55 protein-coding genes and 1 pseudogene (2 of these 56 running past the window's edge) are annotated in these 55,295 nt (G+C 66.6%); 18 read left to right on the top strand and 38 right to left on the bottom strand.

The window, feature by feature from the left end; all coding sequences use genetic code 11:
- Positions 1–1,747: the 3' portion of an ABC-F family ATP-binding cassette domain-containing protein gene (locus tag ACFJGT_RS09360; RefSeq protein WP_377848189.1), read on the top strand. 125 nt of this gene lie to the left of the window's left edge; 1,747 of the gene's 1,872 nt are visible here — the last part of the coding sequence; its start codon lies beyond the left edge, outside the window; its stop codon occupies positions 1,745–1,747.
- A gap of 36 nt (positions 1,748–1,783) precedes the next feature.
- On the opposite strand, the gene ACFJGT_RS09355 is transcribed toward ACFJGT_RS09360, so the two are convergent.
- Together ACFJGT_RS09355 and ACFJGT_RS09350 are read right to left on the bottom strand one after the other, a co-directional pair.
- A complete protein-coding gene (locus tag ACFJGT_RS09355; protein ID WP_377848187.1) occupies positions 1,784–2,038 on the bottom strand; it encodes a hypothetical protein in 255 nt (84 codons plus the stop codon).
- Between the two features lie 53 nt (positions 2,039–2,091).
- Positions 2,092–2,550, bottom strand: a complete 459-nt coding sequence (locus tag ACFJGT_RS09350; protein ID WP_377848185.1) for a YciI family protein — start codon at positions 2,548–2,550, stop codon at positions 2,092–2,094.
- Positions 2,551–2,590: 40 nt separating this feature from the next.
- On the opposite strand from ACFJGT_RS09350, the gene ACFJGT_RS09345 reads away from it, so the two are divergent.
- Positions 2,591–3,232 (top strand): class I SAM-dependent methyltransferase family protein, encoded by a 642-nt coding sequence (locus tag ACFJGT_RS09345; protein ID WP_377848184.1) that lies wholly within the window; start codon positions 2,591–2,593, stop codon positions 3,230–3,232.
- A 91-nt stretch (positions 3,233–3,323) separates the two neighbouring features.
- Here the strand turns inward: ACFJGT_RS09345 and ACFJGT_RS09340 are convergent, their stop codons facing one another.
- The 4 genes from ACFJGT_RS09340 to ACFJGT_RS09325 all read right to left on the bottom strand — a co-directional run bounded on the left by ACFJGT_RS09340 (position 3,324) and on the right by ACFJGT_RS09325 (position 6,383).
- On the bottom strand, positions 3,324–3,884 hold the full coding sequence (locus tag ACFJGT_RS09340) for a hypothetical protein (protein ID WP_377848182.1): 561 nt from the start codon (positions 3,882–3,884) through the stop codon (positions 3,324–3,326).
- A gap of 97 nt (positions 3,885–3,981) precedes the next feature.
- Positions 3,982–4,392, bottom strand: a complete 411-nt coding sequence (locus tag ACFJGT_RS09335) for a hypothetical protein (RefSeq protein WP_156134418.1) — start codon at positions 4,390–4,392, stop codon at positions 3,982–3,984.
- Positions 4,389–4,841, bottom strand: coding sequence for a DNA polymerase III subunit chi (locus ACFJGT_RS09330; RefSeq protein WP_377848180.1), 453 nt, complete (start codon positions 4,839–4,841; stop codon positions 4,389–4,391). Before ACFJGT_RS09330 ends, ACFJGT_RS09335 begins: the two co-directional genes overlap by 4 nt.
- Before the next feature lie 48 nt (positions 4,842–4,889).
- On the bottom strand, positions 4,890–6,383 hold the full coding sequence (locus ACFJGT_RS09325; protein ID WP_377848178.1) for a leucyl aminopeptidase: 1,494 nt from the start codon (positions 6,381–6,383) through the stop codon (positions 4,890–4,892).
- A gap of 154 nt (positions 6,384–6,537) precedes the next feature.
- On the opposite strand from ACFJGT_RS09325, the gene lptF reads away from it, so the two are divergent.
- The 5 genes from lptF to rsmA are packed head-to-tail and all read left to right on the top strand — an operon-like array spanning position 6,538 to position 13,349.
- Positions 6,538–7,731: an LPS export ABC transporter permease LptF gene (gene lptF, locus ACFJGT_RS09320; protein WP_377848176.1), complete on the top strand. Its 1,194-nt coding sequence runs from the start codon at positions 6,538–6,540 to the stop codon at positions 7,729–7,731.
- On the top strand, positions 7,731–8,822 hold the full coding sequence (gene lptG, locus ACFJGT_RS09315) for an LPS export ABC transporter permease LptG (RefSeq protein ID WP_377848174.1): 1,092 nt from the start codon (positions 7,731–7,733) through the stop codon (positions 8,820–8,822). Before lptF ends, lptG begins: the two co-directional genes overlap by 1 nt.
- Positions 8,823–8,859: 37 nt before the next feature.
- The gene (locus ACFJGT_RS09310; RefSeq protein WP_377848172.1) at positions 8,860–11,427 is read left to right on the top strand and encodes an LPS-assembly protein LptD; all 2,568 of its coding nucleotides are present in this window, start codon (positions 8,860–8,862) and stop codon (positions 11,425–11,427) included.
- A 57-nt stretch (positions 11,428–11,484) separates the two neighbouring features.
- Complete coding sequence (gene pdxA, locus ACFJGT_RS09305; protein ID WP_377848170.1) at positions 11,485–12,504, top strand: 4-hydroxythreonine-4-phosphate dehydrogenase PdxA; 1,020 nt, start codon at positions 11,485–11,487, stop codon at positions 12,502–12,504.
- The gene (rsmA, locus tag ACFJGT_RS09300; RefSeq protein ID WP_377848168.1) at positions 12,501–13,349 is read left to right on the top strand and encodes a 16S rRNA (adenine(1518)-N(6)/adenine(1519)-N(6))-dimethyltransferase RsmA; all 849 of its coding nucleotides are present in this window, start codon (positions 12,501–12,503) and stop codon (positions 13,347–13,349) included. The genes pdxA and rsmA overlap by 4 nt, the downstream gene beginning before the upstream one ends.
- On the opposite strand, the gene gmk is transcribed toward rsmA, so the two are convergent.
- The 7 genes from gmk to fabD all read right to left on the bottom strand — a co-directional run bounded on the left by gmk (position 13,350) and on the right by fabD (position 20,117).
- Complete coding sequence (gene gmk, locus ACFJGT_RS09295; protein ID WP_377848166.1) at positions 13,350–13,994, bottom strand: guanylate kinase; 645 nt, start codon at positions 13,992–13,994, stop codon at positions 13,350–13,352.
- Positions 13,995–13,999: 5 nt separating this feature from the next.
- Positions 14,000–14,881, bottom strand: a complete 882-nt coding sequence (locus tag ACFJGT_RS09290; RefSeq protein ID WP_377848164.1) for a YicC/YloC family endoribonuclease — start codon at positions 14,879–14,881, stop codon at positions 14,000–14,002.
- Positions 14,882–14,991: 110 nt separating this feature from the next.
- Positions 14,992–16,344, bottom strand: coding sequence for an endolytic transglycosylase MltG (gene mltG, locus ACFJGT_RS09285; protein WP_377848161.1), 1,353 nt, complete (start codon positions 16,342–16,344; stop codon positions 14,992–14,994).
- 208 nt (positions 16,345–16,552) lie between these two features.
- Entirely contained in the window at positions 16,553–17,824 is a 1,272-nt protein-coding gene (gene fabF / locus ACFJGT_RS09280) for a beta-ketoacyl-ACP synthase II (RefSeq protein ID WP_377848957.1), read from the bottom strand.
- 54 nt (positions 17,825–17,878) lie between these two features.
- Positions 17,879–18,115 (bottom strand): acyl carrier protein, encoded by a 237-nt coding sequence (locus tag ACFJGT_RS09275; RefSeq protein ID WP_061968116.1) that lies wholly within the window; start codon positions 18,113–18,115, stop codon positions 17,879–17,881.
- 264 nt (positions 18,116–18,379) lie between these two features.
- A complete protein-coding gene (gene fabG / locus ACFJGT_RS09270; protein WP_377848158.1) occupies positions 18,380–19,117 on the bottom strand; it encodes a 3-oxoacyl-[acyl-carrier-protein] reductase in 738 nt (245 codons plus the stop codon).
- 55 nt (positions 19,118–19,172) lie between these two features.
- Positions 19,173–20,117 (bottom strand): ACP S-malonyltransferase, encoded by a 945-nt coding sequence (gene fabD / locus ACFJGT_RS09265; RefSeq protein ID WP_377848155.1) that lies wholly within the window; start codon positions 20,115–20,117, stop codon positions 19,173–19,175.
- Positions 20,118–20,459: 342 nt separating this feature from the next.
- Here fabD and rpsF point away from each other — a divergent pair, with 342 nt between their 5' ends.
- The 10 genes and pseudogenes from rpsF to ACFJGT_RS09215 all read left to right on the top strand — a co-directional run bounded on the left by rpsF (position 20,460) and on the right by ACFJGT_RS09215 (position 30,430).
- Positions 20,460–20,891, top strand: coding sequence for a 30S ribosomal protein S6 (gene rpsF, locus ACFJGT_RS09260; protein ID WP_377848152.1), 432 nt, complete (start codon positions 20,460–20,462; stop codon positions 20,889–20,891).
- 2 nt (positions 20,892–20,893) lie between these two features.
- Positions 20,894–21,139, top strand: a complete 246-nt coding sequence (gene rpsR, locus ACFJGT_RS09255; RefSeq protein ID WP_038367644.1) for a 30S ribosomal protein S18 — start codon at positions 20,894–20,896, stop codon at positions 21,137–21,139.
- A 178-nt stretch (positions 21,140–21,317) separates the two neighbouring features.
- A complete protein-coding gene (locus ACFJGT_RS09250) occupies positions 21,318–22,265 on the top strand; it encodes a DUF2232 domain-containing protein (protein WP_377848149.1) in 948 nt (315 codons plus the stop codon).
- 37 nt (positions 22,266–22,302) lie between these two features.
- Positions 22,303–22,870: pseudogene (gene rplI, locus ACFJGT_RS09245) on the top strand (50S ribosomal protein L9).
- 218 nt (positions 22,871–23,088) lie between these two features.
- On the top strand, positions 23,089–24,576 hold the full coding sequence (locus ACFJGT_RS09240) for a replicative DNA helicase (protein WP_377848146.1): 1,488 nt from the start codon (positions 23,089–23,091) through the stop codon (positions 24,574–24,576).
- A complete protein-coding gene (gene alr, locus ACFJGT_RS09235) occupies positions 24,573–25,703 on the top strand; it encodes an alanine racemase (protein WP_377848143.1) in 1,131 nt (376 codons plus the stop codon). Before ACFJGT_RS09240 ends, alr begins: the two co-directional genes overlap by 4 nt.
- A gap of 178 nt (positions 25,704–25,881) precedes the next feature.
- The gene (radA, locus tag ACFJGT_RS09230; RefSeq protein WP_199091607.1) at positions 25,882–27,282 is read left to right on the top strand and encodes a DNA repair protein RadA; all 1,401 of its coding nucleotides are present in this window, start codon (positions 25,882–25,884) and stop codon (positions 27,280–27,282) included.
- A gap of 107 nt (positions 27,283–27,389) precedes the next feature.
- Positions 27,390–28,007 carry a CvpA family protein gene (locus ACFJGT_RS09225; protein ID WP_377848139.1) on the top strand — a complete coding sequence of 206 codons (618 nt, stop codon included), beginning with the start codon at positions 27,390–27,392 and terminating at the stop codon, positions 28,005–28,007.
- 46 nt (positions 28,008–28,053) lie between these two features.
- The gene (purF, locus tag ACFJGT_RS09220) at positions 28,054–29,526 is read left to right on the top strand and encodes an amidophosphoribosyltransferase (protein ID WP_199091604.1); all 1,473 of its coding nucleotides are present in this window, start codon (positions 28,054–28,056) and stop codon (positions 29,524–29,526) included.
- Between the two features lie 163 nt (positions 29,527–29,689).
- Positions 29,690–30,430, top strand: coding sequence for an SDR family NAD(P)-dependent oxidoreductase (locus ACFJGT_RS09215; RefSeq protein ID WP_377848135.1), 741 nt, complete (start codon positions 29,690–29,692; stop codon positions 30,428–30,430).
- A 6-nt stretch (positions 30,431–30,436) separates the two neighbouring features.
- On the opposite strand, the gene ACFJGT_RS09210 is transcribed toward ACFJGT_RS09215, so the two are convergent.
- The 4 genes from ACFJGT_RS09210 to ACFJGT_RS09195 form a co-directional block, all read right to left on the bottom strand.
- A complete protein-coding gene (locus ACFJGT_RS09210; RefSeq protein WP_377848132.1) occupies positions 30,437–30,847 on the bottom strand; it encodes an NUDIX hydrolase in 411 nt (136 codons plus the stop codon).
- Between the two features lie 16 nt (positions 30,848–30,863).
- Positions 30,864–31,961, bottom strand: coding sequence for an NAD(P)/FAD-dependent oxidoreductase (locus tag ACFJGT_RS09205; protein WP_377848129.1), 1,098 nt, complete (start codon positions 31,959–31,961; stop codon positions 30,864–30,866).
- Complete coding sequence (der, locus tag ACFJGT_RS09200) at positions 31,961–33,358, bottom strand: ribosome biogenesis GTPase Der (protein WP_377848126.1); 1,398 nt, start codon at positions 33,356–33,358, stop codon at positions 31,961–31,963. The genes ACFJGT_RS09205 and der overlap by 1 nt, the downstream gene beginning before the upstream one ends.
- A gap of 82 nt (positions 33,359–33,440) precedes the next feature.
- Positions 33,441–34,103, bottom strand: coding sequence for a tetratricopeptide repeat protein (locus tag ACFJGT_RS09195; RefSeq protein ID WP_377848123.1), 663 nt, complete (start codon positions 34,101–34,103; stop codon positions 33,441–33,443).
- A 181-nt stretch (positions 34,104–34,284) separates the two neighbouring features.
- On the opposite strand from ACFJGT_RS09195, the gene ACFJGT_RS09190 reads away from it, so the two are divergent.
- The gene (locus ACFJGT_RS09190) at positions 34,285–35,319 is read left to right on the top strand and encodes a purine-nucleoside phosphorylase (RefSeq protein ID WP_377848120.1); all 1,035 of its coding nucleotides are present in this window, start codon (positions 34,285–34,287) and stop codon (positions 35,317–35,319) included.
- A 178-nt stretch (positions 35,320–35,497) separates the two neighbouring features.
- Here ACFJGT_RS09190 and queA read toward each other — a convergent pair whose 3' ends face one another.
- From queA to nuoE, 21 genes are all read right to left on the bottom strand, one after another.
- On the bottom strand, positions 35,498–36,583 hold the full coding sequence (gene queA, locus ACFJGT_RS09185; RefSeq protein WP_377848117.1) for a tRNA preQ1(34) S-adenosylmethionine ribosyltransferase-isomerase QueA: 1,086 nt from the start codon (positions 36,581–36,583) through the stop codon (positions 35,498–35,500).
- A 101-nt stretch (positions 36,584–36,684) separates the two neighbouring features.
- Positions 36,685–37,155 (bottom strand): peptidylprolyl isomerase, encoded by a 471-nt coding sequence (locus tag ACFJGT_RS09180; RefSeq protein ID WP_291658294.1) that lies wholly within the window; start codon positions 37,153–37,155, stop codon positions 36,685–36,687.
- Complete coding sequence (locus tag ACFJGT_RS09175; protein ID WP_377848113.1) at positions 37,155–37,799, bottom strand: hypothetical protein; 645 nt, start codon at positions 37,797–37,799, stop codon at positions 37,155–37,157. Before ACFJGT_RS09175 ends, ACFJGT_RS09180 begins: the two co-directional genes overlap by 1 nt.
- 42 nt (positions 37,800–37,841) lie before the next feature.
- On the bottom strand, positions 37,842–38,393 hold the full coding sequence (locus ACFJGT_RS09170; protein ID WP_377848111.1) for a peptidylprolyl isomerase: 552 nt from the start codon (positions 38,391–38,393) through the stop codon (positions 37,842–37,844).
- Positions 38,394–38,957: 564 nt separating this feature from the next.
- On the bottom strand, positions 38,958–39,590 hold the full coding sequence (locus ACFJGT_RS09165) for a DUF1062 domain-containing protein (RefSeq protein ID WP_377848109.1): 633 nt from the start codon (positions 39,588–39,590) through the stop codon (positions 38,958–38,960).
- Between the two features lie 395 nt (positions 39,591–39,985).
- The gene (locus ACFJGT_RS09160; RefSeq protein ID WP_377848106.1) at positions 39,986–40,216 is read right to left on the bottom strand and encodes a DUF1467 family protein; all 231 of its coding nucleotides are present in this window, start codon (positions 40,214–40,216) and stop codon (positions 39,986–39,988) included.
- Entirely contained in the window at positions 40,213–40,626 is a 414-nt protein-coding gene (locus tag ACFJGT_RS09155) for a RidA family protein (RefSeq protein WP_377848103.1), read from the bottom strand. The genes ACFJGT_RS09160 and ACFJGT_RS09155 overlap by 4 nt, the downstream gene beginning before the upstream one ends.
- Positions 40,626–41,030, bottom strand: coding sequence for a methylmalonyl-CoA epimerase (gene mce / locus ACFJGT_RS09150; protein WP_377848100.1), 405 nt, complete (start codon positions 41,028–41,030; stop codon positions 40,626–40,628). The genes ACFJGT_RS09155 and mce overlap by 1 nt, the downstream gene beginning before the upstream one ends.
- A gap of 170 nt (positions 41,031–41,200) precedes the next feature.
- A complete protein-coding gene (locus ACFJGT_RS09145) occupies positions 41,201–42,871 on the bottom strand; it encodes a ribonuclease J (protein ID WP_377848097.1) in 1,671 nt (556 codons plus the stop codon).
- Positions 42,872–43,130: 259 nt separating this feature from the next.
- Entirely contained in the window at positions 43,131–43,886 is a 756-nt protein-coding gene (locus ACFJGT_RS09140) for a biotin--[acetyl-CoA-carboxylase] ligase (protein ID WP_377848095.1), read from the bottom strand.
- Positions 43,887–43,897: 11 nt separating this feature from the next.
- Positions 43,898–45,325, bottom strand: coding sequence for an NADH-quinone oxidoreductase subunit NuoN (gene nuoN / locus ACFJGT_RS09135; protein WP_377848093.1), 1,428 nt, complete (start codon positions 45,323–45,325; stop codon positions 43,898–43,900).
- Positions 45,326–45,334: 9 nt separating this feature from the next.
- Complete coding sequence (locus tag ACFJGT_RS09130; protein WP_377848090.1) at positions 45,335–46,855, bottom strand: NADH-quinone oxidoreductase subunit M; 1,521 nt, start codon at positions 46,853–46,855, stop codon at positions 45,335–45,337.
- A 1-nt stretch (position 46,856) separates the two neighbouring features.
- On the bottom strand, positions 46,857–48,899 hold the full coding sequence (gene nuoL / locus ACFJGT_RS09125; RefSeq protein WP_377848088.1) for an NADH-quinone oxidoreductase subunit L: 2,043 nt from the start codon (positions 48,897–48,899) through the stop codon (positions 46,857–46,859).
- Positions 48,900–48,928: 29 nt separating this feature from the next.
- Positions 48,929–49,237 carry an NADH-quinone oxidoreductase subunit NuoK gene (gene nuoK / locus ACFJGT_RS09120; RefSeq protein ID WP_377848086.1) on the bottom strand — a complete coding sequence of 103 codons (309 nt, stop codon included), beginning with the start codon at positions 49,235–49,237 and terminating at the stop codon, positions 48,929–48,931.
- Entirely contained in the window at positions 49,237–49,860 is a 624-nt protein-coding gene (locus tag ACFJGT_RS09115; protein ID WP_047575213.1) for an NADH-quinone oxidoreductase subunit J, read from the bottom strand. Before ACFJGT_RS09115 ends, nuoK begins: the two co-directional genes overlap by 1 nt.
- Before the next feature lie 222 nt (positions 49,861–50,082).
- Positions 50,083–50,571 carry an NADH-quinone oxidoreductase subunit NuoI gene (nuoI, locus tag ACFJGT_RS09110; protein WP_038367698.1) on the bottom strand — a complete coding sequence of 163 codons (489 nt, stop codon included), beginning with the start codon at positions 50,569–50,571 and terminating at the stop codon, positions 50,083–50,085.
- A gap of 20 nt (positions 50,572–50,591) precedes the next feature.
- A complete protein-coding gene (locus ACFJGT_RS09105) occupies positions 50,592–50,828 on the bottom strand; it encodes a hypothetical protein (protein ID WP_377848084.1) in 237 nt (78 codons plus the stop codon).
- Entirely contained in the window at positions 50,825–51,877 is a 1,053-nt protein-coding gene (gene nuoH, locus ACFJGT_RS09100) for an NADH-quinone oxidoreductase subunit NuoH (protein ID WP_047575231.1), read from the bottom strand. The genes ACFJGT_RS09105 and nuoH overlap by 4 nt, the downstream gene beginning before the upstream one ends.
- A gap of 6 nt (positions 51,878–51,883) precedes the next feature.
- Positions 51,884–53,947, bottom strand: a complete 2,064-nt coding sequence (nuoG, locus tag ACFJGT_RS09095; RefSeq protein WP_377848081.1) for an NADH-quinone oxidoreductase subunit NuoG — start codon at positions 53,945–53,947, stop codon at positions 51,884–51,886.
- A 4-nt stretch (positions 53,948–53,951) separates the two neighbouring features.
- The gene (gene nuoF / locus ACFJGT_RS09090; RefSeq protein ID WP_377848078.1) at positions 53,952–55,256 is read right to left on the bottom strand and encodes an NADH-quinone oxidoreductase subunit NuoF; all 1,305 of its coding nucleotides are present in this window, start codon (positions 55,254–55,256) and stop codon (positions 53,952–53,954) included.
- An 11-nt stretch (positions 55,257–55,267) separates the two neighbouring features.
- A protein-coding gene (gene nuoE, locus ACFJGT_RS09085) for an NADH-quinone oxidoreductase subunit NuoE (RefSeq protein ID WP_377848076.1) crosses the window boundary here: on the bottom strand, positions 55,268–55,295 show its end. The gene runs 1,220 nt beyond the window's last position; the window shows 28 of its 1,248 coding nt (coding positions 1,221–1,248); its start codon lies beyond the right edge, outside the window; its stop codon occupies positions 55,268–55,270.

The raw sequence follows: 55,295 nt of genomic DNA, 5'->3' as shown, positions 1-55,295 counted from the left end.
GCTGTTCAAGATCATCACCGGCGATCTCGGCACCGAGAGCGGTAATATCAGCCTGCCGAAGGGCCGGCGCATCGGCGGCGTGGCGCAGGAAGCGCCCGGCGGCCCGGAGACGCTGATCGAGGTCGTGCTCGCGGCCGATACCGAGCGCACGGCGCTGATGAAAGAAGCCGAGACCGCGACCGACCCTCACCGCATCGCCGAGATCGGCACGCGGCTCGCCGATATCGGCGCGCATTCGGCCCCGGCGCGCGCGGCGATGGTGCTGCACGGGCTCGGCTTCAACGAGGAGGCGCAGCAGCGCCCCTGCTCCGATTTCTCGGGCGGCTGGCGCATGCGCGTCGCGCTCGCGGCCGTGCTGTTCTCCGAGCCCGACCTGCTGCTGCTCGACGAGCCCACCAACTATCTCGACCTCGAAGGCACGCTCTGGCTCTACGATTACCTGGAGCGCTATCCGCATACCGTGATCGTCATCAGCCACGATCGCGAATTGCTGGACACCTCGGTCGACCACATCATGCATCTCGACCAGGGCAAGCTCACGCTCTATCGCGGCGGCTATTCCTCCTTCGAGAAGCAGCGCGCCGAGAAGCAGATGCAGCTCGCCCGCGCCAAGGAGAAGCAGGACGCGGAGCGCAAGCATCTCCAGTCCTTCGTCGACCGCTTCAAGGCCAAGGCGACCAAGGCCCGGCAGGCGCAGTCGCGCGTCAAGCGACTGGAGAAGATGCAGACCATCGCCGCGATCGTCGACCGCGACGTGCAGCCCTTCTCCTTCCCCGGCCCGGAGAAGCCGCTCTCGCCGCCGATGATCGTGCTGGAGGATGCCGCCGCTGGCTATGGCGAGCGCAAGGTGCTGTCGCGGCTGAACCTCTCGCTGGCACCGGACGACCGCATCGCCCTCCTTGGCTCGAACGGCAACGGCAAGTCGACCTTCTGCAAGCTGATCGGCGGGCGGCTCGACGCCATGTCCGGCGAGATGAAGAAGTCGAGCAAGCTGGAGACGGCCTATTTCGCCCAGCACCAGCTCGACGAATTGCGGATCGAGGACACGCCGGTCGGCCATCTGCGCGACCTGATGCCGGATGCGCCGGAGGCCAAGGTCCGCTCCAAGGCGGCGCAGATCGGCTTCCCCGCCAACAAGGCCGATACGCCGGTGAAACTCCTGTCAGGCGGCGAGAAGGCGCGCCTGATGCTGGGGCTCGCGACTTTCCACGGGCCGCATCTGCTGATCCTCGACGAACCGACCAACCATCTCGACATCGACAGCCGCACCGCGCTGGTCAACGCGATCAACGACTATCCGGGCGCCGTCATCCTCGTCAGCCACGACCGCTTCCTGATCGAGGCCTGCGCCGACCGGCTCTGGCTCGTCGGCGGCGGCACTGTGAAGAATTTCGACGGCGACATGGACGATTACCGCACCTATGTGCTGGGCGCCGCCAAGGCCGAGAAGCGCGGCAAGCCGGCACCGGACGCCGCCGCCAAGCCCAAGGCCGACGAGCGCAAGGAAGCGGCGACGAAGCGGGCCGCGCAGGGGCCACTCCGGCAGAAGCTCAACCTCGCCGAAGCGCGCATCGCCAAGCTCACGGGCCTGATCGAGAAGGTCGACGCGGCGCTCGCCAATGGCGCCTTCGCGCGCGACCCCGACAAGGCGATTCAGATCTCGCGCCAGCGCGCGGAGCTGTCCGAGGCACTGGCGGCGGCGGAAGAGGAATGGCTGCTGCTGGGCGAGGAGCTGGAGAACGCCTGAGGCTTCAGGGTTGCCAATCTCCCGAGAGGGGCAGGCTTACTGGCGCGGGACGCAGGCGCCGAGCCTCAGCATGGTGCCGGCCGGGCAGGCATGCGCGCCGGTGGGCTGCGAGATCGGCCTGACGGATTCGCAGCAGGCGCCGCGGACGACATAGCCGCTCGGGCAGCCGCCGGACATCTCCATCCGGTCCTTGCCGTCTCGCGTCGGGCGGCACGAGCCTGCCGCCAGCGCGTCATTGGCGGCGCCAAAGGCAAGGACAGCCAGCGCCGCAGCCACAACGAATCTGATCATGGACGACGATCTCCGATGGCTGGCGTCTTCGACGGGAGCACGCCACGTTCATCCTAGCTGGCGGGATCGTACATGAATTCGCGAAGCTCCTGCGAACAGCGGCAGGCGCGCGCGAGTTTTGCCGCCCATTTCACCGCCTCTTCACGCGACGGCAGCTCCAGCACCGCGAATCCGCCATTGAGGCGGCTGCCGGGATAGATCTGCCCGGACACCGTTCCATCGGCAGAGACGAGCACGGGGGCTATCGGCTCATTGATCCCTCCGCCGAAGACATAGACGCCGGCGGCCTTCGCCTCCTCGATCACGGCATGCGAATCGACGGAGGCAGCGGCCAGTTGCTCGTCCGTGAGCGCCATCGCCTCGCTTGGAAAGGAGATGAGATATTTCGTCATGCCTGGATGATGCGTGACCGGCTCCGCGGAAACAAGCCGGCAGGCGGCCGGCGACTTACCTTTGAGGGGATGCCAAGGACCAGCCGGAAAAACGCGCACTATCTCGACGTTCGGGGACATCATAAGCTCGTCCGCACGAGCGAGCACGGAGCTTCCGGTCATGGATTGGCGGGTTTGGCACGACAAATACGATAGCCCGGATTCGCGGATGGCGCGGCGGCTGCGAACCGTTCAGGATCAGATCCGGATGGTCCTGGACAGCAGCCGATCCGGGCCCTTGCGGGTCATCAGCCTGTGCGCAGGGCAAGGGCGCGATCTGCTCGAGGTCCTCTGCGATCATCCGCAGCGCAGCGACATCCGGGCACGGCTCGTGGAACTGGATGAAAACAACACGGCTCTCGCGGCGGCATTCGCGCGCGCCAACCAGCTCGATCAGATCGAGATCGTGACGGGCGATGCCGCGCTGACCGACCAGTATTCGGGCATGGCGCCGGCAGATCTCGTGTTGATCTGCGGCCTGTTCGGCAACATCGCCGATGCGGACATCACACGCACGATCGACGCCTGCCCGCAGCTATGCGCGACCGGTGGACATGTGATCTGGACCCGCCATCGCCGCACGCCCGACCGCGTGCCGGTGATCTGCAAGCAGTTGGAAGCGCTGGGTTTCGACCGGCGCTGGCTGTCCGGAGACGACACCGAGCTGGGTGTCGGCGTGCATCGCTTCGTGGGGGAGCCTCAACCGCTCGAAAGCGGGCGGAGCCTGTTCCAGTTCGTCGGATACGACCGGCTCGTGGGCTGAGCGATGGAATGTGTACCGCACGGACGACCATTGCGAGAAACGTCTGGAATGAGTCGGGAGCGGACGCGATTAGGCTAGGATCGGTTTTCAATTAGCGGCGCTCGGTCCGGACAATCCCGCACTTCGCGATCCACCGGTGAGGCAACACATTGACTGCAACATCCGGTGGCAAATGGTAGAATGATTGAGTCCGATAGCTCCATGCGTAAGCCGCGCAGTTCTTAAGGGCTGCCGTGTGCAGGAAGAACTGAAATTCTTGCGGAGCCTCGCGAATGGACGTGAAGAACGAGTTCTCTTCGACTTCGTCTGCTTCGAACGCGCGAACACCGCGACGCCGTTCGATATCCGCATAAAGCCCCACAATCGTTGTCGGTAGGATAATAGCGAGAACCACGAACATCGGTAGCCGGAACACGCTGGCTGCAGGACTTTGAAGGGGGACTGCAAAGATAAACGCGGAGGCCACTACACACAGAACAGCGATCCAGCTCCACAGGAGAAGGCCAAGTCTATCAGGCCAGAGAATTGCCAAAGCTAGCGGCTGACTTACGCTGCCGAAAAGCAGTACCGTTACGGCCGTGTAGGCGAGCACGGCGAGGAATATTTTTAGGGCAAACATTTCGAGCCGAAGTCGCAGTGCCGGAAACGCCATGTGTAACAGAAGCTCGAATGGAGCTCACCGCCCAGCGTCGGCAACGGGTCGTCAGCGGACATTCCCCTTCAAAAAAGGCGCCCTCCGCCTCTCCCCCTCACCCCTGCCCGGGCTTGACGATCCGGCTCAGGCGGTTGTCGGTGAACATGTAGATCTCGCGGCCGCCGGGCTCGGAATAGAGCACCTGGACCTCACGCTGGCCCTTGCCACTCTCGCCGACCAGCACGTCGGTCGGGCGCGTGCCCTTCAGCTTCACCAGCTCGCATTCGGTGATGCCGGGCGCGATCTCCTTCGGCAGCGGCCGGGTCGAGGGATCGAGCGAGGCGCCGACGCTGCACTCGCCCTCCGGCGTCAGCACCGGCTCCTGGGTCGAGATGCCGGCGCTGGCCGAGGCGGTCCGCGTCGTGGTGACGCCGCCCTTCGTCTCGGACTGGAAGGCGAAGCCGCCCATATCGACCGAGCAGCCGGCAAGGGCTGCGGTGCAGAGCAACAGAACAGGCAGTCTCACGCTTTCTTCTCCCAACGGCCGGCATCGTCCTGCTGCCAGTAGCTGGCGGCATGGCCCGAGGCCCTGGCCTTCTTCCAATCCTCGCGGGCGGCAGCAAGCGCCTCGGGATCGTCGCCATCGAATATCAGGACGACGCGCTCGTAATCCTGCATTGCGTCGGGAATGCGAACCCCGTCGGCGCAGATCCGGACCTGCGCGGCATTCGGATTATGCGCCTGCGTCGTCAGCACGATCGGATTGTCCGGGGCATCCGCCTCCAGCGCCGTGACATGCGGCAGGAAGCTTTCATCCGAATAGGTCCAGAGGTGATCGTCGAGCACGCTCATCCGCTCCTGGCCGCCGACCTGGACGACGACCTTCTGGCCGCGCGTCAGGGCGCGGTCGAGGATCGTCGGCAGGACCTGCTCCAACGGGCGGGACTGCAGATGGAAGAACAGGATCTCGGCCATCGAAGCCTTATATCCTAACGGGTTGCCAGCATTTCCGCAGAAAGCGAATCAGCCTTCGTAGTGATCCGCGACCAGCCGGTCGAGCAGGCGCACGCCCCAGCCCGGGCCCCAGGAGCGGTTGATCTCGGAATTCGCGGCAGCCATTCCGGTTCCCGCGATGTCGAGATGCGCCCAGGGCGTGTCGTTGACATGGCGCTGCAGGAACTGCGCCGCGGTGATCGAGCCGCCATAGCGACCGGCCGAGTTCTTCATGTCGGCGAATTTCGAGTCGATCATCTTGTCGTAGGCCTTGCCGAGCGGCATGCGCCAGACCGTCTCGCCGGTGGCGATGCCGGCAGCCGTCAGGCGCTCCGAGAGCTCGTCATTGTTGCTGAACAGGCCGGCATTCTCCTGCGCCAACGCGACGAGGATCGCGCCGGTCAGCGTCGCCAGGTTGATCATGAAGCGCGGCTCGAAGCGCTCCTGCGTGTACCAGAGCACATCCGCCAGAACGAGGCGCCCCTCGGCATCGGTGTTGATGATCTCGATGGTCTGGCCGGAGAGCGAGGTGACGATGTCGCCGGGGCGCTGGGCATTGCCGTCAGGCATGTTCTCGACGAGGCCGATCACGCCGATGGCGTTGACCTTGGCCTTGCGGCCGGCGAGCGCCTGCATCAGGCCGACGACGCAGGCAGCGCCCGCCATGTCGCCCTTCATGTCCTCCATGCCGGCGCCGGGCTTCAGCGAGATGCCGCCGGTGTCGAAGGTCACGCCCTTGCCGACGAAGGCGACGGGCTTCTCGTCCTTCTTGGCGCCGTTCCAGCGCATGACGACGACCTGGCTTTCGCGGCGCGAGCCCTGGCCGACGCCGAGCAGGGCGCGCATGCCGATCTTCTTCAGCGCCTTCTCGTCGAGGATCTCGATCTCGACGCCGAGCTTCTCGAGCTTGGCGGCACGGTCGGCGAATTCGGCGGGGTAGAGGACGTTCGGCGGCTCGTTGACGAGGTCGCGCGCCTGGATCACGCCGGCGGCGATGGCGTCAGCTGTCTTTACGGCCTTCTTGAGCGAGGACGGGTCGGCCGTGCGCAGCGTGACCGTCAGCGGCTCGGCCTCATCCTTGTCCCTGCTCTTGGTCTTGTAGCGATCGAAGGCATAGGCGCGCAGCCTGAGACCCAGCGCGATATCGGCGGCCTGCTTCGGCTCGATCCGGCCGTCGGGCGACGCGAGAATGAGCTCGGCGCTGCGGCCGGCGCCGAGCCGACCGGCGATGGCCCCGCCCAGCTTGACGAAATCGAGCTTGGCGCGCTCGTCTTCGGGCCCGACGCCGACGACGATCAGGCGGTCGTAGGAGGCGCCCTCCGGCGACGGCAGCGTCAGCCCCGCCAGCGCCTTGCCCTTGAAGCGCTCGGCGGCGGCGGCACGGGTCAGGAGCGATTGCGCGCCCTCGCCCGCCCACTCCCCGACGGCTTCGGGCAGGGCAAGCTTGTCCGAAACCAGGATCACGAGGTCCTGCCCCTCGACGGCATCCAGGGCTTTGATCTCGAGCTTCAGGCGCTGCGACATGATCCGCTCACAATCTTGCGAAAATGACAGGGGAAGGACAATTCACGGCAGGCGGCAAACGATTCCCGTTTGCGCCATGGTCGCGCCTATACCATAGGGTGTGTCCGACGAACCACCTCGGAGGGCACACGCTCTCCAGCTCCGGAACCGACGCGTGCTTCTCAACCGCCTCGATCGCTACATCCTGAAGATCGCGGCGGTGGCGGCGATCGTGCTGCTGCTCGGCCTGACAGGCGTGATCTGGGTCACGCAGGCGCTGCGCGAGGTCGATCTCATCACCGGCAAGGGCCAGACGGTCCTGATCTTCCTGACCGTGACGCTGCTCTCGCTGCCGGCGCTGATCGCCGGCATCGCGCCGGTCGCGCTGTTCATGTCGACGCTCTACACGCTGAACCGGCTCAACGGCGATTCCGAGCTGATCGTGATGAATGCCGCCGGCGTGGCGCCGCAGCGCATCACCCGGCCCTTCATCGTGCTGACGCTCGCCACCTCGCTGGTCGTCGCCTGGATGACGATTTCGGTGATGCCGGCGAGCTTCCGGATGCTGCGCGACCTGATCACGCTGATCCGGGCCGATTTCGTCGCCAACGTCGTCAAGGAAGGCCAGTTCGTCTCGCTCAATTCCGGCGTGACCTTCCACTACCGCGAAAAGGCCGGCGACTCGCTGGTCGGCATCTTCATGCAGGACCGCCGCGACCCGTCGCAGCCCTCGATCTATCTCGCCGAGCGCGGCCGGACGGTCGAGGCCGAGGGCCAGAGCTTCCTGCTGCTGGAGAAGGGCACGATCCAGCGGGAGGCCAAGAACACCAGCACCACCTCGATCATCTCCTTCGAGCGCTACGCCCTGAACCTGTCGGCGCTCACAGGCGATTCCAGCGGTGGCCCCGGCGAGGGCGACGGCGACAAGGTGATCTACAAGCCGCGCGAGCGCTCGACCTGGGAGCTCCTGCGGCAGAACCCGGACGAGGCCTATTACAAGATCCAGGAAGGCCGCTTCCGGGCCGAGCTGCACAACCGGCTCTCATCCCCGCTCTATCCCCTCGCCTTCATGCTGATCGCGTTCGCCGCCATCGGCGAGGCGCGCACCACCCGCCAGGGACGTGCGCTGGCGATCCAGTCGGCGATCATGATCGTCGGCGCGACCCGCATCGCCGCCTACGCCGCCTGGACCGCGAGCGTGCGCTCGCCCTTTGCCGCCGCGCTGCTCTATATCCTGCCGATCGGGGCCATCGTCCTGTCCACGGCCTTCATTTTCCACGGCGCCCGGATCCAATCGGCTCTCGCCCGTCTCCTTGCCCCCCTCACAACGCCGCTGGTCAATCTCGCGGCCCGTTTCCGGCGCGCCTGATGCTGCTGTTCACGACCTTCGGCCGCTATCTGACGAAGCGCTTCGCCCGCGCCATCGTCGGCGTCTTCGGCACGTTCTTCTTCCTGATCGGGACGCTCGACTTCGTCGAACTGATGCGCCGCGCCGGCGATTCCCCGATCGCGACGACGCCGCGCATCGTCCAGCTCGCCCTGTTCCGGGCACCGGCCGTGGCCGAGCAGATCTTCCCGTTCGCCGCGCTGTTCGGCGGCATGTTCGCGCTGCTGACGCTGAGCCGGAAGCTCGAACTGGTCGTCGCCCGCTCCGTCGGCGTCTCGGCCTGGCAGTTCCTGCAGCCCGCCGCAACCGTCGCAGGCGTGATCGGGCTCGTTTCGATCATGATCTACAATCCGGTCGCCGCCGAGCTGAAACGGAAGGCCACGGCTCTTGAGACGCGCCTGTTCGTTCGATCGGGCGGCAAATCCGGCCTTCCCAAGGAAATCTGGCTGAGGCAGCGCAGCGTCGACGGCCAGGCGATCATCCGCGCCGCCGGCGCCCTGCCCGACGAGGACGGCCTGTCGCAGGTCGCCTTCTTCATCTTCAACCCGAACGGCAGCTTCAAGGAGCGTATCGACGCCCGGCAGGCCATGCTGCGTCCGGGCCACTGGGAATTGAGCGACGCGCGCTCCACCTCCGCCACGGAAGAGCCACAGAGCTATAAGAGCTACGTGCTTGCAACGACGCTGGAGCCGGAACAGATGCGCCAGAGCTTCACCCCACCCGATGCGGTGGGCTTCTGGTCCATGCCGGCCGTGATCGACCGGACGCAGCGCGCCGGGCTCGACACGACCCCTTACGAGCTGCGCTATCAATCGCTTATGGCACGCCCGCTGCTGCTGATCGCGATGGTGCTGGTGGCAGCATCCGTTTCTTTAAGATTTTTCAGATTTGGTGGTGTGACCAAACTGGTGATAGGTGGCGTCGCTGCGGGGTTCGTGCTCTATGTGGCGACACAACTGTCGGAGGAACTCGGATCGTCGGGAATCGTCAATCCGATCGTCGCGGCGTGGTTGCCTGCAGCATTGGGGGCAATGCTGGGAGCACTCGCCCTCCTCCATCAGGAAGATGGGTGAAACGTACTGTGCCTATGGTTAATTTCGAGTTTACGCGATGGGTCCAGGAGTGAACCGGCTAGCGCATTTTGCCGCGGCGACGGCTCTCGCCTCCAGCCTGGCCTATCTGCTGGCCGGGCCGGCCCATGCCCAGAATCGGGCAGCCGGCGCGCAGCCCAAGCCTGCGGCTGCGGCCCCTGCGAAGCCGCAGGACCGCATGGTCGTCGACGCGCGCGAACTCGTCTATGACAACGACAAGAAGACGGTCGCGGCTGTCGGCGATGTTCAGATTCTGTATCAGGGCCGGACGATCGAAGCCGATCGCGTCGTCTACGACCAGGGCAACAAGCGCGTCACCGCCGTCGGCAAGGCCCGGATCACCGAAGCCAACGGCACGGTCATCACCGGCGACAAGTTCAACCTGACCGACGATTTCCGCGACGGCTTCATCGACTCGCTGCGCGTGGTGAACCCGGACAAGACCCGCTTCTCGGCGCCGCGCGCGGAGCGCACGGACGGCGAGACCTTCGTCTTCGAGAAGGGCATCTACACCGCCTGCGAATCCTGCAAGGACAATCCGGAGCGGCCGCCGCTCTGGCAGGTCCGCGCCGCGCGGATCATCCACAAGAAGTCCGAGCAGACGATCTATTACGAGGATGCGCGGGTCGAGTTCGCCGGCATTCCGATGGCCTATATCCCCTATATGTCCGGGCCGGATTCGACGGTGAAGCGCAAGTCCGGCTTCCTGTCGCCGAAATTCGTCAACACCTCGGCGCTCGGCTACGGCGTCGGCCTGCCGTATTTCCTCAACCTGGCGCCGAATTACGACCTGACGCTCACGCCAAGCTATTTCAGCCGCCAGGGCTTCCTCGGCCAGGCGGAATGGCGGCATCGCCTGATGAACGGCTCCTACACGATCCGGGCCGCGGGCATCTTCCAGCAGGACAAGGACGCCTTCCTGCCGAGCCCGCTCGGCCCGCGCGACAAGGAGTTCCGCGGCTCGGTGGAAACGAGCGGCAAGTTCTTCATCAACCCGCGCTGGACGGTGGGCTGGAACGCCTCGATGTCGACGGATCGCTGGTTCTACAAGAACTACCGCATCCGCAACGAGAGCCTGAGCAACACCACCTATCTGCAGGAAGCGATCTCGACCGCCTATCTGAACGGCCAGAGCGAGAGCGCGTGGTTCGACCTGCGCGGCTATTATTTCCAGCCCCTGAACTACCAGGACTGGCAGAAGCAGCAGCCCGTCGTGCTGCCGGTGCTGGACTACGACAAGCGCGTCCACAAGCCGTCCTTCCTCGGCGGCGAGCTCTCGTTCACCGCCAACATCACAAGCCTGACGCGCGACACCGCCGCCTTCGTGGAACTGCCGCAGCAGAAGAGCTACCTGATCACGACGCCGAGCTATTCGCTCTATGACGGCTGTGCCGTCTACGACAAGAATCGCTGCCTCGTGCGTGGCCTTGCGGGCAATGTCTCGCGTGCCACGGCCCAGGTTTCCTGGCGGCGCAACATCATCGACCCGCTCGGGCAGATGTGGACGCCCTACGCCTCGGTGCGGGCCGATATCTTCTCGGTCAATCCCGACACCAGCGGGGTGATCAACTCGCGCGTCGCGACCATCGCCGACACCTCGGACGAGGTCTTCGGCCGGGTGATGCCAGCGATCGGGCTGATGTATCGCTACCCGTTCGTGGCCAAGACCGACTGGGGCACCCATATCGTCGAGCCGGTGGCGCAGATCGTCGCGCGCCCGAACGAAACGAACAGCCTGCGCGTCGCCAACGAGGACGCGCAGAGCCTCGTTTTCGACGCCAACAACCTGTTCGAATGGAGCGGCAAGTTCTCCGGCTTCGACCGTGTCGAGGGCGGCACCCGTGCGAATGTCGGTGCGCTCTATACCGGGCGCTTCGGCAAGGAAGCTTTCGCGAACCTGCTCATCGGCCAGTCCTTCCAGCTCGGCGGGCGCAATTCCTTCGCCAGTGGCGACCTGCTCAATACCGGCTTGAACTCCGGGCTCGATACCCGCAATTCCGACTATGTCGCCCGCGCCCAACTCTCGCCGTTCAAGGGCTTCTTCCTGACCGGCGCGACGCGCCTCAACGCGACGACCTTCGAAGCCCAGCGGATCGACGCCGCGGCGACCTATGCCAACAGCATCATCACCGCCTCGGTCGGCTATGGCCGCTACGAGCCGCAGCCCGATCTCGGCATCACGCGCCGCCGCGAAGGCCTTTCGCTGAACGGCTCGCTCAAGGTCGCCGAGAACTGGCGCCTGCGCGCCGGCGTGCTGTTCGACCTCGACAAGTACAAGTACGATCGCGAAAACTATCGGACCGCCTACGCGTCCTATCTCGCTGCTCCGGCGGTCGCCGCCATGCCGGTCTATCCCAATACCGGCCCGTTCCAGACGGCATCGACCTCGTTCGGGATCAACTATACCGACGAGTGCACGGTCTTCGATGTCAGCTATTCGCAGAGCTATGCCGATCGCCAGGCCGGCTCGACGAAAGACACGCGCACGGTCATGTTCCGCCTCGAACTGCGCACGCTTGGCGAGATCAGCTATTCGCAGAACCTCAGCTCGAGCTCGTCGAGCGACGGTGTCAGCTCGTCGAACTAGTTCCAGCGCCGGCTCGGAACGCTGAGCCGGCCCTCCCTTCACATCGCGGAGTTCGTCTTGCCGGCAACGCCGCTCGCATTGACACAGGGCGATCCGGCCGGCATCGGGCCGGAGCTGACATTGCGCGCCTGGCTTGAACGCCGCGAGCGCGCGCTTCCAGCCTTCGCCTGCATCGGCGACCCCGACCATCTCGCCGCTCTCGCCAGCGGGCTCGGCTGGACCGTGCCGCTTCGCCTTTGCGGCTGGAGCGAGGCCGGCGCCAGCTTCGCCGAAGCACTGCCTGTCATCCCGCTCGCCGTCTCGACCCGTGTCGTGCCGGGCAAGCCGGACCCAGCGACGGCCATGGGCACGATCGGTTCGATCGACCGGGCGGTCGCGGCGGTTCGCGCCGGCGAGGCCGCTGCCGTCGTGACCAATCCGATCGCCAAATCAGTGCTTTACAGCGCCGGCTTCAAGCACCCTGGCCATACCGAATACCTCGCGCATCTGGCAGCCCAGGGCGGCGCCGAGCCGCGCCCCGTGATGATGCTCTGGTGCGAGGAGCTCGCCGTCGTGCCGGTGACGATCCATGAACCCTTACGCCGCGTGCCGGACCTGCTGACCACGGCGCTCATCGTCGAGACCGGCCGGATCGTCGCGGCGGAGCTGCGCAGCCGCTTCGGCATCCTGGCGCCGCGGCTGGCGCTCAGCGGGCTCAACCCCCATGCCGGGGAAAACGGCACGATGGGCCATGAGGATGCGGCGATCATCGCGCCCGCCATCGCCCAATTGCAGGCCGAAGGAATCGATGCCCGCGGCCCCTATCCCGCCGACACGATGTTCCATGCCCGGGCGCGCGCCGGCTACGACGCGGCGCTGGCGATGTATCACGATCAGGCCCTGATCCCGATCAAGACCATCGCCTTCGACGAGGGCGTCAATGTCACGCTCGGCCTGCCCTTCATCCGGACCTCTCCGGACCACGGCACGGCGTTCGACATCGCAGGCCAGGGCATCGCGCGGCCGGACAGCCTCTGCGCCGCGCTGAAGCTCGCCGCCCGGATGGCCGAGCGCACCGTTACGGACACCGCCTCATGAGCCAGATCGACGACCTGCCGCCGCTGCGCGAGGTGGTCGAGCGCCATGGACTGATGGCGCAGAAGGCGCTCGGCCAGAATTTCCTGTTCGACCTCAACCTGACGAGCCGGATCGCGCGCTCTGCCGGGCCGCTGGAGGGCCAGACGGTGGTCGAGATCGGCCCCGGCCCCGGCGGGCTGACGCGGGCGCTGCTGGCGAGCGGCGCCGGACGCGTGATCGCGATCGAGCGCGACCGGCGCTGCCTGCCGGCGCTCGCCGAGATCGCGGCGCATTATCCGGGCCGGCTGGAGGTCGTCGATGGCGACGCGCTCGCGGTCGACCTGTCGCCATATCTTGCGGGCGAGCGGGCGCGGATCGTCGCCAACCTGCCCTATAATATCGGCACGCCACTACTGGTCGGCTGGCTCAGCCTCGAGCCCTGGCCGTCCTGGTGGGATTCGCTGACGCTGATGTTCCAGCGCGAGGTCGCCGAGCGCATCGTCGCGACGCCGGAGGAGCGGGCCGATTACGGCCGGCTCGCGGTGCTCTCGAACTGGCGCTGCGAGACCAGGATCCTGTTCGACGTGCCGCGCAGCGCCTTCGTGCCGCCGCCGAAGATCACCTCGTCGATTGTGCAACTCATCCCGCGCGCACAGCCGGAGCCCTGCGACCGGCGCCTGCTGGAGCGGGTGACGCTCGCCGCCTTCGGCCAGAGGCGCAAGATGCTGCGGCAGAGCCTGAAAGCCGTGCTGCCAGATCCGACGCCGATCATCGAAGCGGCGGGCCTCGCCGAGACGGCGCGGGCCGAGGAGATCCCGGTCTCGGGCTTCGTCAAGCTGGCGAACGCGCTGGCCGCCCAGCGCTGATCAGGGCAGTTGCTCGGCCAGGAGTTGGTCGACGAAATCATTGAGACCAACCGCGCGGCTGCGCTTCAGGCGCTCGGCCGTCAGGATCGCCTTGATCTGCTCGTAGGCCGTTTGAAGATCGTGATTGACGATGACGTAGTCGTACTGGCTCCAGCGCGCGATCTCGTCACGCGCATTGGCGAGGCGCTTGACGATGACCTCCTCGGCATCCTCGGCGCGGCGGATCAGACGCGAGCGCAGCTCCGCCATCGACGGCGGCAGGATGAAGATGGTCACGACGTCGGCACGCGCCCTCTTCACGATCTGCTGGGTGCCCTGCCAGTCGATGTCGAACAGCACGTCGCGCCCGGCCGCCAGCGAGGCCTCGACCTCCTTGCGCGGCGTGCCATAGCCGTTGCCGTGGACCTCCGCCCATTCCAGCAGGTCGTTGTGCTGGCGCATGGCGTCGAAGGCGGCGCGATCGATGAAGCGATAATGCACGCCCTCGATCTCGGACGGGCGCTTGGCGCGGGTCGTGACCGAGATCGACAGGTCGAGATTGTTCTCGCTCTTGAGGTTGCGCGTCAGTGTCGTCTTGCCAGCGCCGGAGGGCGAGGACAGGATCAGCATCAGGCCCCGGCGGGCTGGGTGAAGTGTCTCGGCCATCGGGCTCATTCCACGTTCTGGACCTGCTCGCGCATCTGGTCGACGACCGTGCGGAGTTCGAGGCCGATGCGCGACAGGCCGGGATCGTTGGCCTTGGCGCAGAGCGTCGAAGCCTCGCGGCCGAATTCCTGCGAAAGGAAATCGAGCTTCCGGCCGATCGGCCCACCCTTCGCCAGCAACTCGCGCAAGGCCGCGACATGGGCCTGCAGGCGGTCGATCTCCTCGCGGATGTCGGCGCGGACGGCGATCAGCGCCGCCTCCTGATGGAGACGCTGCGGATCGAAGCCGTTATTCGCCCCGAGCAGCGCCTCGACCTGCGCTGTAATGCGGGCGCGGATCGCCTCGCTGCTGCGGGCGGGATGGTGCTCCGCCTCGCCGGCAAGCCGGGCGATGGTTTCGAGATGGCCGAGGACGATCGCTTCGAGCGCGCGCCCTTCGGCGGCCCGCGCGTCCTTCAGGGCCTCGGTGGCCACTTCGAGGCCGGCAAGCGCCGGAGCCTCGACGGCACCCAGCGCATCCTGTGCCTCGTCGGCATAGTCGACGACGCCGCGAATACCGAGCAGACCGTCATAGGATGGCGGATTGATGCCGGCGGCCGGCGGCAGCCGCTCGACCGCCTCGAGCAGGGCGGCAAGGACCGCCTCGTTGACGCGCGGGCGTGGCGGGCCGGCATCGCTGGTGACGGCGAGATTGACGTGCAGCGTTCCGCGCGAGAAGGCGCTACCCAGCTTCTTGCGGGCCGCCTCGGCGAGAACCTCGAAGCCGGGCGGGACGCGGACCCGCAGATCGAGCCCGCGCCCGTTGACGCTGCGGATTTCCCAGGCCCAGCCATGGACCCCGGTCGTCCCGGCCGCGCGGGCAAAGCCCGTCATGCTTTCGATGGCCATTGCCCTGCCGCCTTCGTTCAAGATCGGGCGGGACCGTAGTGGCGCGCCTGCGCGACAGCAAGCGCCTCGCAGCGGGAAAATGGGGATTGCGGGCCTTCCGGGCCTGCAATTCAGGGCTTGAGCTGCGGGACCTGCTTGGGTGAATTCAGGTCGAAGCTCTTGTTGAGCAGCGGATCCCGCGTCGTCCCCTCGGACGCATCGAAGGCGCGGGCGCGTGTCCCCGCCACGGCCCCGGTCGGTTGGGCGACGGGAACGCCGGTGGACCCGGTATTGTCGGCCGCCGGCTGCGTCGTCGCGGGCGCCTCGGTCCGGTTGTCGGGGCCGGCCGGGGGCTCGACCTTGTCGACACTATCCGCCGGCGGCTTGCCGCCCTGCTGCTGCGTGCGCGTCGTCTCGATCTGGCGCCAGCGCCCGACATTGCGGTTGTGCTGCTCCAGCGTCTCGGCGAAGGCGTGGCCGCCGCTGCCGTCGGCGACGAAATAGAGCTCCTTGGTCCGCGAATGGTTGACCACCGCCTCCATGGCGGCGCGGCCGGGATTGGCGATCGGACCCGGCGGCAGGCCGTTGATGACATAGGTGTTGTAGGGCGTCGCCTGCGTGATCTCGTTGCGTTGGATCGGCCGGCCGAGCGTGCCCTTGCCGCCGACGAGGCCGTAGACGATCGTCGGGTCCGACTGCAGCCGCATCTTCTGGTTCAGGCGGTTGATGAAGACGCCGGCGACGCGCGGACGCTCGTCGGCGCGACCCGTTTCCTTCTCGACGATCGAGGCGAGGACGACGAGCTCCTCCGGCGACTTGATCGGAAGATCGCCGGGCTTGCGCGCCCAGATGTTCCTCAGGACGGCGCTCTGGCTGCGCGCCATCTGATCGAGGATTCCCTTCCGGGAGAAGCCGCGCGGAAAGCGATAGGTGTCGGGCAGGATCGAACCTTCCTTCGGCACTTGCGCGACATCGCCGGTCAAAAGCTCATTGTTGCGCAGGCGCTCGACGACCTGTTCGCTCGTCAAGCCCTCCGGGATGGTGATCGAATGCTCGACCACCTTGCCGCTGGAGATGATGCCCAGGATTTCCTGCGGGCTGACACGCGCCTTGAACAGGTATTCGCCGGCCTGGAGCTTGTGCCAGTCGCCGCCGATGATCGCCGCGACGCGGAAGCTCAGCGGATGCTCGATCAAGCCCTCGCGCTGCAGGAGCTCGGCGATCTCGGTAAGACCGCTCTCCTTGGGAACGATGAGGGTCCGATCGCTGGCCAGCGGCCCCGGCGCCTTGCTCTGGCTCGAGACGATCGCGATGCCGGCGCCAACCACGCCGGCGCCCACGAGCGCGACGGTGAACAGACCGCTCAGCATCGACAGGAAGGGGCTGCGACGACGGCGACGGACCTTCGGCGGCGGCGCGGGTGGCGCTACGGGCTTGAGGGCCTCGCTCGGACTCTTCGGGGCGACGCGGGGCGTATCATTCACGATCAAGACGCTCGCAGCACAGGGTAATCGATCTCGGCACGGTGCAACCTGAACCGCGCCTGTCGGAATGGGCAACAGCCGCACCGAAGCCGGGCGACTGCATTAGAGCCGGTTTCCTTGCGGCTGTGAACGCGGAATCACGCATTCTGCCGCCTCAGCCGCAAACTCTACCCAAGATTATGGCGAAACGGCGCTATGCAGCGGCCGATCACGGCTCGGGACGATAGCGCCGCATCACCAGCGAGGCATTCGTCCCGCCAAAGCCGAAGGAATTCGACAAGGCGTAGTCGATCTCGCGCTTGCGGGCGACATGCGGCACCAGGTCGATCTCGGTCTCGACGGAAGGGTTGTCGAGATTGATCGTCGGCGGCGCGACCTGATCGCGGATCGCGAGCGCGGTGAAGATCGCCTCGATCGCACCGGCAGCACCGAGCAGATGGCCGGTCGCCGACTTGGTCGAGGACATGGATGGGCGCTTGGGCGCATTGGCCAGCAGGCGCTCGACGGCGCGCAACTCGATCTCGTCGCCGAGCGGCGTCGAGGTGCCGTGGGCGTTGATGTAGTCGAGATCGGCGGCCGTGATGCCGGCGCGATCCAGCGCGGCTTGCATGCAGCGATAGGCGCCGTCGCCGTCCTCGGAGGGCGAGGTGATGTGATAGGCATCGCCCGACATGCCGTAGCCGACGATTTCGGCATAGATGCGCGCGCCGCGGGCCAGAGCGTGCTCGAGCTCCTCGAGCACGACGACACCGGCGCCCTCGCCCATCACGAAGCCGTCGCGGTCCTTGTCATAGGGGCGCGAGGCCTTCTCGGGCGTATCGTTGAAACCGGTCGAGAGCGCGCGGCAGGCACAGAAGCCGGCAATGCCGATGCGGTTGATCGCCGATTCGGCGCCGCCCGCGACCATGACCTCGGCATCGCCGAGCGCAATCATGCGGGAGGCGTCGCCGACCGCATGCGCGCCGGTCGAGCAGGCGGTCACGACGGCATGGTTCGGGCCTTTCAGCCCGTGCTCGATCGAGACATAGCCCGCCGCCAGATTGCTCAGGCGGCCGGGAATGAAGAAGGGCGAGAGGCGGCGCGGGCCGCGCTCCTTGAGCAGGAGCGAGGCCTCGTAGATGCCGCCGAGGCCGCCGATGCCGGAGCCGATGGCGACGCCGGTGCGGATCTGGTCCTCGTAGCTTTCCGGCTTCCAGCCGGCGTCCTGCAACGCCTGCGTGGCTGCAGCCATGGCAAAGACGATGAAATCATCGACCTTGCGCTGCTCCTTCGGCTCCATCCAGTCGTCGGGATTGAAGGTCCCGTCGCTGCCGTCACCCCGCGGGATGTTGCAGGCGATCCGCGCCGGCAGATCGCTGGCGTCGAAGCTGGTGATGGGGCCGGCACCGCTGGCACCGGCCAGAAGTCGCGACCAGGTCGGCTCGACACCGCATGCAAGCGGCGTCACCATGCCGAGTCCGGTCACGACGACACGCCGCATCGGATAACTGCGAGAAGCCATGGCTCTTTCTGCGTGGACCGACCGAAAGGCCGATCAGGCGCTCTTCGACGACAGGAACTTGACGGCGTCGCCGACGGTCACGATCGTCTCGGCGGCATCGTCCGGGATCTCGACACCGAACTCTTCCTCGAAGGCCATCACGAGCTCGACGGTGTCGAGGCTGTCCGCGCCCAGGTCCTCGATGAAGTTGGCGCCGTCGACGACCTTGTCGGCCTCGACGCCGAGGTGCTCGACCACGATCTTCTTCACGCGCTCGGCAACATCGCTCATGGGTCTCTTCCTTAGACTTAGAAACTGAAAACGCATCGCAGGGATGCGACGCGGTGGAGGGATCTCATTCCGAGCCGCCGCGCCACCTGACGATGCCCGCGATCCGGAAAGCTCGAAGCCTGCACAAACGCAACAACCGAGGTTTCGTCAAGCCCCCTCGGGTCGTCCAGCGCCAGCGCGACGGCGCTAGTTAACATACCCTTTACGGGCTGGCGAGTGCGCCAGCGCCTTATCAGAACCGATCCAGAATGGGCGCTAACGCACCTAGATCATTGCCATTCCGCCGTTGACGTGCAGGGTCTGGCCGGTCACGTAGCCGGCTTCCGTGCTGGCAAGAAAGGCGACAGCCGCCGCCACATCTGCACCTTCGCCCAGCCGGCCCATCGGCACGCCGGTCAGAATGCCCTCGCGCTGCTTGTCGTTGAGGGCTTGCGTCATCGGCGACTCGATGAAGCCCGGCGCGACCACGTTGACGGTGATGTTGCGGCTGGCGACCTCGGCGGCCAGAGCCTTCGACATGCCGATCAGGCCGGCCTTGGCGGCGGCATAATTGCCCTGGCCGGGATTGCCGGTGGTTCCGACGACGGAGCCGATCGCGACGATTCGGCCGTAGCGGCGGCGCATCATCGACTTCACGGCCGCGCGCGAGAGCCGGAAGGCCGCGGTCAGGTTGACGGCCAGCACGCTGTCCCAGTCCTCGTCCTTGAGGCGCATGAACAGGTTGTCGCGGGTGATGCCGGCATTGTTGACGAGGATGTCGAGCCCGCCGAGCTTCTCCTCGGCGGTCGGCACCAAAGCCTCGACCGAATCCTTGTCGGAGAGATTGCAGGGCGCGATCACGACGCGCTCGCCGAGCTCGGCCGCCAGAGCCTCCAGCGCTTCCGCGCGCGTTCCGGAGATCGCGACGCTGGCGCCTTGCGCATGCAGCGTCCGGGCGATGGCTCCGCCGAGACCGCCGGTCGCGCCGGTGACCAGGGCCTTGCGGCCGGTCAGATCAAACATGTTCGCTCCCCTTGTTCGGCATCCTGCCGTTGCAGCCCCGTCCTGGGTTCTGCACTTACGCGTTGCGGGCCTTCCAGGCCGCGATATCGTCGGCCGTGCCGATCGAGACCGGCGCCGTGCCGGCGACGATACGCTTGACGAGCCCGGCCAGCACCTTGCCGCTGCCCGCCTCGACGAAATCGGTGACGCCGGCGGCGGCCATTGCCTGCACGCATTCGCGCCAGCGCACGGTGCCGGTGACCTGGGCGACGAGCGAAGCCCGGATCGCGTCCGGGTCGCTCAGCGGGGCCGCGCCGACATTGGCGACGACCGGCACGACCGGGGCCTGCATCGCGACCTTGGCCAAGGCGTCACGCATGGCATCGGCGGCCGGCTGCATCAGGGCGCAATGGAAAGGCGCGGAAACCGGCAGCAGCATGGCGCGCTTCACGCCGCGCTCGCCGGCCAGCACGATGGCACGCTCGATCGCGGCCTTGGCGCCGGAGAGCACGACCTGGCCGCCGCCATTGTCGTTGGCGGCCTCGCAGACTTCGCCCTGGGCTGCGGCCTTCGCGATCTCACGGGCGAGATCGAGCTCGGCGCCGAGCAGCGCGGCCATCGCGCCCTGTCCGGCCGGCACGGCCTTCTGCATGGCGTCGCCACGGATGCGCAGCAGACGGGCGGCGTCGCTGACCGAGAAGGTGCCGGCAGCAGCCAGCGCCGAATACTCGCCGAGCGAATGGCCGGCGACGAAGGCGGCGTCGCGCTTCAGGTCGAGCCCGGCTTCGCTTTCGAGAACACGCACGACGGCGAGGCTGACCGCCATCAGGGCCGGCTGGGCATTGGCCGTCAGGGTCAGCTCCTCGGAAGGGCCTTCCCACATCACGGCGGAGAGCCTCTGCGACAGGGCCGCGTCGACCTCGTCGAAGACCGCCTTCGCGACAGGGAAGTTGTCGGCCAGGCTCTTGCCCATGCCAACCGCCTGAGAGCCCTGCCCCGGAAAGATGAACGCTGTGGTCATGCTGTGAACGTCCCGGTCTTCTACATTCGTCATTCGTCTTATATGACGCGGCTGTCACATCGCTTCAGCCGCCAAGTCAAGCGCAGCGCCCGAATTTTCCGCTCCCGGAGCGGTGTTTTCCGGCAGATTCCGGTTGCCATGGCGTGCCGGACACTGTAACGACCGCCTCCTGCTTGTTCGGCCGGAGGCTGAACGGATGGCGCATGTCCGCAAGGATCGCGCAGGCTCGTTTCCCGAACCGTCATCCCGTGTCTCCGCCTTCGATGAAATCCTGTCGGGCCTTATCCAGGGCTCGGAGGGCTCCGCGCCGGGCGAAGCAGGGTGAAACAAGGAAGGCCACATATGGCATTGTACGAGCATGTGCTGCTCGCGCGGCAGGATGTCAGCGCGCAGCAGGTCGAAGCCCTCGTCGAGCAGTTCAAGGGCGTGATCGAAGCGAATGGCGGCGCCATCCGCAAGGTCGAGTACTGGGGCGTCAAGTCCCTGGGCTACCGCATCAAGAAGAACCGCAAGGCGCATTACACGCTGCTGAACATCGAGGCTCCCTCCGCCGCCGTGCTGGAGATGGAGCGCCAGATGCGCATCAACGAAGACATCCTGCGCTTCATGACCGTGAAGGTCGAAGAGCTCGAGGAAGGTCCGTCGGCCATGCTGCAGAAGCGTGACCGCGATGACCGCCCTGAGCGTGGCGGCGACCGTTTCGACCGCGGCCCGCGCCGTGATCGTCCGCGTCGTGACGACGAAGTGACCGAAACCGTCGAAGCGGAGGCCTGAGAATGTCGACTGCATCCGCTGGCGCCCGTCGCCCCTTCTTCCGCCGCCGCAAGTCCTGCCCGTTCTCGGGCGAAGGCGCCCCGAAGATCGACTACAAGGACGTGCGTCTGCTCTCGCGCTACATCTCCGAGCGCGGCAAGATCGTTCCGTCCCGCATCACGGCGGTCTCCGCCAAGAAGCAGCGCGAGCTCGCCCAGGCGATCAAGCGCGCCCGCTTCCTCGGCCTGCTGCCTTACGTCATCCGCTGATCCGTTCCTTCGGATCCGGCAGACATTAAATTCCGGAGGCGTAACCTGCGCCTCCGGCTTTCGCTTTCAAGATCAACCAGTCGCCCGGCGGTGAAACTCCATCGGGTTCGTTGAGGCGAGAAGCCTCTCACCCTGCCGGACCTGGAGGTCACGAGCAGCGGGACAGCAGGACGGACCAATGATTCCGATTGTCGGCATCGGCGCGGGCCTCGTTTCGGCCCTGCTCTTCTCAGTGGTGATCACCGGATCGCCGCTGGCCGCCTTGCTGTATTCGGCCGCTCCCCTCCCGATCTTCATCGCATCGCTGGGCTGGAACCACCGCTCCGGGCTGTTCGCCACGGCTGCCGGTGCGCTCGCTGTCGCGGTTGCGCTCGCTCCCACAGGCGGCATCGCCTTTGCCCTGATCATCGGCCTGCCGGCCTGGTGGATCGCCTATCTCGCGCTGCTCGCCCGCGGCGACACCGAGGGCCGGGTCGAGTGGTACCCGCTCGGCAACCTGCTGCTCTGGATCGCCGCCACCGCCGCGCTCGCCACCGTCGGCAGCGCGCTGGTGATGACCACCGATTACGAGACCTACCGGTCGGTGATCGCCCGCATGATCGAGAACCTGCTGAACGAGATGGTGCGCAGCAGGCTGATCGCGCTGCCCGGCGACGTCCAGGTCAAGGACCTCGCGCAGAGCCTGGCACCGGCCGTGCCGCTCGGCATCGGCGCCTCCTTCGTCACGACCATCACCGCCAATCTCTGGCTCGCGGCCCGCACCGTGAAGATGTCGGACCGTCTGCCGCGTCCCTGGCCCTTCATCCCGTCGACTACGCTGCCGCGGCAGGCGTTGCTGCTCCTGATCGGCGCGGGCTTCGTCGCGACCACCGGTGGCTTCATCGGCGTCGCCGCCATGGCCTTCGTCGGCGCGCTGCTCGCCGCCTTCATGTTCAGCGGGCTCGCCACGCTGCACGATATTTCGCGCGGCCGCGCCTGGCGGCTGCCGATGCTGATCTCGATCTATGTCGCCCTCGTCGTCATGCAGGCGGTGCTGACGCCGCTGCTCGCGATCGCCGGCGTCATCGACACGCTTCTCGGCCTGCGCAAGCACGCCGCGCTGCCGCCTCCGCCTAACCGTTCCTGACAACCTCGTCTCAAAGACAGAACAAGGAGAAGACAAAATGGAAGTGATCCTGCTCGAACGCGTCGCCAAGCTCGGCCAGATGGGCGACATCGTGAAGGTGCGCGACGGCTTCGGCCGCAACTACCTGCTCGCCCGCGGCAAGGCGCTGCGCGCCACCGAAGACAACAAGAAGCGCTTCGAGAGCCAGAAGCTCGAAGCTCGAGACCCGCAACCTCGAGCTGAAGTCCGAGGCCGATGCGGTCGCCGGGCGCCTCAACGGCCAGAGCGTCATCATCCTGCGCCAGTCCGGCGAGTCCGGCGTTCTGTACGGCTCGGTCTCGACCCGTGATATCGCCGAGGCCCTGACCAAGGACGGCTTCAACGTCTCGCGCGGCCAGGTGACGCTGAACACCCCAATCAAGACGCTCGGCCTGCACACCGTCCCGGTCGTGCTGCATCCGGAAGTCGCGGTCACGATCACCGTCAACGTCGCCCGCTCGGCCGAAGAGGCCCATCGCCAGGCCGCCGGCGAGAACGTCACGGCCCAGGAGAAGTTCGATCTCGACGATCTCGGCCTTGAGGTCGGTGCGGCGCTGGCCGAGGCCGGCGACAACGACGACCGCTGAGCCTTATCGCTCCCGAATCGAGTCAAGGGCGCCGTGGCAACACGGCGCCCTTTTCGTCTGCGCCTGTGAACTGCGTGGATTGACCGTCAACATGCTGGCAGAAGCTGTCGGAGTGCTAAACTAGCTTCATTCCGACTCAGTTGCCGCCATGCGTTCCGCTGCCCGCGGTCGAATGCCGGCTTGAACACGTAAGTAAGCGCTTACTTACCAAGGCAGCCATGGCCCCCGTCACCGCCCTCGTCGCCCGCCTCGATAATCGCGAGGCCGAATTCCGCGTCCAGCCTCACAATATCGAGGCGGAACAGGCATTGCTGGGCGCGATCCTGGTCAATAACGACGCCTTCTACCGCGTCTCCGACTTCCTGCTGCCGGACCATTTCTTCGAGCCGATCCACCAGCGCATCTACGAGCTGGCGTCGAGCATGATCCGCGCCGGCAAGATCGCGACGCCGATCACGCTCAAGACCTTCGTCAACGACCTCGATCTCGGCGACATCACGCCGAGCCAGTATCTCGCCCGCCTCGCGGCCGAGGCGACGACCGTCATCAACGCGGCCGATTACGGCCGGACGGTCTACGACCTCGCGATCCGCCGCCAGCTCATCGGTGTCGGCGAAGACCTCGTCAACGTCGCCTATGACGCGCCGGTCGAGATGGCGCCGCGCGAGCAGATCGAGGATGCCGAGCGCAAGCTCTACGAGCTCGCCGAAAAGGGCCGCTACGAGGGCGGCTTCCAGAAATTCGACGGGGCGCTGCGCCTCGCCATCGACATGGCGGCAAGCGCCTATCAGCGCGCCGGCGGCCTCTCCGGCATCTCGACCGGCCTGCGCGATGTCGACCAGCGCATGGGCGGCCTGCAGCGCTCCGACCTGCTCGTGCTCGCCGGGCGCCCCGCCATGGGCAAGACCTCGCTGGCCACCAACATCGCCTTCAACATCGCCAAGGCCTGGCGCGGCGAGCGGCAGGAGGACGGCTCGATCAAGTCGGTCGATGGCGGCATCGTCGGCTTCTTCTCGCTCGAAATGTCGGCCGACCAGCTCGCGACCCGTATCGTCGCCGAGCAGTCCAGCATCTCCTCCTACAAGATCAGGCAGGGCCGCATCACCGAGGCCGATTTCGCCCGGCTGACCGATGTCGCCGCCCAGATCGAGAAGCTGCCGCTCTATATCGACCAGACCGGCGGCATCTCGATCGCGCAGTTGATGGCGCGCGCCCGGCGCCTGAAGCGCCAGAAGGGGCTCGACGTCCTGTTCATCGACTACCTGCAGCTCCTCTCCGGCTCGTCGAAGAACAGCCAGAACCGCGTGCAGGAGCTGACCGAGATCACGACCAGCCTGAAGGCGCTGGCCAAGGAGCTCAACGTCCCGATCATCGCGCTATCCCAGCTCTCGCGTCAGGTCGAGAATCGCGACGACAAGCGCCCCCAGCTCTCGGACCTGCGCGAATCCGGCTCGATCGAGCAGGACGCCGACGTGGTGATGTTCGTCTACCGCGAGGAATACTACCTCAAGGGCAAGGAACCGCGGCCGGGCACCGAAGAGCACAACAAGTGGCAGATCGAGATGGAGGCCATGCACGGCGTCGCCGAACTGATCATCGGCAAGCAGCGCCATGGCCCGACCGGCGCGGTGGCCTTGCAGTTCGACGCGGATGTGACACGCTTCTCGGACCGCGCCGATGAGATGCGCCTGCCGGACCGTGAATGATGCCTGCCGATCTGCCTGATTCCGCCGCCTTCGGCGCGACCCTCACCATCGATCTCGACGCGCTGGTCTCGAACTGGCGTCTGCTGGGCAAGCGCGCCGGCACCGAGGCCGGGGCGGTGGTCAAGGCCGACGCCTATGGCATCGGCATCGAGCCCGCCGTCACGGCGCTGGCCAGGGCCGGCTGCAAGAGCTTCTTCGTCGCGCATGTTTCCGAAGCCGTCCGCGCCCGCAAGGTCGCACCGGACGCCACGATCTACGTGCTGAACGGGCTCCTGCCCGGCACGGCCGAGACCTTTGCCGCGCATGGCCTGTCGCCGGTGCTGGGCTCGCATGAGGAACTGCTGGAATGGGCCTCGTTCCGGCAGACCGGCGCGCAGGTCCGGCCGGCGGCTCTGCATGTCGACACGGCGATGAACCGGCTCGGGCTCTGGCCGGGCGAGGGCCTCAACCTTGCCCGCGAGCGCTCGGGCGTGATCGCGGCGGCGGGGATCGGGCTGTTGATGACCCATTTTGCCTCCTCCGAGGTCGAGACCGACCCGGCCAATGCCCGCCAGATCGCCGCCTTCGCCGAGATCGCGGCGGCGCTGCCGGAGCTGCCGGCCTCGCTCAAGAATTCGTCGGGCCATTTCCTCAAGGACTGCCCGTCCTACCAGCTGACCCGGCCGGGCTATGCGCTCTATGGCGGCAATCCGACGCCCGGACAGCCGAATCCGATGAAGCCGGTCGTCGGGCTCGAAGCGACGATCATCCAGACCCGCGAGGTCGAGGACGGCACGCAGGTCGGCTATAACGGGCGCTGGACCGCCAAGGGCAAGCGCAAGCTCGCGACGATCTGCCTCGGCTATGCCGACGGCTATCCGCGCAACGGCAGCTGGACCGATACATCGACCGGCGGCTCGGTGCTGATCGAGGGGGTCTACTGCCCCTTCGTCGGCTCGGTTTCGATGGACCTGATCATCATCGACGTCACCGACGCTCCGGCTGACGCGGCGAAACGCGGGGCGAGCGTGACGCTGATCGGCGGGCCGCTCGACCTGGAAACCGTCGGCGGCGGCGCCAAGACGATCGGCTACGAGATCCTGACCAGCCTCGGCCGCCGCTATCACCGGCGGTATGTGGGGCTGTGAGCGCGTGACAGCCGCCTCCGTCATTCCGGGGCATCGCGCAGCGATGAGCCCGGAACCCAGAACCGACGCGGGAATTCGTCCCGGCGCCGCCATTGCCGCCCGTTCTGAAGCCGCATCGATTCTCGGGTTCCGGGCTCGCGCCTGCGGCGCGCCCCGGAATGACGGCGGAGCTGCACTGATGGCCAAGCGCGGTCCGACCTATCACTGCCAGGCCTGCGGCGCGGTCTATCACCGCTGGCAGGGCAAGTGCGACGCCTGCGGGACATGGTCCTCGCTGGTCGAGGAGGCGCAGGCCGCGCCCGTTCCCGGCGGCGGCAGGCCCTCTTCCGGCGGGCGGGCGCGCGGGCGGGTCTTCGCGCTGGAGACGCTGAAGGGCGAGACGCAGGATGCGCCGCGCATCGCGTCCGGCATCGGCGAACTCGATCGCGTCACCGGCGGCGGCTTCGTGCCGGGCTCGGTGCTGCTGATCGGCGGCGATCCCGGCATCGGCAAGTCGACGCTCTTGATGCAGGCCTGCGCTGCGCTGGCGATGGCCGGGCGGCGCGTCGTCTATGTCTCGGGCGAGGAATCGACCGGGCAGGTCCGGCTCCGGGCCGAGCGGATGGGGCTCGCCGAGGCGCCGGTCGATCTCGCGGCCGAGACCAATGTCGAGGATATCGTCGCGACGCTCGGGCAAGGCGAGCGCCCTGCCCTGGTGGTGATCGATTCGATCCAGACGATGTGGTCGGGCGAAGTCGAGAGCGCGCCGGGCACGGTGACGCAGGTGCGCGGCTCGGCCCAGGCCCTGATCCGCTACGCCAAGACATCAGGCGCCTGCATGATCCTCGTCGGCCACGTCACCAAGGACGGACAGATCGCCGGCCCGCGCGTGGTCGAGCACATGGTCGATGCCGTGCTGTCCTTCGAGGGCGAAGGCGCGCATTCCTTCCGCATCCTGCGCGGCCAGAAGAACCGCTTTGGCGCGACCGACGAGATCGGCGTGTTCGAGATGACCGGCAAGGGCCTGTCGGAGGTCACCAACCCCTCCGCGCTCTTCCTCGCGGGCCGCGACCAGCCGGCGCCGGGCGCGGCCGTCTTCGCCGGCATGGAAGGCACGCGGCCGGTCCTCGTCGAGATCCAGGCGCTGGTCGCGCCGACCGCGCTCGGCACGCCGCGGCGCGCCGTCGTCGGCTGGGAGAACAGCCGGCTCGCCATGGTGCTGGCCGTGCTGGAAACGCATGGCGGCCTCAGGCTCGGCCAGCACGATGTCTATCTCAACGTCGCCGGGGGCCTGCGCGTCAACGAACCGGCAGCCGATGTCGCGGTCGCCGCCGCGCTGGTCTCCTCGCTCAGCGGCGCGACCTTGCCGCAGGAAGCGGTCTATTTCGGCGAAATCGCGCTTTCCGGCGCGATTCGGCCGGTCGCGGTCGCGGCCGCCCGCCTCAGGGAAGCAGCCAAGCTCGGCTTCGAAGCCGCGCTGATGCCGAGCGGCGGCGCCGATCACGGCGACGGCAACGGGCTCACCCTGCGGCGTTTCGGCCATGTCACGGAACTCGTTGCCGATATCGCCGCGCGCGCACCTCGCAGAGATGTGAAATGACTTCGCCTAAAGGGTGACGGAAAGCCCGGGAGCGCGTATAGCAAAGCCGAAACGGCCGCCCTGCCTCCGGCCGGTCGGCACCTGACCACAGCAAAGCGGCCCTCCCAATGCCTGTCACCATTCTCGATCTCGTCGTCATCGGCGTGGTTCTGATCTCGGCTTTGCTCGCGGCCGTGCGCGGCTTCACGCGTGAAGTGCTCGCGATCGCCTCCTGGGTCGCCGCGGCTGCGGTCGCCTGGGTGTTCCATCCCCAGCTCGTGCCCTTCATCAAGCAATACATCCCGGCAAGCTCGGCGCAGGACACGATCGCGCTGGTAGCCGCCATCGCGGCGCTGTTCCTGGGCACGCTGATCGTCGTCTCGCTGATCACGGCCCGGATTTCCGATTTCGTGCTGGATTCGCGCATCGGCGCGCTCGACCGCACGCTCGGCTTCGTCTTCGGCGCGGCGCGCGGCCTTTTGCTGGCGGTGATCGGCTACCTGTTCTTCACCGCGCTGGTCGGCAATGAAAAGCTGCCGGTCTGGGCCAAGGACGCCAAGGCCAAGCCGATGCTGGAAGAAACCGGCCGCTCGCTGATCTCGATGCTGCCGCAGGACGTCAACGCCGATTTCATCAAGAACCTGCTGAAGAAGCCGGCCTCCGAGACCGCACCGGAAGCCCCGGCCGAGGAGCCGCGCAGCCCCGCGACGCCGGCACCGGTTGCACCTGCCCCAGCTCGTCCCTAATTAGCGCGTAGAACGTTAGCTCAAGCCCCGTCGCCTGGAGCCAGACATGATCTCGCAAACCGAGCGTGATGCCGCCTTCGACCCCAATGCCGACCGGCTCCGGGAAGAATGCGGCGTCTTCGGCATCTATGGCCATGCCGACGCCGCGGCGCTGACCGCGCTCGGCCTGCATGCGCTGCAGCATCGCGGCCAGGAGGCGGCGGGCATCGTCTCCTTCGACGGCAAGCGCTTCCACTCGGAGCGCCGGCTCGGCCTCGTCGGTGACGCCTTCTCGGAAGCGAGCGTCATCGACAAGCTCAAGGGCAAGCAGTCGATCGGCCATGTCCGCTACTCGACGACGGGCGAGACCATCCTGCGCAACGTCCAGCCGCTCTTCGCCGAACTGCATGGCGGCGGCTTCGCCGTGGCGCATAACGGCAACCTGACCAACGGGCTGACGCTGCGCCGCAACCTCGTCCGCGACGGCGCGATCTATCAGTCGACCTCCGACACCGAGGTGCTGCTGCATCTCGTCGCGCGCAGCCGCAAGCAGCAATTCGTCGACCGCTTCATCGAGGCGATCCGCCAGATCGAGGGCGCCTATGCCTTCGTCGGCATCACCAACAAGAAGCTGATCGGCGCGCGCGATCCGCTCGGCATCCGCCCGCTCGTGCTCGGCGAGCTCGATGGTGCGCCCATCCTGACCTCGGAAACCTGCGCGCTCGACATCATCGGCGCCAAGTTCGTCCGCGAGATCGAGAACGGCGAGGTCGTGATCATCTCCGAGAACGGGATCGAGAGCCACAAGCCCTTCCCGCCGGTGGCCGAGCGGCCCTGCATCTTCGAGTACATCTATTTCGCCCGCCCCGATTCGATCGTGAAGGGCCGCAGCATCTATGAGCGCCGCAAGGCGATGGGCGCGGTGCTGGCTCAGGAAGCGCCGACGGAGGCCGATGTCGTCGTGCCCGTGCCGGATTCCGGCGTGCCGGCGGCGCTGGGCTACGCCCAGGCCAGCGGCATCCCCTTCGAGCTCGGCATCATCCGCAACCACTATGTCGGCCGCACCTTCATCGAGCCGACGCAGAAGGTCCGCGAGCTCGGCGTCAAGCTGAAGCACTCGGCCAACCGCTCGGTGGTCGAGGGCAAGCGCATCATCCTGGTCGACGATTCGATCGTGCGCGGCACGACCTCGTTCAAGATCGTGAAGATGATGCGCGAGGCCGGCGCCAAGGAGGTGCATTTCCGCATCTCCTCGCCGCCGATCACGCATCCCGACTATTACGGCATCGACACGCCGGACCGGGAGAAGCTGCTCGCCGCGACCCATTCGCTGGAGGAGATGCGCCAGTTCGTCGGCGCGGATTCGCTGGCCTTCATCTCGGTGGACGGCCTCTACCGCGCCATGGGCCATGAGCGCCGCGACCCCGCCCGGCCGCAATTCACCGACCATTGCTTCACCGGCGACTACCCGACCTCGCTGACTGACATGGTCGGCGAGAGCGCCAAGCAGCAAATCTCGCTGCTGGCCGAAGCCGGCTGATTCTTTTGCAGGAATGGGCTGTCATCTCGGGCGAAGCGAAGCGCAGACCCGGGATCCATGCCTGAACATTCATTGGAAGCGCTCCGGCATGGATCCCGGATCGGCGCCGCTCTCGCGGCTTGTCCGGGATGACGGCGCTTAAGGAAATCGGGGCACTTTTATCATGACCCAATCGCTCAAGGGGCGCGTCGCGCTCGTCACCGGCGCCTCGCGCGGCATCGGCCGTGCCGCGGCGCTGGCCTTCGCCGAAGCGGGCGCGCATGTCATCGCGCTCGCCCGCACGGCCGGGGCGCTCGAGGAACTCGACGACGAGATCGTCGCGATCGGCGGCAGCACGACCCTCGTTCCGCTCGACCTCGCCGATGCCGGCGGCCTGGAGAAGCTCGGCCATGCCGTGACGGAGCGCTGGGGCAAGCTCGACATCCTGCTCGCCAATGCCGGCGTGCTCGGCTCGCTGAGCCCGCTCGACCACGTCACCGAGAAGGACTGGGCCAAGGTTCTCGACATCAACGTCACCGCCAACTGGCGCCTGCTCAAGGCGCTCGATCCGGCGCTGCGTGCATCGGACGCCGGCCGCGTCCTGCTGATGACCTCGGGCGCCGCGCATAAATGCACGGCCTATTGGGGCCCTTACTCGGTCTCGAAGGCCGCCGTGGAGGCCCTGGGGCGCACCTACGCCGCCGAGACGGCGACGACGCCGGTCAAGCTCATGCTGGTCAATCCGGGGCCGCTGCGCACCAAGATGCGGGCCGAGGCGATGCCGGGCGAGGACCCGGAAACGCTGAAGACGCCGGAGGAGCTGGCGCCGCATCTGGTCAGGCTCGCCTCGCCCGACTGGACCGAGAGCGGCAAGATCTTCGACTTCCCGCAGGGCAAGGTGCTGGTTCCGCAGCCGCCGGTCTGAGGCTGCTCAGCCGCGCGTCAGCGAGGCCTGCACCAGCGTGATCAGATCGGGGATGGTGAGGTTCGGCAGGGCCGCCATCTCATCCAGGTCGAACCAGCGGATCTCGTCGTGCTCGTCGACGAGATTGGCTGCGGCTCCGCCCTCCCAGGCGCTGACGACATAGATGTGGTGGAGCGCGGCGCCGTTGCGCTCGGGAAAGCGCTCGGCTTCCGAGAGTACCAGCTCATAGCGTGTCGGCGTGAGGCCCACCTCTTCGCGGCATTCCCGCAGCAGGGCCTGCTCCAGCGCCTCGCCGGGCTCGACCCGGCCGCCGATCGCGTCCCAATGGCCTGGCCAGGCCTGCTTCCAGACGGCACGCAGCCCGAGAAGCACCTTCCGATCGGCATCGACGAAGAGCGCGCTGACGGTCTCCAGCATGCGCGCGCCCGCAATCCTATTCGGCGCGCAGCCAGCGCAGCAGGCCGGCCTGATCGCCACTCTCGACCGCAGCGGCAACGCGCCTTCCAACCGCCGCACCGAACTTGTAGCCATGGCCAGAGCAGGCCGAGACCGCCGTCACGCGGCCGATCTGCCGCGACAGGAACTTGCGATCCGCCGTGAAGGTATAGGCGCAGGTCACGACGCGCTCGACGCGATATTCGGCGATCCGCGCGAAGGGCGGCGCGAAATAATCGCGAATCTGCTCACCCTCGCCCGCCCGCGGCTCGCGCTCCTCGTCGGGCTGGCGCGGACGCTTGTGCACGCCGGCGCCGACCTTGAGGCCGGTGCCGTCAACGGGCGGCAGGACATAGCCATCGACCGTGCCGCCGACATCGACGATGACCGGGGCGGCTTCCCAGGCAGCCTTCAGGTCCGCCGGCGGGTCGAGATAGGCGACGGCGGTGCGATAGGTCGTGAGCACGTCCGCAAGCTCCGGCAGGAGCTTCAGCACCCAGGCGCCGGAGCTGACCACGATCCGGTCGAAGTTTGCCGTCTCGCCATCCGCGAGGCCGACTCGCCCGCTTTCGGGATCGATCGAGGTGACCATCGCGCCTTCACGCAAGGTAACGCCGCGCTCGCGCAGCAGGCGCACCATGTCGGCGGCGATGCGGGCCGGAAAGAGCGCGCCGCCCTCGGGGCTGAGATAGGCGTAACGGATCGTGGCAGCGTCGATGAAGGGATAGCGCCGGGCCGTCTCAGTCGCGTCGTAGAGCTCATAGGGCGAAGCCATACGGTCGAGGCCTTCGCGGTATTCCTCGCCCTCGTCGCCCTCGGTCTGGGATATGCCGAGCACGCCGCAAGGCGCGTAATGCTGCTTGCCGAGATCGGCCCAGAGCTCGCTCCAGACCTCGAAAGCCTCGGTGATGGTGCGGGCATAGCCGTCGGCGCCGCCATAGGCGCGGCGGATGATGCGGTGCTGGTCGCCCGAAGCCGCATAGGGGTTGGGGATATGCGGCGCCTGCTCGTAGAGCGTCACCTCATGCCCGCGCTTGCTCAGCGACCAGGCGGTGGAAAGCCCGGCGATACCGGCGCCGACGACCGCGACCTTCATCAGCCCTTGCGCTCCTTGTCATAGGGATTTTCGCCGCCGCGCCGGTGCAGCCGGATCGGCGTGCCCGGCAATTCGAAGGCTTCCCGCAGATTGTTGACCAGGTAGCGGGTGTAGGACACCGGCAGATGGTCGAGCTGGTTGCCGAACAGCGCGAAGGTCGGCGGGCGGGCCTTGGCCTGCGTCATGTAGCGGATCTTGATGCGCCGGCCGGCGACGGCCGGGGGCGGATGGGCGGAGAGCACGCCTTCGAGCCAGCGGTTGATCCGCGCGGTCGAGATGCGGCGGTTCCAGACGCCATAAGCCGAGAACACGCCCTGCATCAGCTTGTCGATGCCTTCGCCGGCCAGCCCCGAGAGCGGGATGATCGGCACGCCGCGCACCTGCGCCAGAAGATGGTTGGCCTTCTCCTTGAGCTCGGCCAGCAGGCCCTGCTTGTCGGCGACGAGGTCCCATTTGTTGAGGCCGATCACGACGGAGCGGCCCTCGCGCTCGGTCAGGTCGACCAGCGTCAGGTCCTGCTTCTCGAACGGGATCGTCGCATCGAGCAGCACGACCACGACCTCGGCGAAGCGGATCGCGCGCAGCGAATCGGCGACCGAGAGCTTCTCCAGCTTCTCCTCGATGCGGGCGCGCTTGCGCATGCCCGCGGTGTCGAACAGCTTGACCTTGCGGCCGCGCCATTCCCAGTCGACCGAGATGGTGTCGCGGGTGATGCCGGCCTCGGGGCCGGTCAGCATCCGCTCCTCGCCGATCATGCGGTTGACCAGCGTCGACTTGCCGGCATTCGGGCGGCCGATGATGGTGACGCGCAGCGGACGATCGGGATCGAGATCCTCCTCGTCATCCGAATCGGCGGCTGGGACGTCGGCCCAGGCCGACTCGTCTTCCTCATCCTCGGATTCGTCGGGGATATAGGGCATCAGCGCTTCGAGCAGGTCGGACGTACCCTCGCCATGCTCGGCCGAAAACGGCACGGGGTCGCCGAGCCCGAGCCCATAGGACTCGATGATGCCCTCGGTGCCCTTCTTGCCCTCGGCCTTGTTGGCCAGCAGGATCACCGGCTTGCCGGAGCGGCGCACCAGATCGGCGAAGGGCTGGTCCATCGGCGTGATGCCGAGGCGAGCGTCGATCATGAAGAGCACGACATCGGCCTGCGCGATCGCGGTCTCGGTCTGCGCGCGCATGCGGCCGGCGAGCGACTCCTTGTCGGCCTCCTCCAGGCCGGCGGTGTCGATCACCTTGAAGCGGAGATGGCCGAGGGTGGCGTCGCCCTCGCGGCGGTCACGAGTCACGCCCGGCCGGTCATCGACCAGGGCGAGCTTCTTGCCGACCAGCCGGTTGAACAGCGTCGACTTGCCGACATTGGGGCGCCCGATCAGGGCGACGATGGCTGTCATCAGATTTCACACATTTTCGCCGTCGTCCCGGCCGCCGGAAGGCGGGGTCGGGGCGACGGCGCCTTTGGAGCAAGGCTCCGGTTCAGTTCTTCACCGTGACGGGACCGCCACGGACCAAAGCGAGATAGAGCTCGACACGCTGGCGCAGGGCCTGCGGCGCCTGCGGATCGGTGATCGCGGCATCGAACCAGCGCCCGGCATCCTCGAAGAGGTTGGCCTTGAGCGCGGCGATGCCGAGGAATTCGCGAGCCGTGTGGCGCCAGACGCCCTGAGCGGATGCCAGCGGCTCCAACGCCGTCTTGACCTCGGGATAACCCGCGAGATCGACGCGCAGGATGCCGGCGCGCAGCTTGGCGAGGTCGCGGGAGGTCTGGTCGAGCGAGGCATCGGCGGCGAGCGCATCGAAGGCGGCGGCACCGGCAGCCGCATCGCGCTTGGCCGTCTCGGCGGCGAGTCGGAAGCGGGCGATCAGGCGATAGCCGGCCGGCGCCGTGGCCGAAAGCTCCTTCAGGATGGTCTCGGCCTGAGTGGCGTCGCCGTCGCGCGAGGATTTCAGCGCCGCTTCGAGGCGTGCGCCGACGGCCTGCGAGGCCTGATTCTCGCGATGCAGCCAGAACTGCCAGCCGGCAACGGCGAGCACCGCCAGCACGGCGAGACTGGAAATCACCCAGCCATATTTCTTCCAGAGCTCCGCTGCCTTGTCGCGGCGGACTTCCTCATCGATCTCGCGAAAAATATCGGCCATTTGACTGTCAAAATCCCTGTTGGGAGCCCGGTAGCATTTTCAGCGGGGGAATGCGAGCCGGTTCAGCGCATCGAGCGTCGCACCCGATAGACGAGCGCGCTCCCGCCATGGCAAATTTGGCCCGGCCCTTGCTGCGCCCGCCCCGGACGGCCCTTTCAGCTTTCGGCCGTGGAGAGTTTGCATGAACCAGACCATCACCAGACGGGCAGGCCTCGCCGCCCTAACCCTCGGCGCCCTCGCCTATGGCGCGCTTGCGACGCCGGCCGTGGCGCAGACCAAGCCGATCAAGGTCAAGGTCTTCATCGCCGCGATGTTCGAGATCGGCCAGAATACCGGCGACCGGGCCGGCGAGTTCCAGCACTGGTACGAGCGCTACTGGAAGGCGAGCCAGCCGCATGGGGTCAAGGGCGCACTCAAGCCGGTCTACTGCAACGATGACGGCGTCTGCGGCGCCGTGCTCGGCATGGGCAAGGTCAATTCCTCGTCCTCGATGCAGGCGATCCTGCTCGACCCCGCCTACGACTTCTCGCAGGCCTATTTCGTGCTCAGCGGCGTCGCCGGCACGCCGCCCTCGCGCGGCACGATCGGCGACGTCTCCTGGGGCACCTGGCTGGTCGACTACGATCTCGGCCATCGCTGGGCGCCGGAAGAAGGCAAGCCCGGCGAGCCGGTGTTCATGCCGCGCAAAGGCTATGAGGCCTATCGCGTCTTCCAGCTCAACCCGGTGCTGGTGAACTGGGCGGTGAAGCTCGGTTCTGGCGTCAATCTCCAAGATTCCGATTCCGCCAAGCAGTACCGGATGCGCTATCCCGACAAGAAGGCGCAGGCCGCGCCTTCCGTGCAGGTCGGCACGCATATGACCGGCGATACCTTCTTCCACGGGCCAGGCCTGTCCAAGGAGGCGCAGTACATGGCCAAGCTCTACGGCGCCGACGATTATGTGATCACCGAGATGGAGGCTGCCGCGATCACGCTGGTGATCAAGCGCCAGTTCGGCACGGACCGGATCATGAGCCTGCGTGGCGCGGTCAATTTCGACCAGGGCAACCCGAACGAGACGACGCTGCAGCATCTCGACCCGGCGCCCGGCCAGACGGCGGGCGGCTTCGCCGAGACCGTCGCCAATATCGAGGCCGTGGGCTCCAAGGTGGTCGACCACATCGTCGCGGACTGGCCGGAATGGCAGAAGGGCGTGCCGCCGCTGCCGGCGAAGTAAGGGGCTGGGGAAAGCGGGAACCAGCTTGTCATTCCGGGGCTTCGCGCAGCGAAGAACCCGGAATCCACGACTGGGCGAGCCTTGCCCGATCCGACAAACCAAGCTCCGCACCCAGTCGTGGGTTCCGGGTTCGATCCTGACGGATCGCCCCGGAATGACAGGGTGGCTCGCTTTAGGGTCAGCCCGCCCTGAACAGCAGGCTGCCGTCGCCGTAGGAGTAGAAGCGGTAATTCGCTGCGATCGCATGGGCATAGGCCCGTTTCATCATGTCGAGTCCGCTGAAGGCGGAGACCAGCATGAACAGCGTCGAGCGCGGCAGATGGAAATTCGTCATCAGCATGTCGACCGCGCGGAAGCGGTAGCCCGGCGTGATGAAGATCGCGGTGTCGCCGGAGAAGGGCCGGATCGTTCCGTCGTCGGCGGCCGCGCTCTCGATCAGGCGGAGCGACGTCGTGCCGACGCAGACGATGCGCCCGCCCTTCGCCTTGACGGCGTTGAGGGCAGCGGCCGTCTCGGGCGAGACCGTCCCCCATTCGGCATGCATGCGATGGTCGTCGGTGTCGTCAGCCTTCACCGGCAGGAAGGTGCCGGCGCCGACATGGAGCGTGACGAAATGCCGGCGGATGCCGCGCGCCTCCAGCGCCGCCAGGAGTTCCGGCGTGAAATGCAGCCCCGCGGTCGGCGCGGCGACGGCGCCGTCATGCTGAGCAAAATTGGTCTGGTAGTCGGCCGTGTCGGCGCTGTCGGTCGGGCGCTTGCCCGCGATATAGGGCGGTAGCGGCAACTCGCCGAGCCGGGCGATCGCCTCGTCGAGATAGGCACCCGTCAGGCTGAACTGCAACTCGACCTCGCCGCCCTCGCCCTTGGCGAGGACCTCGGCATGCAGGCGGCCAAGCTCGCAGGCATTGCTGGAGGCTTCCGAATCGAACACCACGCGCTCGCCAAGCGCCAATTTCTTGGCCGGCCGGGCAAAGGCGAGCCAGCGATCCTCGCTCTCGCGCTTGTGCAGCATGATCTCGACGCGAGCCGAATCCGCGCCGCGGTAGCGTCGCCCGCGCAGGCGGGACGGGATGACGCGGGTGTCGTTGAGGACGAGCGCATCGCCGGGCTGGAGAAGCGAGACAAGATCGCGGATGCCGCAATCCTCCAGGGGCTCGGTCGCATCGGGGCGCACCACGAGCAATCGCGCCGCATCGCGCGGGCTTGCGGGCCTGAGCGCGATACGATCCTCGGGCAGGTCGAAATCGAAGAGATCGACGTTCACGACCGCGACGTCCTTCTGGTCAAACGAAACGAGCCCTCACCCCGTTGGCTGCGAGCGCCGCTCGCGTCCCGGGATGAGGGCTCGCCTCAAACTATCGAAGATCAGGCCGCGTCGGCCATCACCTTCATCGAGACGATCGAGTCGGGATCGCGCACCGGCTCGCCGCGCTTGATCTTGTCGACATTGTCCATGCCTTCGACGACTTCGCCCCAGACGGTGTACTGCTTGTCGAGGAAGCGGGCATCGTCGAACACGATGAAGAACTGGCTGTTGGCCGAGTTCGGGTTCTGGGCGCGGGCCATCGAGCAGATGCCGCGGACATGCGGCTCGGCGTTGAACTCCTGCTTCAGGTCCGGATAGCTCGAGCCGCCGGTGCCGGTGCCGTGCGGGCAGCCGACCTGGGCCATGAAGCCGTCGATGACGCGGTGGAAGACGATGCCGTCATAGAAGCCCTCGCGGGCGAGCAGCTTGATGCGCTCTACATGGCCGGGCGCAAGATCGGGACGCAGCTTGATGACCACCTTGCCCTTGGTGGTTTCCATGACGAGGGTGTTCTCGGGATCGAGGGACATCAGCTTTGCCTTTCATTGAGCCGCGCACGGCCGTGGAAGCGTATGGTGAAGGGTCGCCCCGCGATACTCGCTCCGAGGCCCGCCGACAACCTCATCGGCGTGCAGGAGCGGATCGCGGCGACGGCGGAATCGCTGAAGCGCCGCTGAAACTCGGCATCGCCGCGCTTGGTCTCCCAGGTGACGCGCGGCTGGCCGAACAGGCTGCCGTCGCGCCGGAGGCTGAAGCGGAGCGAGACCATCGCGCCCGTCAGGTCGCCCGGCAAGGGCGGCGGGCTCCAGCAACGCTGGAGGGCCGGAGCGATCTGGTCGAGCCGGTCGACGGTTTCCGTGCCGTCCTTTGGTTCGTCAGGCGTGACCGATCCGATCAGGCCGATCTCGCCGCCGCCCTGCAGGACGCGCGGCGTACCGAGCCGGCGCTGATCAAGGCCGGGAACGTCATTGCCGCTGAAGGGGCCGCCGATACCGGGATTGTAGCGCTGGCCGCTCTGCGGCGGCAGGATCGGGTTCTGCGAGCCCGAAGGCGGAGGCAGAACCGGATTCTGCGAGCCGGAGGGCGGCGGCAGGCCGAGATCGCGCGTCTCCTGCGCGAGCGCTCCGCTCAAGTCGAGCGCCAGGGCGATCCCGATCAAGGCCGTCCGAACCATCGCCGTACCCTCCCCGGCTCGCCCTGCCTGCCTTGAGCCGGCTTACTTGGCGTCGGCCTGCATGCGCATGCGGACGATCTTGTCGGGGCCGCTCACCTGGCCATTATTGGCGCTGGAGCCCTTCTTGATCTTGCGCACGGCGTCCATGCCGGAGACGACCTCGCCGAAGAGCGTGTACTGGCCGGTCAGCGAGCCGCAGCCCTCGTAGCAGATGAAGAACTGCGAGTTCGCCGAATCCGGCGACTGCGAGCGAGCCATGCCGAGCGAGCCGACCTTGTAGGGCGTGGGCGTGAATTCGGCGGGCAGGTTCGGCAGGTCGGACTTGCCGGTGCCGGTGCCGGTCGGATCGCCGGTCTGGGCCATGAAGCCGTCGATGACGCGGTGGAAGACGATGCCGTCATAGAAGCCGCGCTTCACCAGCGTCTTGATCTGCTGGACATGCTTCGGCGCAAGGTCCGGCCGCAGGCGGATCGTCACAGGGCCGTCCTTGGTCTCGAGGATGACGGTGTTCTCGGGATCGGGCTTAGGCGCCTGTGCCTGGGCGAAACCGAGCGAGGCGACGACGGCAAGGGCGGCGAGCGAGCTGCGCAGCATGAAGATCTCCATGGCCACCGGCGAGCCCGGCGGATGCCGGTCGATAGCCCTATCCTTTGGCCGGAACAAGGCATCTCGGCGATCTGCCGCCTGCCCTTGCTGCACTGCACAAGTGCAAGAAAGACTAATCTTGCAAAAATTCCAGGCTGGAGCTGCCTAAACTGATGACAGCGCCGTCATAATCGGCTAATCCTTCCGTCGCTGGGAGCGCTTTGCGGGTCGAAGCGCTGCGGACCAGGTCTTGGGAGGAACAAACGCCCGCCTTGCAAAACGAGTCGCACGCTTTCCGAAGACGTGTGCCGGTGCAGCGGTAAAAGCGGACTATCAAAGGCAAGGCATCGGCCTTGCCTTTTTCTTGGGCGGTACACTGAGCGGGCGCCTGACTTGGCGCCCTTGTCGTTCCGGGGCTTCGCGGAACGAAGAACCCGGAACCCACGACCGGGCGAGCCCCCACCCCGTCGCCGCGTGGCACCCGTTCGGGGATTCCGGGTTCGCGCCTGTGGCGCGCCCCGGAATGACAATGACGGTGCGAAGCCGCGGCCATCGAGACAATGGCCGCCCTCTTCACGCAATGTCGGCAGCCCGTGGCCGCCAGAGCTGCTCCCTTCCGATCTCCGCCGACAGGTAGAGCACGACAATGGTGCCGTCCCTGATGCGCCGTCGCAGACTGTCCGTGTGACCCGAAGCGATGCGAAGCGCACCTTGGTCATGGGCCATCTGCAGCCGCGTTCGTGACAGCCCGAGTTCGGATGCCAGCAGGCGATCCAGCCGCAGGCTCGCCGGAAACGGAACCGTCAGTTCGATCTCCAGATGCGTCCAGTCGCGGGCTTCGCACAGGACATCCTTGGCGATGCCGCATTCAGGGAACTCCTCGATGCGCTGCGCCTTGCGCCGCAAGGCATCGAGATCGAACGCTTCGGCCTGAAGCCAGAGCGGGTCGTTGGACTGAAGCGCCGCGAGAATGCGTGGCTCGATGTCACGGATGTTGCGCCGTTCGAAGATCGGGCGGTTCCAGGTCTTGTCGCAGTCGACGCATCGGTAGATCAGCCAGGCGTCGAGCTGGCGACCATTGGCATTGAGCCTGGCCTTGCCGCTGGCGCGGAAGGCTCTCGGCCCGCCGCAGCCGTTGCAGGATAGCCAGGGTTGGGGAGGGATTTGCGGCGTGATGGTCCAGCGGACCCGCAATTTCGCGCACATAGCAGTCTTGGTCTTCCATTCGGAAGTTCACCAAGATGGCGCGGGAGAAACCCTTGTCGGGCGCGGTGTGGCGGTGCTTCAGGTGGTCGAAGAGCAGAGGCAGCGGGAGCTGTCCTGGCACGGTGGCAATGCCAAACCGGTCTCTCGCCACCACCCGACGAACGTATTCATACGCCGATGGCAGGCCGCCAACGGCTGTTCGGGTGAACTGGATTGAGACCGGACTTACTTAGGCAAAGCCTACCTCGACGTGCCAACGCTCTTCGACACCAGCGATAGCAGGCGATCCGTTTCAGCGGGAGCCGTACGCGGCCCGAAACGAAGAGAACCGCGCGATGTGAGATAATTCTGCAACGTCGCGCCGAACCGCCCAACGCGCTCCGCGCAAAGCCGTTTCAGATGTCGTAGGTCACCCAGACATACCAGACGCCGGCGAAGATCACCGCCGCGATCAGCGAGGTGATGACGGCCTTCTTCAGGAGGCCCGGCAGCACCGGCGCTCCTGGCTCCGTGCCGGCCACGACCTCACCCGCCTCCTCCTGGCTGCGGATGCCGAAGGGGAGCACCGCGAAGAGGGTGATCCACCAGATCACGAAATAAAGGGCGAGGCCGCCGACGATGTTCATGCCGCCGATCCCGCGAGCGCGATGCAGGAGAAGGCAACCTTCGCCTCAGTCGGCACGCCGAAGCGCGCGGTGTGCCGCGCCGGCAGGCCACCGGGGAAATGCTTCACATATTCGGCGTTGCAGGCGGCATAGTCGGCCGGGTCGGTGATCAGCATCGTCATCTGGACGACGCGGTCGAGGGCGCTTCCGGCTTCCGCCAGAATCTCGGCGACACGGCCGAGCGCATTGCGCACCTCCTCGGCGGGCGTCTCACCGCGATGGATACCGCGCGCCGGGTCATGCGGCGCCGAATGGCCGGAGACGAAGATGAGCCCACCGGCGACCGTCGCAGCGCTGAACGGGCGCGGCGAGCCAGCTTCCGGCTGGCCGAGGAAGGCGATCTCGGTCGAAGCGAAGTCAGTCATGGTCATCAGGCCTGTTCGAGTTCGACCAGCGTGCCCAGGAAATCCTTGGGGTGCAGGAAGAGCACCGGCTTGCCATGGGCGCCGATGCGCGGCTCGCCGGAACCGAGGACGCGGGCGCCTTGTGCCTTCAGCCGGTCACGCGCCGCGAGGATATCGTCGACCTCGTAGCAGATGTGGTGGATGCCGCCATCGGCGTTGCGTTCGAGAAACTTGGCGATCGGCGAATCGGCGCCGAGCGGCTCGAGCAATTCGATCTTGGTGTTGGGCAATTCGACGAAGACGACGGTGACGCCGTGCTCCGGCTCGGCCTGCGGCTGCGAGACGCGGGCGCCCAGCGTGTCGCGATAGAGCGCCGTCGAGGCATCGAGGTCCTTCACCGCAATGGCGACGTGGTTCAGGCGTCCGATCATGTCTCTCTTCCCGATCACATCCGTTCAACTCGGAAACACGGCGTCATCCCGGACAAGCCGCGGGAGCGGCGCCGATCCGGGATCCATGCCTGAACCGTTCCGGCATCGATCCCGGGTCTTCGCTACGCTTGAGCCCGGGATGACGGCGCACAGTTCATACAGGCCGTACTCTACACCTCGACCACGAGCGCATGCACCAGCGGCTTCTTGCCCCACTCCTCGTTGACCGCGCTGCGCACGCCACGCTCCAGCGCATTGCGCAGGGCCTCGGGGTCGCGGCGGCGGGCCTTGGGGATATTGTCGAGGAGATCGCCGACGGTATCGGCGACATATTCGTCGAAATCGATGCCGCCGAGCGTGCGCGGCGGCAGGCCGAGCACGGCGATCTCCGGCTCGCCGGCGATACCGCCCTTGTCGTCGATGGCAACCGCGATCGAGACGATGCCGGCGAAGGACAGGCGGCGGCGCTCCTGAATGGTCTTCTCAAGAGCGTTCACCAGCAGCGAGCCGTCCTGATAGAGCCGGCCATGCCGGACCTCGTCGACCTTGCGGGCGCCCTCGGCCGAGATCGCGACGACATCGCCATTGCCGGCGCGCAGGACGTGCTTGACGCCGAGGCTGCGGGCGAAGGTTTCATGCTCGGCCAGATGCAGGTCCTCGCCATGGGCGGGGATCGCGATCTGCGGCTTCAGCCAGCCATAAAGCCGCGCCATCTCCTCGCGGCGCGGATGGCCGGAGACATGGACCAGATGGGTCCGGTCCGTGATGATCTCGATCTTGTCGCGGGCGAGCGCGTTCAGGATGTTGCCGACCGCCTTCTCGTTGCCGGGGATGGTGCGCGACGAGAAGATCACGCGGTCGCCGGGCGAGAGCGCGATCTCGGGATGATCGTCCGAAGCGATGCGCGAAAGCGCAGCGCGCGGCTCGCCCTGGCTGCCGGTGACCAGCGCCACGACCTTGTCACGCGGCAGGTAGCCATAGGCATCGACGGGGCGGAAACCGGGGATGCCGTCGAGATAGCCGCATTCGCGGGCGACATCGATGACGCGGTCCATGGCGCGGCCGACGACCACGACCTCGCGGTCGCTGGCCATCGCGGCTTCCGCAACGGCCCGCAGGCGCGCGACATTGGAGGCGAAGGTGGTGACGGCGACGCGCCCCGGCGCCGAGGCGACGAGTTCCTTCATCTTGGCGGCGACATCGGCCTCGCTCGGGCTCGTGCCGTCGCGCATGACGTTGGTCGAGTCGCAGACCAGTGCCAGCACGCCCTCCTCGCCGAGCTCGCGCAGGCGCTTCTCGTCGGTCGGCAGGCCGACGCGCGGGGTCGGGTCGATCTTCCAGTCGCCGGTATGGACGACGAGGCCGGCAGGCGTACGGATCGCGAGCGCGTTCGATTCCGGGATCGAGTGGGCCACCGGCACGAATTCGATGTCGAAGGGGCCGAGCGTGATCGCCCCGCCCTGCGGCACGACGTTGATCTCGACATTCGGCGCGCCCGGCTCGGAGAGGCGGCGGGTCGCGAGCAGGCCGGCGGCGAAGCGCGTGCAGTAGACCGGCGCGCGCAAGCTCGGCCAGAGCGCCGCGAGAGCGCCGATATGGTCCTCATGGGCGTGGGTGATGACGATGCCGAGGAGGTTCGCCCGTTCCTCGATGATGTAGCGCAGGTCGGGCAGGACGATATCGACGCCCGGCGCCTCCGGCCCGGCGAAGGACAGGCCGCAATCGACGAGAATCCACTTTCGCCTACCCTCGGGCCCGAAGCCGTAGAGAGCGGCGTTCATGCCGATCTCGCCGAGGCCGCCGAGGGGAACGAAGACGAGTTGGTCGGAGGAGCGGGTCACTGGAATTCCTGCAGGCACGGGCAGCCGCCCGCAGCATGCATCATCGCATGCCGGTAGCGGCTTCCTGGAAATCGTTTCGGAAAACGCGGGTCATCCCGGACGGAGCGAAGCGAAGATCCGGGATCCATGCCGGAACCTTTCCGGTCGGCGTTCCGGCATGGATCCCGGGTCGTCCTTCGGCCGCCCGGGATGACCGCGTTAAACCGGGGAATGTCCTTTAGCATGGTCGTAGCGCAGCATACCAGCGTGGCACCACTGGTCAGGGCGCTCCGAAAAACAGGTCGCCGGCGTCGATCAGGCGTCGGCCGTTTGCGGTTTCGAGTTCGAGGCGCCCGGTCGGGTCGAGACCGATGAAGATGCCGGTGAGTGGCCCTTCGGGCAGGCGGATGGTGATGGTCTCGCCGAGGAAGGCGGCGCGCTCCAGCCAGGCGGCGCGGGTCGGGCCAAAACCGCCGGGTTGCGACCAGATGGCAAAGCGCTGGGCAAAGGCGTCGCTCAAGCCCGTCAGCATCGTCTCGACATTGGCCTGCGGCGCCACGGCCTTGAGAAAGGTCGCGGGGTAAGGCGTGTCCGTCGGGCAAGAGGAGATGTTGACGCCGCAGCCGACGATGACGTTGAAGCGCCCTGCCCGGCTCTCGCCCTCGAGCAGCAGGCCGGAGGTCTTGGCACGGTCGAGCAAGAGGTCGTTCGGCCATTTCAGCCGGAGGTCGGAGGCGGCCGGGCCGAGCAGCTTCGCAGCGGCATCGTGCAGGGCGAGGCCCACGACGAAGCCAAGCTGCGGCGCTAGTGCCGGCTCGCACGGATCGGTCAGCAACAGGCTGGCGTAGAGATTGCCGGCGGGCGAGCCCCATTGCCGGCCATGGCGACCACGGCCGGCATTCTGGCTGCGGGCGACGATCCAGAGCTTGCCCGGCTCGCCCTGGTCGAGCGCGCGACGGGCCTCCTCCATGGTGGAGCCGACCTCGTCGCGGACGATCAGACGATAGCCCGCGGCGCGAGCGGCCTCACCGAGCACGCGCCGTCAACTCAGAACAGCGACTTCGCCGCGGCGGCCGCAGAGTCGAAAAGCGGTGCGGGAACCAGCGAGAGCACCAGCACGAACAGCGCCGAGATCAGCAGCACCGTGCGCACGCCGAGATCCGCCTTCTCGAAGGCCGGCTTCGGCTCGTCGAAATACATCACCTTGACGAGGCGCAGATAGTAATAGGCGCCGACCACGCTCGTCAGCACGCCGATGACGGCGAGCACATAGAGCTTGGCGTTGATCGCGGCGAGGAAGACGTACCATTTCGCCCAGAAGCCGGCGAGCGGCGGGATGCCGGCGAGCGAGAACATCATCATCGCCATCGCGAAGGCCATCCAGCCATTGGTGCGGGACAGGCCGGCGAGCTCCGAGATATCCTCGACCAGCTTGCCGTCGCGGCGCATCATCAGCACGCAGGCGAAGGCGGCGAGCGTCGTGGCGAGATAGATCGCCATATAGGTCATCACGCCCTGCACGCCCTCGGCCGTGCCGGCGGCGAGGCCGACCAGCGCATAACCCATGTTCGCGATCGAGGAATAGGCGAGCAGGCGCTTGATGTTGGTCTGGCCGATCGCGGCGAAGGCGCCGAGCGCCATCGAGGCGATCGAGATGAAGACGATGATCTGGCGCCAGTCATGGATCGCGCCCGGGAACGCGCCGATGAAGACACGGATCACCATCGCCATGGCGGCCATCTTCGGCGCCGAGGCGAAGAAGGCGGCGACCGGGGTCGGCGCGCCTTCATAGACGTCCGGCGTCCACATGTGGAACGGCACGGCCGAGATCTTGAAGGCGACGCCGGCCGCGATGAAGACGATGCCGAAGATCAGGCCAAGGCCGGCATGGCCGCCGGCCGTCGCAGCCGCGATGCCCGGGAAGGTGACGGTGCCGGTGAAGCCATAGACCAGCGAGCCGCCATAGAGCAGCATGCCGGAGGAGAGCGCGCCGAGCACGAAGTACTTCAGGCCGGCCTCGGTGGACTTGGCGTTGTCGCGGTCGAAGGCGGCGACGACATAGAGCGCCAGCGACTGCAGCTCCAGGCCGACATAGAGGCTGATGAGATCGTTGGCCGAGATCATCATCATCATGCCGATGGTCGAGAGCACGACGAGGATCGGGAACTCGAAGCGCATCGTGCCCTGGCGGCGCAGCGTATCGGCCGAGAGCAGGATCGCGGCACCCGCGCCAAGCAGCGTCAAGACCTTCATGAAGCGGGCGAAGCCGTCGACGATGAAGCCATTATTGAAGGTCAGCAGCTTGCCGGTGCCGGAGACGACCATGACCAGCGCGACCGCGAGCAGTGCCAGCGCCAGCCCTTCGAGCAGGCGCGTCGAGCGCTCGCCCTGGATCGCGCCGACCAGCACCATCGCGATGGCGCCGAGGGCGAGGATGATTTCCGGCAGGGCCGGGCCGAGAGCGGGCAGAGCCATGACGAGACCTTACTGCGCGGCCGCCAGCGCCGTCTTGGCGACGGCGAGAGCTGCCTGATAGTTCTTGATGAGCGCTTCGGTCGGCGCCGCGAAGGCGTCGAGGATCTGGTGCGGCTGGATGCCGTACCAGATCGTCAGCAGGACGAGCGGGACCAGCGTCACGTATTCGCGCATGTTCAGGTCCTTGATGTCCTTCAGCTCCGGCTTGACGAGTTCGCCGAACACGACGCGGCGATAGAGCCAGAGCGCATAAGCGGCCGAGAGGATGACGCCGGAGGTCGCGAAGAACGCCACCCAGGGATTGGCGCGGAAGGCGCCGAGCAGCGTCAGGAACTCGCCGACGAAGCCGGCCGTGCCGGGCAGGCCGACATTGGCCATGGTGAAGACCATGAAGACGACGGCATAGGCCGGCATCCGGTTCACCAGGCCGCCATAGGCCGCGATCTCGCGGGTATGCATGCGATCGTAGATCACGCCGACGCAGAGGAAGAGCGCGCCGGAGACCAGCCCGTGGCTGACCATCTGGAACATCGCGCCCTGGATGCCCTGCGGCGTCAGGGTGAAGAGGCCCATCGTCACGAAGCCCATATGGGCGACCGAGGAATAGGCGATCAGCTTCTTCATGTCCTCCTGCATCAGCGCCACCAGCGAGGTGTAGACGATGGCGACGACGGAGAGGGCGAAGACCAGCGGCGCAAACAGCGCCGAGGCTTCCGGGAACATCGGGATCGAGAAACGGATGAAGCCGTAGCCGCCCATCTTCAGCAGGATCGCCGCCAGCACGACGGAGCCGGCGGTCGGCGCCTCGACGTGAGCGTCGGGCAGCCAGGTATGGACCGGCCACATCGGCATCTTCACCGCGAAGGAGGCGAAGAAGGCGAGCCACAGCCAGGTCTGCATCTGCGACGGGAACCTGTGCGCGAGCAGCGTCGGGATGTCGGTGGTGCCGGCGTTCCAGTACATCGCCATCACGGCCAGCAGCATCAGGACCGAGCCGAGCAGCGTGTAGAGGAAGAACTTGTAGGAGGCGTAGACGCGCCGCTTGCCGCCCCAGATGCCGATGATCAGGAACATCGGGATCAGGCCTGCCTCGAAGAACAGGTAGAACAGCACGAGGTCGAGCGCTGCGAAGACGCCGATCATCAGCGCTTCCAGCACCAGGAACGCGATCATGTACTCGCGCACGCGCTTCTCGACCGAGGTCCAGGACGCGACGATGCAGAACGGCATCAGGAACGCCGTCAGAACGATGAAGGGGAAGGAGAAGCCGTCGACGCCGAGCTTGAACTTGATGGCCTCCGAGACCCAGGCATGGGTCTCGACCATCTGGAAGCCGGGATTGGCCGTGTCGAACCGGCCCCAGGCGACACAGGCGAGGGCGAAGGTCAGGACCGTCGTGAACAGCGCGATCCAGCGCGCATTGGAATCGACGGCCGACTGATCGCCGCGCTGGACGAGGATCAGGATGGCGCCGACCAGCGGCAGGACGAGAAGACCGGTGAGGATACCGAAGCCGAAGAAGGACATCATCTCACCCGCGCGCCACGAGATACCAGGTCACGAGCCCAGCGACACCGATGAGCATGGCGAAGGCATAGTGATAGAGATAGCCGGTCTGCAGCCGGACCACCCGATTGGTGACGTCGACCACGCGGGCCGAGACGCCGTCAGGACCGAAGCCGTCGATGACGAAGCCGTCGCCCTTCTTCCAGAGGAAGCGGCCGAGCCATTTCGCCGGGCGCACGAACAGGAAGTCGTAGAGCTCGTCGAAATACCACTTGTTGAGCAGGAACTGGTACAGAACCGGGTTGGCGGCGGCGAGCTTGCCGGGCACGTCCGGGCGGCGGACATACATGTAGTAGGCCAGCACGAAGCCGATCACCATCGCGATGAAGGGCGACCAGGCCACCAGCTTCGGCACCTCATGCATCGCGTGCAGGATGTGGTTGTCCTTGCCCATGAACAGGGCCGACTTCCAGAAATGCTCGAAGTCGTGGCCGATGAAGGCTTCCTTGAACACGACGCCGGCCAGGACCGCACCAAGCGACAGCACGGCGAGCGGGATCAGCATCACCCAGGGGCTCTCATGCGGCGTGTGACCGTGGCCATGGCCGTGATCGTCATGACCATGCGCGTGATCGTCGTGACCATGGGCGGCATGGGTGTGGTCATCATGGCCGTGGCCGTGCGCGTCATGGCCTTGGCCCCAGCGCGGCTTGCCCTCGAAGGTCATGAAATACAGACGCCAGGAGTAAAACGAGGTCATGCAGGCGGCGATGACCAGCAGCGGGAAGGCATAGCTCATCGCGGCGCCGGTGTGGGCGGCATACGCGCTCTCGATGATCGCATCCTTCGAGAAGAAACCGGCGAAGCCGAAGATCGTGCCGGGGATGCCGACGCCGGTCAGGGCCAGCGTTCCGATCGTCATCGCGGCGGCGGTCAGCGGGATGTGCTTCCGGAGGCCGCCCATGTGGCGCATGTCCTGCTCGTGATGCATCGCGTGGATGACGGAGCCGGCGCCGAGGAACAGCAGCGCCTTGAAGAAGGCGTGGGTGAAGAGATGGAAGATGCCGGCGCCATAGTTGCCGACGCCGAGCGCGACGAACATGTAGCCGAGCTGCGAGCAGGTCGAATAGGCGATGACCCGCTTGATGTCGTTCTGCACGAGGCCGACCGTCGCCGCGAAGAAGGCGGTGGTGGCACCGATGACGACGACGACGGTGAGTGCGACCGGCGCGTATTCGAAGAGCGGCGACAGGCGGGCCACCATGAACACGCCGGCGGTGACCATGGTCGCGGCATGGATGAGGGCCGAAACCGGGGTCGGGCCTTCCATCGCGTCCGGCAGCCAGGTGTGCAGCAGGAACTGCGCCGACTTGCCCATCGCGCCCATGAAGAGCAGCAGGCAGGTCAGGGTCAGCGCGTTCCAGTCATAGCCGAGGAAGCGGAAGCTCTGGCTCACCATCTCGCCGGCGCGCGGGAAGATCGCGTCGAAGGTGACGGCCCCGAACAGCACGAAGATCAGGAAGATGCCGAGCAGGAAGCCGAAATCGCCGACGCGGTTGACGATGAAGGCCTTCATCGCAGCCGCATTGGCCGAAGGCTTCTGATACCAGAAGCCGATCAGCAGGTAGGAGGCGAGACCGACGCCTTCCCAGCCGAAGAACATCTGCAGGAGATTATCGGCCGTCACCAGCATCAGCATGGCGAAGGTGAAGAGCGAGAGATAGGCGAAGAAACGCGAGCGATGCTCGTCCTCGTGCATGTAGCCGATCGAATAGAGGTGCACGAGGCTGGAGACCGTGTTGACCACGACCAGCATCACCGCCGTCAGCGTATCGATGCGGAAGGCCCAGTCGACCTGGAGCTGGCCCGACGAGATCCAGCTGGCGACCTGCACGCGGGTCGTGCCGGAGCCGAAGCCGACCTGGGTGAGCGCGACCCAGGACAGGGCGGCGGAGACCATCAGCAGCGAGGTCGTGACGATCTCGGAGCCGCGCGCGCCGATCAGCCGGCCGAACAGGCCGGCGATCAGGAAGCCGATGAGAGGGAGGAAGACGATCGCGTGATACATGGCAGTGAGGTCCAGGCGCGTGGGTGCGCTCAGCCTTTCATCATGTTGATGTCTTCCACCGCGATCGTGCCGCGGTTGCGGAAGTAGACGACGAGAATGGCGAGGCCGATCGCGGCCTCAGCCGCCGCCACCGTGAGCACCAGCAGCGCGAAGACCTGGCCGACGATGTCGTTCAGGAAGCTCGAGAAGGCGACGAAGTTGATGTTGACCGAGAGCAGGATGAGCTCGACCGACATCAGGATGACGATGACGTTCTTGCGGTTGAGGAAGATGCCGAGCACGCCGAGCGTGAACAGGATGGCGCTGACGGCGAGATAATGGCCCAGTCCGATCGTCATCACGCCATCTCCTCGGGGACACCGGCGCGCGAGGGCACCTGCTTGACCGCCATCGCCGCGTCCTTGGTCCGGGCGTTCTGCGTCGGGACGTGCTGGCGCTTGATGCCGGGACGGTCGCGCAGGGTCAGGACGATCGCGCCGATCATGGCAACGAGCAGCACGAGGCCGGCCGCCTGGAAGTAGTAGACATACTGGGTGTAGAGCACGCGGCCGAGCGCCTCGGTGTTCGAGATGCCGGCCGGGATCGCGGCGACCGGCGCCTTGACGATCTGCGGATCGATGACCCAGGCGCCGACGACGAGCAGCAGCTCGACGGCGAAGATGAAGCCGATCAGCGCGCCGATCGGCAGATAGTTCAGGAAGCCCTGGCGGAACTCGGCGAAATCGACGTCGAGCATCATCACCACGAAGAGGAAGAGCACCGCGACCGCGCCGACATAGACGACGACCAGCAGCATCGCGAGGAACTCGGCGCCCAGCAGCATGAACAGCCCGGCCGCGTTGACGAAGGCCAGGATCAGATAGAGCACCGAATGCACGGGATTGCGCGAGGTCACCACCATGAAGGCGGATGCCACGGTCACCCCTGCGAAGAGATAGAAGAAAGCCGCTGCGGCATTCATCTCGGCCAGCCCTTCCCGCCCCTTTTCGGCGCGGTCCTCGTTTGGTTCGTGCTCCGGGACTCAAAAAGCCCGGCGCAATTTGGAGCGTCTATAATCAGGCCCGCCGGGCGGGACAACCGCACGGCGGGTCTGGTCTCGTTCTAAGGGCGTCATTCTCGGGCTTGACCCGAGAATCTCCGGCAAGAGATGCTCGGGTCAAGCCCGAGCATGACGGCGCTTCAACTACCGATAGGGCGCGTCCATCGCGATGTTGCGCGCGATCTCGCGTTCCCAGCGCGCGCCGTTCGCGAGTAGCTTGTCCTTGTCATAGAACAGCTCCTCGCGGGTCTCGGTCGCGAACTCGAAATTCGGCCCCTCGACGATGGCATCGACCGGGCAGGCTTCCTGGCAGAAGCCGCAGTAGATGCACTTCGTCATGTCGATGTCGTAACGGGTGGTGCGGCGCGTGCCGTCGTTGCGGCGCGGACCGGCCTCGATGGTGATGGCCTGCGCCGGGCAGATCGCCTCGCAGAGCTTGCAGGCGATGCAGCGCTCCTCGCCGTTCGGATAGCGGCGCAGCGCGTGCTCGCCACGGAAGCGCGGCGAGAGCTGGCCCTTTTCGAACGGGTAGTTCAGCGTCGCCTTCGGCTTGAAGAAATAGCGCATCGAGAGCCCGATCGCCCCGACGAACTCCTTCAGCAGCAGGCCCCTTGCGGCTTGCGCGAGTGACATCGCCTTCGTCCTTTACATCCTCAGCCGAACACAGTCCGGCCGATCACGAAACCTAAGGTCGGCATCAAGCCGATCGTCATCACAACCAGCACCGCCCGCAGGATACGGATACGGCGCTCGTAATCGTCTTTCTCGACCTGCGTCTCCGAGCGATCCGTGCGCCGGAGCGCCCCGATCACCACGGCCGAGATCAGCCGGTATTCCAGCAGGCCCAGCCCGAAGCCGATCAGGGCGCCGAGCGGGCCGGCCCAACTCATCCAGCCACCGGGCCCCAGCCCGTCAATTGCAGCACCAGCGCCACGATCACCACGCAAGCGAGCGAGAGCGGCAGGAAGACCTTCCAGCCCAGGCGCATCAACTGGTCGTAGCGGTAGCGCGGCACGAAGGCCTTCACCAGCGCGAACATGAAGAACACCAGGCAGACCTTGAGCGCGAACCAGAACACGCCGGGCAGCCAGGTGAAGGGCGGCAGCGCGACCGGAGGAGCCCAGCCACCGAGGAAGAGGATCGTGGTCAGCGAGCACATGGTCATGATCGCCACGTATTCGCCGAGCATGAACAGCAGGTACGGCGTCGAGGAATACTCGACCATGAAGCCCGCCACGAGCTCGGATTCCGCCTCGGCCAGATCGAAGGGCGGCCGGTTCGTCTCGGCCAGCGCCGAGATGAAGAAGACCACGAACATCGGGAAGAGCGGGATGAAGTACCAGTTCAGGATCGAGAGCCACGGCACGCCGAGCGCGTGCGCCAGACCGCGGTTCGCTTGAGCCTCGACCACAGCCGAGAGATTCAGCGAGCCGACGCAGAGCAGAACGGTGATGATGACGAAGCCGATCGAGACCTCGTAGGACACCATCTGCGCCGCCGAGCGCAGCGCGCTCATGAACGGGTATTTCGAGTTCGAGGCCCAGCCGGCCATGATGATGCCGTAGACGCCCAGCGACGAGATCGCGAGGATGTAGAGCACGCCGACATTGATGTCGGCGATCGCCCAGCCTTCCGCTACCGGAATCACCGCCCAGGCGCCGAGCGCTAGGAGGCAGGAGATGAAGGGCGCCAGCAGGAAGATGCCCTTGTTGGCGCCGGACGGGATGATCGGCTCCTTGAGCGCGAACTTGATCAGATCCGCGAAGCTCTGGAACAGGCCCCAGGGGCCGACCACGTTCGGGCCCCGGCGGAGCTGCACCGCCGCCCAGACCTTGCGGTCGGCTAGCAGGATATAGGCGATGAAGACCAGAAGGCAGACCAGCAGCAGCAGGCTCTTGCCGAGGATGATCGCGATATCGAGGACGAGGTCCCAGTTCATGGCCGCTTACTCCGCCGCCTGCTGATGCCGGCCGGAGGCCAGCGCCGAGCATTCCGCCATGATGGCGGAGGCACGCGCGATCGGGTTGGTCTGATAGAAATCGGCGATGACGGGCGCGAAACCCGCCTTGTCGGTCTTGCCGCCGAGGCCGGCGAGCTTGCCGATCTCCGCAGCGTCGTTGGCCGGCAGGCTGTCCAGCGCCGCGAAATGCGGATGCACCTCGTAGAGCGCCTTGCGCAGGCCGGCGAGCGAGTCGAAGGGCAGCGTCTTGCCCAGCGTCGCCGAGAGCGCGCGCAGGATCGCCCAATCCTCGCGGGCATCGCCCGGCGGGAAGGTGGCGCGGTCGCCCATCTGCACACGGCCTTCCGTGTTCACATAGGTGCCGGACTTTTCGGTATAGGCCGCCCCCGGCAGGATGACATCGGCGCGATGCGCGCCCTTGTCGCCATGCGTGCCCTGGTAGATCACGAAGGCGCCTTCCGGCACCTCGATCTCGTCGGCACCGAGCAGGAAGAGCACGTCGAGCGCGCCCGGCTTGACCATCGCGGCCGCGTCGAGACCACCCTCGCCCGGCACGAAGCCGAGATCGAGCGCGCCGACACGGGCGGCGGCGGTGTGGATCACGCCGAAGCCGTTCCAGCCTTCGGCGACAGCGCCGAGCGCCTGCGCCGCCTTGGCGGCGAGCGAGAGGATGGCCTCGCCGTCAGTGCGGGAAAGAGCGCCCTGCCCGACCAGCACCATCGGCTTGCCGCCGGCGGCCTGGGCCGACTTGACGACATCGGCCAGCGTCTCCGGACCGGCGCCGAGATAATCATAGGTGTAGGTCAGGTCGGCCTTCTCGCCGATGACGCTGACCTTGAGATCGCCACGCAGCCAGCGCTTGCGGATGCGGGCGTTCAGGATCGGCGCCTCGCGGCGCGGGTTCGAGCCGATGATCAGCAGCGAGGTCGCATCCTCGATGCCGGCGATGCCGGCGTTGAGGACATACGTGGCGCGGCCGAACTTCGGATGCAGCTTGGTGCCGTCCTGGCGGGCGTCGAGATTGGCTGAGCCGAGCGAAGCGATCAGGCTCTTCAGCGCGAACATATCCTCGACCGCGGCGAGATCGCCAGCGATGGCGCCGATCTTCTCAGGGACGGTCGCCTTCACCTTGCTGGCGATGGCGGCGAAGGCCTCGTTCCAGCTCGCCGGACGCAGGCGGCCATTCTCGCGGATATAGGGCCGGTCGAGGCGCTGGGTCTTGAGGCCGTCCGCGACATGGCGGGTCTTGTCCGAGATCCACTCCTCGTTCACCGCCTCGTTGAGGCGGGGCAGGATGCGCATCACTTCCTTGCCGCGCGAGTCGACGCGGATCGCGGAGCCAACGGCATCCATCACGTCGATGCTCTCGGTCTTGGAGAGCTCCCAGGGCCGGGCCTTGTTCTGGTAGGGCTTCGAGGTCAGCGCGCCGACCGGGCAGAGATCGACGACGTTGCTTTGGAGCTCGGACGACATCGCCTGCTCGAGATAGGTCGTGATCTCCATGTCCTCGCCGCGGCCGATGGCGCCGAGATCGGAGGCACCGGCAACCTCGGTGGTGAAGCGGACGCAGCGCGTGCACTGGATGCAGCGCGTCATCGTCGTCTTGACCAGCGGGCCGATATACTTGTCCTCGACCGCGCGCTTGTTCTCGGCATAGCGCGAGGTGTCCGCGCCATAGGCCATCGCCTGGTCCTGCAGGTCGCACTCGCCGCCCTGGTCGCAGATCGGGCAGTCGAGCGGATGGTTGATGAGCAGGAACTCCATCACCCCTTCGCGCGCCTTCTTGACCATCGGCGATTTGGTCAGGACGACCGGCGGCTCGCCGTTCGGGCCGGGGCGCAGGTCGCGCACGCCGATGGCGCAGGAGGCCTGCGGCTTCGGCGGGCCACCCTTCACCTCGACGAGGCACATGCGGCAGTTGCCGGCGATCGAGAGACGCTCGTGGAAGCAGAAGCGCGGCACCTCGACGCCCGCAGCCTCACAGGCCTGCAGCACCGTGTACTCGGCGGGAACGTCGACCTCGATGCCGTCGATGAGGAGTTTCGTCATGGTCTCACTCCGCCGCCATCAGGCGCACAGGCTCGCTGTGCGGGTTGGCGGCATAGTCGTCGATGCGCTGCTCGATCTCGTGACGGAAATGCGCGATCAGGCCCTGGATCGGCCAGGCCGCGGCGTCGCCGAGCGCGCAGATGGTGTGGCCCTCGATCTGCTTGGTGACGTCGAGCAGCATGTCGATCTCGCGCTTCTGGGCGCGGCCCTCGGCCATGCGCTCCATGACGCGCCACATCCAGCCCGTGCCCTCGCGGCAGGGCGTGCACTGGCCGCAGCTCTCGTGCTTGTAGAAGTGGCTGATGCGGGCGATGGCGCGGACGATGTCGGTCGACTTGTCCATCACGATCACCGCCGCCGTGCCGAGGCCGGAGCGCAGCTTCGAGAGCGAGTCGAAATCCATCGGCGTGTCGATGATCTGCTCGGCCGGAACCATGCGCACCGAGGAACCGCCGGGGATGACCGCCTTGAGATTGTCCCAGCCGCCGCGGATGCCGCCACAATGCTTGTCGATCAGCTCGCGGAAGGGGATGCCCATCGCCTCTTCGACGTTGCAGGGCTTGTTCACATGGCCCGAGACGCAGAAGAGCTTGGTGCCGACATTGTTCGGCGTGCCGAGCGAGGAGAACCAGCTCGCGCCGCGGCGCAGGATGGTCGGGGCGACCGCGATCGACTCGACGTTATTCACCGTGGTCGGGCAGCCATAGAGGCCCATATTGGCCGGGAATGGCGGCTTCAGCCGCGGCATGCCCTTCTTGCCTTCGAGGCTCTCCAGCAGCGCCGTCTCTTCGCCGCAGATATAGGCGCCGGCGCCGTGATGCACATAGAGATCAAAGGGATAGCCGTGGACGTTGTCCTTGCCGATCAACTTGGCCGCATAGGCCTCGTCGACGGCGCGCTGCAGCGCCTCGCGCTCGCGGATGTATTCGCCGCGGATGTAGATATAGGCCGCATGCGCGCCCATGGCGAAGGAGGCGATCAGGCAGCCCTCGACCAGCGTATGCGGGTCGTTGCGCATGATCTCGCGATCCTTGCAGGTGCCCGGCTCCGACTCGTCTGCATTGACGACGAGATAGTGCGGACGCCCGTCGCTCTGCTTGGGCATGAACGACCATTTCAGCCCGGTCGGGAAGCCGGCGCCGCCACGGCCGCGCAGGCCGGAGGTCTTCATCTCGTCGATGATCCAGTCCCGGCCCTGCTCCAGCAAGAATTTCGTGCCATCCCAGGCGCCGCGCTGGATCGCACCCTTCAGGGTACGGTCATGCAGGCCGTAGAGATTGGTGAAGATGCGATCGCGATCTGCGAGCATGTCCTAGTGCCTCACTCTGCCGGCTTGTCGCCAAGCTTC

The organism is Allobosea sp. UC22_33 (genome assembly GCF_042700715.1).
Lineage (GTDB): Bacteria > Pseudomonadota > Alphaproteobacteria > Rhizobiales > Beijerinckiaceae > Allobosea.
This window is presented reverse-complemented; position numbering and strand designations above follow the sequence as displayed.

What these genes read in the sequence shown, in the direction of transcription:
- ACFJGT_RS09355 (WP_377848187.1), bottom strand. Translation starts at nt 2,038, where the DNA reads ATGATCAGATTCGTTGTGGCTGCGGCGCTGGCTGTCCTTGCCTTTGGC.
- ACFJGT_RS09310 (WP_377848172.1), top strand. Translation starts at nt 8,860, where the DNA reads ATGGGTCCAGGAGTGAACCGGCTAGCGCATTTTGCCGCGGCGACGGCT.
- fabD (WP_377848155.1), bottom strand. Translation starts at nt 20,117, where the DNA reads ATGACCACAGCGTTCATCTTTCCGGGGCAGGGCTCTCAGGCGGTTGGC.
- ACFJGT_RS09330 (WP_377848180.1), bottom strand. Translation starts at nt 4,841, where the DNA reads ATGGCCGAGATCCTGTTCTTCCATCTGCAGTCCCGCCCGTTGGAGCAG.
- rsmA (WP_377848168.1), top strand. Translation starts at nt 12,501, where the DNA reads ATGAGCCAGATCGACGACCTGCCGCCGCTGCGCGAGGTGGTCGAGCGC.
- ACFJGT_RS09290 (WP_377848164.1), bottom strand. Translation starts at nt 14,881, where the DNA reads ATGGCCATCGAAAGCATGACGGGCTTTGCCCGCGCGGCCGGGACGACC.
- fabF (WP_377848957.1), bottom strand. Translation starts at nt 17,824, where the DNA reads ATGCGGCGTGTCGTCGTGACCGGACTCGGCATGGTGACGCCGCTTGCA.
- mce (WP_377848100.1), bottom strand. Translation starts at nt 41,030, where the DNA reads ATGATCGGACGCCTGAACCACGTCGCCATTGCGGTGAAGGACCTCGAT.
- fabG (WP_377848158.1), bottom strand. Translation starts at nt 19,117, where the DNA reads ATGTTTGATCTGACCGGCCGCAAGGCCCTGGTCACCGGCGCGACCGGC.
- ACFJGT_RS09165 (WP_377848109.1), bottom strand. Translation starts at nt 39,590, where the DNA reads ATGTGCGCGAAATTGCGGGTCCGCTGGACCATCACGCCGCAAATCCCT.
- radA (WP_199091607.1), top strand. Translation starts at nt 25,882, where the DNA reads ATGGCCAAGCGCGGTCCGACCTATCACTGCCAGGCCTGCGGCGCGGTC.
- der (WP_377848126.1), bottom strand. Translation starts at nt 33,358, where the DNA reads ATGACAGCCATCGTCGCCCTGATCGGGCGCCCCAATGTCGGCAAGTCG.
- nuoF (WP_377848078.1), bottom strand. Translation starts at nt 55,256, where the DNA reads ATGCTCGCAGATCGCGATCGCATCTTCACCAATCTCTACGGCCTGCAT.
- ACFJGT_RS09170 (WP_377848111.1), bottom strand. Translation starts at nt 38,393, where the DNA reads ATGCTGCGCAGCTCGCTCGCCGCCCTTGCCGTCGTCGCCTCGCTCGGT.
- alr (WP_377848143.1), top strand. Translation starts at nt 24,573, where the DNA reads ATGATGCCTGCCGATCTGCCTGATTCCGCCGCCTTCGGCGCGACCCTC.
- ACFJGT_RS09250 (WP_377848149.1), top strand. Translation starts at nt 21,318, where the DNA reads ATGATTCCGATTGTCGGCATCGGCGCGGGCCTCGTTTCGGCCCTGCTC.
- lptG (WP_377848174.1), top strand. Translation starts at nt 7,731, where the DNA reads ATGCTGCTGTTCACGACCTTCGGCCGCTATCTGACGAAGCGCTTCGCC.
- rpsR (WP_038367644.1), top strand. Translation starts at nt 20,894, where the DNA reads ATGTCGACTGCATCCGCTGGCGCCCGTCGCCCCTTCTTCCGCCGCCGC.
- ACFJGT_RS09345 (WP_377848184.1), top strand. Translation starts at nt 2,591, where the DNA reads ATGGATTGGCGGGTTTGGCACGACAAATACGATAGCCCGGATTCGCGG.
- ACFJGT_RS09240 (WP_377848146.1), top strand. Translation starts at nt 23,089, where the DNA reads ATGGCCCCCGTCACCGCCCTCGTCGCCCGCCTCGATAATCGCGAGGCC.
- ACFJGT_RS09340 (WP_377848182.1), bottom strand. Translation starts at nt 3,884, where the DNA reads ATGGCGTTTCCGGCACTGCGACTTCGGCTCGAAATGTTTGCCCTAAAA.
- ACFJGT_RS09205 (WP_377848129.1), bottom strand. Translation starts at nt 31,961, where the DNA reads ATGAAGGTCGCGGTCGTCGGCGCCGGTATCGCCGGGCTTTCCACCGCC.
- nuoK (WP_377848086.1), bottom strand. Translation starts at nt 49,237, where the DNA reads ATGACGATCGGACTGGGCCATTATCTCGCCGTCAGCGCCATCCTGTTC.
- ACFJGT_RS09210 (WP_377848132.1), bottom strand. Translation starts at nt 30,847, where the DNA reads ATGCTGGAGACCGTCAGCGCGCTCTTCGTCGATGCCGATCGGAAGGTG.
- ACFJGT_RS09180 (WP_291658294.1), bottom strand. Translation starts at nt 37,155, where the DNA reads ATGTCCCTCGATCCCGAGAACACCCTCGTCATGGAAACCACCAAGGGC.
- ACFJGT_RS09115 (WP_047575213.1), bottom strand. Translation starts at nt 49,860, where the DNA reads ATGAATGCCGCAGCGGCTTTCTTCTATCTCTTCGCAGGGGTGACCGTG.
- ACFJGT_RS09350 (WP_377848185.1), bottom strand. Translation starts at nt 2,550, where the DNA reads ATGTCCCCGAACGTCGAGATAGTGCGCGTTTTTCCGGCTGGTCCTTGG.
- nuoH (WP_047575231.1), bottom strand. Translation starts at nt 51,877, where the DNA reads ATGAACTGGGACCTCGTCCTCGATATCGCGATCATCCTCGGCAAGAGC.
- ACFJGT_RS09160 (WP_377848106.1), bottom strand. Translation starts at nt 40,216, where the DNA reads ATGAACATCGTCGGCGGCCTCGCCCTTTATTTCGTGATCTGGTGGATC.
- ACFJGT_RS09130 (WP_377848090.1), bottom strand. Translation starts at nt 46,855, where the DNA reads ATGATGTCCTTCTTCGGCTTCGGTATCCTCACCGGTCTTCTCGTCCTG.
- ACFJGT_RS09175 (WP_377848113.1), bottom strand. Translation starts at nt 37,799, where the DNA reads ATGGTTCGGACGGCCTTGATCGGGATCGCCCTGGCGCTCGACTTGAGC.
- rpsF (WP_377848152.1), top strand. Translation starts at nt 20,460, where the DNA reads ATGGCATTGTACGAGCATGTGCTGCTCGCGCGGCAGGATGTCAGCGCG.
- nuoL (WP_377848088.1), bottom strand. Translation starts at nt 48,899, where the DNA reads ATGTATCACGCGATCGTCTTCCTCCCTCTCATCGGCTTCCTGATCGCC.
- nuoN (WP_377848093.1), bottom strand. Translation starts at nt 45,325, where the DNA reads ATGGCTCTGCCCGCTCTCGGCCCGGCCCTGCCGGAAATCATCCTCGCC.
- ACFJGT_RS09155 (WP_377848103.1), bottom strand. Translation starts at nt 40,626, where the DNA reads ATGACCATGACTGACTTCGCTTCGACCGAGATCGCCTTCCTCGGCCAG.
- nuoG (WP_377848081.1), bottom strand. Translation starts at nt 53,947, where the DNA reads ATGACGAAACTCCTCATCGACGGCATCGAGGTCGACGTTCCCGCCGAG.
- ACFJGT_RS09325 (WP_377848178.1), bottom strand. Translation starts at nt 6,383, where the DNA reads ATGTCGCAGCGCCTGAAGCTCGAGATCAAAGCCCTGGATGCCGTCGAG.
- purF (WP_199091604.1), top strand. Translation starts at nt 28,054, where the DNA reads ATGATCTCGCAAACCGAGCGTGATGCCGCCTTCGACCCCAATGCCGAC.
- ACFJGT_RS09275 (WP_061968116.1), bottom strand. Translation starts at nt 18,115, where the DNA reads ATGAGCGATGTTGCCGAGCGCGTGAAGAAGATCGTGGTCGAGCACCTC.
- nuoI (WP_038367698.1), bottom strand. Translation starts at nt 50,571, where the DNA reads ATGTCACTCGCGCAAGCCGCAAGGGGCCTGCTGCTGAAGGAGTTCGTC.
- ACFJGT_RS09195 (WP_377848123.1), bottom strand. Translation starts at nt 34,103, where the DNA reads ATGGCCGATATTTTTCGCGAGATCGATGAGGAAGTCCGCCGCGACAAG.
- gmk (WP_377848166.1), bottom strand. Translation starts at nt 13,994, where the DNA reads ATGGCCGAGACACTTCACCCAGCCCGCCGGGGCCTGATGCTGATCCTG.
- ACFJGT_RS09225 (WP_377848139.1), top strand. Translation starts at nt 27,390, where the DNA reads ATGCCTGTCACCATTCTCGATCTCGTCGTCATCGGCGTGGTTCTGATC.
- ACFJGT_RS09190 (WP_377848120.1), top strand. Translation starts at nt 34,285, where the DNA reads ATGAACCAGACCATCACCAGACGGGCAGGCCTCGCCGCCCTAACCCTC.
- ACFJGT_RS09105 (WP_377848084.1), bottom strand. Translation starts at nt 50,828, where the DNA reads ATGAGTTGGGCCGGCCCGCTCGGCGCCCTGATCGGCTTCGGGCTGGGC.
- ACFJGT_RS09215 (WP_377848135.1), top strand. Translation starts at nt 29,690, where the DNA reads ATGACCCAATCGCTCAAGGGGCGCGTCGCGCTCGTCACCGGCGCCTCG.